The 57,463-nt window shown below is 66.4% G+C and carries 49 protein-coding genes; 17 read left to right on the top strand and 32 right to left on the bottom strand.

What is annotated here, in order from left to right; genetic code table 11:
• Window positions 1-43: 43 nt before the first annotated feature.
• The gene (locus ASG86_RS00500; protein ID WP_056328730.1) at window positions 44-388 is read right to left on the bottom strand and encodes an L-rhamnose mutarotase; all 345 of its coding nucleotides are present in this window, start codon (window positions 386-388) and stop codon (window positions 44-46) included.
• Between the two features lie 151 nt (window positions 389-539).
• Between ASG86_RS00500 and ASG86_RS00495 the strand changes: the two genes are divergently transcribed.
• The gene (locus tag ASG86_RS00495; RefSeq protein ID WP_056328727.1) at window positions 540-1,559 is read left to right on the top strand and encodes a LacI family DNA-binding transcriptional regulator; all 1,020 of its coding nucleotides are present in this window, start codon (window positions 540-542) and stop codon (window positions 1,557-1,559) included.
• Between the two features lie 13 nt (window positions 1,560-1,572).
• Here the strand turns inward: ASG86_RS00495 and ASG86_RS00490 are convergent, their stop codons facing one another.
• Window positions 1,573-1,950, bottom strand: coding sequence for a DUF7793 family protein (locus tag ASG86_RS00490; RefSeq protein ID WP_056328723.1), 378 nt, complete (start codon window positions 1,948-1,950; stop codon window positions 1,573-1,575).
• A 316-nt stretch (window positions 1,951-2,266) separates the two neighbouring features.
• Between ASG86_RS00490 and ASG86_RS00485 the strand changes: the two genes are divergently transcribed.
• Window positions 2,267-2,830 (top strand): hypothetical protein, encoded by a 564-nt coding sequence (locus tag ASG86_RS00485; RefSeq protein WP_056328721.1) that lies wholly within the window; start codon window positions 2,267-2,269, stop codon window positions 2,828-2,830.
• A gap of 66 nt (window positions 2,831-2,896) precedes the next feature.
• Here ASG86_RS00485 and ASG86_RS00480 read toward each other — a convergent pair whose 3' ends face one another.
• The 6 genes from ASG86_RS00480 to ASG86_RS00455 form a co-directional block, all read right to left on the bottom strand.
• The gene (locus ASG86_RS00480; protein WP_056328719.1) at window positions 2,897-3,568 is read right to left on the bottom strand and encodes a DUF1961 family protein; all 672 of its coding nucleotides are present in this window, start codon (window positions 3,566-3,568) and stop codon (window positions 2,897-2,899) included.
• Entirely contained in the window at window positions 3,569-4,294 is a 726-nt protein-coding gene (locus tag ASG86_RS00475) for a rhamnogalacturonan acetylesterase (RefSeq protein ID WP_056328716.1), read from the bottom strand.
• Window positions 4,295-4,296: 2 nt separating this feature from the next.
• Window positions 4,297-5,169, bottom strand: a complete 873-nt coding sequence (locus ASG86_RS00470; RefSeq protein ID WP_056328715.1) for a carbohydrate ABC transporter permease — start codon at window positions 5,167-5,169, stop codon at window positions 4,297-4,299.
• A gap of 2 nt (window positions 5,170-5,171) precedes the next feature.
• Complete coding sequence (locus ASG86_RS00465; RefSeq protein WP_156386077.1) at window positions 5,172-6,146, bottom strand: ABC transporter permease; 975 nt, start codon at window positions 6,144-6,146, stop codon at window positions 5,172-5,174.
• Window positions 6,147-7,676, bottom strand: a complete 1,530-nt coding sequence (locus tag ASG86_RS00460) for an extracellular solute-binding protein (protein WP_056328712.1) — start codon at window positions 7,674-7,676, stop codon at window positions 6,147-6,149.
• Between the two features lie 147 nt (window positions 7,677-7,823).
• The gene (locus ASG86_RS00455; protein WP_056328709.1) at window positions 7,824-8,489 is read right to left on the bottom strand and encodes a YesL family protein; all 666 of its coding nucleotides are present in this window, start codon (window positions 8,487-8,489) and stop codon (window positions 7,824-7,826) included.
• A 252-nt stretch (window positions 8,490-8,741) separates the two neighbouring features.
• Here ASG86_RS00455 and ASG86_RS00450 point away from each other — a divergent pair, with 252 nt between their 5' ends.
• Together ASG86_RS00450 and ASG86_RS00445 are read left to right on the top strand one after the other, a co-directional pair.
• Window positions 8,742-9,953, top strand: a complete 1,212-nt coding sequence (locus ASG86_RS00450; RefSeq protein WP_056328707.1) for a Gfo/Idh/MocA family protein — start codon at window positions 8,742-8,744, stop codon at window positions 9,951-9,953.
• Window positions 9,953-13,219, top strand: coding sequence for a family 78 glycoside hydrolase catalytic domain (locus ASG86_RS00445; protein WP_056328704.1), 3,267 nt, complete (start codon window positions 9,953-9,955; stop codon window positions 13,217-13,219). Before ASG86_RS00450 ends, ASG86_RS00445 begins: the two co-directional genes overlap by 1 nt.
• Here the strand turns inward: ASG86_RS00445 and ASG86_RS00440 are convergent.
• The 5 genes from ASG86_RS00440 to ASG86_RS00420 are packed head-to-tail and all read right to left on the bottom strand — an operon-like array spanning window position 13,216 to window position 18,352.
• Window positions 13,216-14,493, bottom strand: a complete 1,278-nt coding sequence (locus ASG86_RS00440) for an MFS transporter (protein ID WP_056328701.1) — start codon at window positions 14,491-14,493, stop codon at window positions 13,216-13,218. The genes ASG86_RS00445 and ASG86_RS00440 overlap by 4 nt on opposite strands.
• A gap of 2 nt (window positions 14,494-14,495) precedes the next feature.
• On the bottom strand, window positions 14,496-15,128 hold the full coding sequence (locus ASG86_RS00435; RefSeq protein ID WP_056328699.1) for a hypothetical protein: 633 nt from the start codon (window positions 15,126-15,128) through the stop codon (window positions 14,496-14,498).
• 17 nt (window positions 15,129-15,145) lie between these two features.
• Window positions 15,146-16,063 (bottom strand): carbohydrate ABC transporter permease, encoded by a 918-nt coding sequence (locus ASG86_RS00430; RefSeq protein WP_056328696.1) that lies wholly within the window; start codon window positions 16,061-16,063, stop codon window positions 15,146-15,148.
• A complete protein-coding gene (locus ASG86_RS00425) occupies window positions 16,060-17,013 on the bottom strand; it encodes a carbohydrate ABC transporter permease (RefSeq protein ID WP_056328693.1) in 954 nt (317 codons plus the stop codon). Before ASG86_RS00425 ends, ASG86_RS00430 begins: the two co-directional genes overlap by 4 nt.
• A 49-nt stretch (window positions 17,014-17,062) precedes the next feature.
• On the bottom strand, window positions 17,063-18,352 hold the full coding sequence (locus tag ASG86_RS00420) for an ABC transporter substrate-binding protein (protein WP_056328690.1): 1,290 nt from the start codon (window positions 18,350-18,352) through the stop codon (window positions 17,063-17,065).
• 175 nt (window positions 18,353-18,527) lie between these two features.
• On the opposite strand from ASG86_RS00420, the gene ASG86_RS00415 reads away from it, so the two are divergent.
• The gene (locus ASG86_RS00415; protein ID WP_056328688.1) at window positions 18,528-20,543 is read left to right on the top strand and encodes a beta-galactosidase; all 2,016 of its coding nucleotides are present in this window, start codon (window positions 18,528-18,530) and stop codon (window positions 20,541-20,543) included.
• Window positions 20,544-20,817: 274 nt separating this feature from the next.
• Here ASG86_RS00415 and ASG86_RS00410 read toward each other — a convergent pair whose 3' ends face one another.
• The 3 genes from ASG86_RS00410 to ASG86_RS00400 form a co-directional block, all read right to left on the bottom strand.
• A complete protein-coding gene (locus tag ASG86_RS00410) occupies window positions 20,818-22,191 on the bottom strand; it encodes an ABC transporter substrate-binding protein (RefSeq protein WP_056328685.1) in 1,374 nt (457 codons plus the stop codon).
• Window positions 22,192-22,439: 248 nt separating this feature from the next.
• Window positions 22,440-23,384: a carbohydrate ABC transporter permease gene (locus ASG86_RS00405; protein WP_056328683.1), complete on the bottom strand. Its 945-nt coding sequence runs from the start codon at window positions 23,382-23,384 to the stop codon at window positions 22,440-22,442.
• The gene (locus ASG86_RS00400) at window positions 23,374-24,318 is read right to left on the bottom strand and encodes a carbohydrate ABC transporter permease (RefSeq protein WP_056328680.1); all 945 of its coding nucleotides are present in this window, start codon (window positions 24,316-24,318) and stop codon (window positions 23,374-23,376) included. The genes ASG86_RS00405 and ASG86_RS00400 overlap by 11 nt, the downstream gene beginning before the upstream one ends.
• Window positions 24,319-24,662: 344 nt before the next feature.
• On the opposite strand from ASG86_RS00400, the gene ASG86_RS00390 reads away from it, so the two are divergent.
• Genes ASG86_RS00390 through ASG86_RS00375 form a run of 4 tightly spaced genes read left to right on the top strand, consistent with a single transcriptional unit; the run spans window position 24,663 to window position 30,371 of the window.
• Window positions 24,663-25,958 (top strand): ABC transporter substrate-binding protein, encoded by a 1,296-nt coding sequence (locus ASG86_RS00390; RefSeq protein ID WP_235565030.1) that lies wholly within the window; start codon window positions 24,663-24,665, stop codon window positions 25,956-25,958.
• Between the two features lie 54 nt (window positions 25,959-26,012).
• Window positions 26,013-27,164, top strand: coding sequence for an acetylxylan esterase (locus tag ASG86_RS00385; protein ID WP_056328672.1), 1,152 nt, complete (start codon window positions 26,013-26,015; stop codon window positions 27,162-27,164).
• 49 nt (window positions 27,165-27,213) lie between these two features.
• A complete protein-coding gene (locus ASG86_RS00380) occupies window positions 27,214-29,259 on the top strand; it encodes a DUF6807 family protein (RefSeq protein ID WP_056328669.1) in 2,046 nt (681 codons plus the stop codon).
• On the top strand, window positions 29,256-30,371 hold the full coding sequence (locus tag ASG86_RS00375; RefSeq protein ID WP_056328666.1) for a M24 family metallopeptidase: 1,116 nt from the start codon (window positions 29,256-29,258) through the stop codon (window positions 30,369-30,371). The genes ASG86_RS00380 and ASG86_RS00375 overlap by 4 nt, the downstream gene beginning before the upstream one ends.
• A gap of 118 nt (window positions 30,372-30,489) precedes the next feature.
• Here the strand turns inward: ASG86_RS00375 and ASG86_RS00370 are convergent, their stop codons facing one another.
• The 5 genes from ASG86_RS00370 to ASG86_RS00350 are packed head-to-tail and all read right to left on the bottom strand — an operon-like array spanning window position 30,490 to window position 36,367.
• Window positions 30,490-31,941 (bottom strand): aldehyde dehydrogenase (NADP(+)), encoded by a 1,452-nt coding sequence (locus ASG86_RS00370; RefSeq protein ID WP_056328664.1) that lies wholly within the window; start codon window positions 31,939-31,941, stop codon window positions 30,490-30,492.
• A gap of 28 nt (window positions 31,942-31,969) precedes the next feature.
• Complete coding sequence (locus ASG86_RS00365; RefSeq protein WP_056328662.1) at window positions 31,970-33,079, bottom strand: mandelate racemase/muconate lactonizing enzyme family protein; 1,110 nt, start codon at window positions 33,077-33,079, stop codon at window positions 31,970-31,972.
• Entirely contained in the window at window positions 33,079-33,984 is a 906-nt protein-coding gene (locus tag ASG86_RS00360; protein WP_056328659.1) for a 5-dehydro-4-deoxyglucarate dehydratase, read from the bottom strand. Before ASG86_RS00360 ends, ASG86_RS00365 begins: the two co-directional genes overlap by 1 nt.
• A complete protein-coding gene (locus ASG86_RS00355) occupies window positions 33,981-34,943 on the bottom strand; it encodes an NAD-dependent epimerase/dehydratase family protein (protein ID WP_056328655.1) in 963 nt (320 codons plus the stop codon). The genes ASG86_RS00360 and ASG86_RS00355 overlap by 4 nt, the downstream gene beginning before the upstream one ends.
• An 11-nt stretch (window positions 34,944-34,954) precedes the next feature.
• The gene (locus ASG86_RS00350) at window positions 34,955-36,367 is read right to left on the bottom strand and encodes a Gfo/Idh/MocA family protein (protein ID WP_056328652.1); all 1,413 of its coding nucleotides are present in this window, start codon (window positions 36,365-36,367) and stop codon (window positions 34,955-34,957) included.
• A gap of 356 nt (window positions 36,368-36,723) precedes the next feature.
• Between ASG86_RS00350 and ASG86_RS00345 the strand changes: the two genes are divergently transcribed.
• Entirely contained in the window at window positions 36,724-37,758 is a 1,035-nt protein-coding gene (locus ASG86_RS00345) for a LacI family DNA-binding transcriptional regulator (protein ID WP_056328649.1), read from the top strand.
• A 6-nt stretch (window positions 37,759-37,764) separates the two neighbouring features.
• Here the strand turns inward: ASG86_RS00345 and ASG86_RS00340 are convergent, their stop codons facing one another.
• Window positions 37,765-38,466, bottom strand: coding sequence for a FadR/GntR family transcriptional regulator (locus tag ASG86_RS00340; protein WP_056328646.1), 702 nt, complete (start codon window positions 38,464-38,466; stop codon window positions 37,765-37,767).
• 67 nt (window positions 38,467-38,533) lie between these two features.
• Between ASG86_RS00340 and ASG86_RS00335 the strand changes: the two genes are divergently transcribed.
• Window positions 38,534-39,871 carry an alpha-hydroxy acid oxidase gene (locus ASG86_RS00335; protein ID WP_056328643.1) on the top strand — a complete coding sequence of 446 codons (1,338 nt, stop codon included), beginning with the start codon at window positions 38,534-38,536 and terminating at the stop codon, window positions 39,869-39,871.
• Between the two features lie 3 nt (window positions 39,872-39,874).
• Here ASG86_RS00335 and ASG86_RS00330 read toward each other — a convergent pair whose 3' ends face one another.
• The gene (locus ASG86_RS00330; RefSeq protein WP_056328640.1) at window positions 39,875-40,516 is read right to left on the bottom strand and encodes an ArsR/SmtB family transcription factor; all 642 of its coding nucleotides are present in this window, start codon (window positions 40,514-40,516) and stop codon (window positions 39,875-39,877) included.
• A gap of 60 nt (window positions 40,517-40,576) precedes the next feature.
• Window positions 40,577-41,788 carry an acetoin utilization protein AcuC gene (locus tag ASG86_RS00325; protein WP_056328638.1) on the bottom strand — a complete coding sequence of 404 codons (1,212 nt, stop codon included), beginning with the start codon at window positions 41,786-41,788 and terminating at the stop codon, window positions 40,577-40,579.
• A gap of 103 nt (window positions 41,789-41,891) precedes the next feature.
• On the opposite strand from ASG86_RS00325, the gene ASG86_RS00320 reads away from it, so the two are divergent.
• Together ASG86_RS00320 and ASG86_RS00315 are read left to right on the top strand one after the other, a co-directional pair.
• Window positions 41,892-43,325, top strand: coding sequence for a TrkH family potassium uptake protein (locus ASG86_RS00320; RefSeq protein ID WP_056328634.1), 1,434 nt, complete (start codon window positions 41,892-41,894; stop codon window positions 43,323-43,325).
• Window positions 43,318-44,004: a potassium channel family protein gene (locus tag ASG86_RS00315; RefSeq protein WP_056328631.1), complete on the top strand. Its 687-nt coding sequence runs from the start codon at window positions 43,318-43,320 to the stop codon at window positions 44,002-44,004. Before ASG86_RS00320 ends, ASG86_RS00315 begins: the two co-directional genes overlap by 8 nt.
• Here ASG86_RS00315 and proC read toward each other — a convergent pair.
• The 5 genes from proC to ASG86_RS00290 all read right to left on the bottom strand — a co-directional run bounded on the left by proC (window position 44,001) and on the right by ASG86_RS00290 (window position 51,126).
• Window positions 44,001-44,834 (bottom strand): pyrroline-5-carboxylate reductase, encoded by an 834-nt coding sequence (gene proC / locus ASG86_RS00310; RefSeq protein WP_056328629.1) that lies wholly within the window; start codon window positions 44,832-44,834, stop codon window positions 44,001-44,003. The genes ASG86_RS00315 and proC overlap by 4 nt on opposite strands.
• 228 nt (window positions 44,835-45,062) lie before the next feature.
• Window positions 45,063-46,052, bottom strand: coding sequence for a Ppx/GppA phosphatase family protein (locus tag ASG86_RS00305; RefSeq protein ID WP_056328625.1), 990 nt, complete (start codon window positions 46,050-46,052; stop codon window positions 45,063-45,065).
• A gap of 7 nt (window positions 46,053-46,059) precedes the next feature.
• Window positions 46,060-46,479: an SseB family protein gene (locus tag ASG86_RS00300; RefSeq protein ID WP_056328622.1), complete on the bottom strand. Its 420-nt coding sequence runs from the start codon at window positions 46,477-46,479 to the stop codon at window positions 46,060-46,062.
• A 135-nt stretch (window positions 46,480-46,614) separates the two neighbouring features.
• The gene (topA, locus tag ASG86_RS00295; protein ID WP_056328620.1) at window positions 46,615-49,341 is read right to left on the bottom strand and encodes a type I DNA topoisomerase; all 2,727 of its coding nucleotides are present in this window, start codon (window positions 49,339-49,341) and stop codon (window positions 46,615-46,617) included.
• A gap of 147 nt (window positions 49,342-49,488) precedes the next feature.
• Window positions 49,489-51,126: a DUF7059 domain-containing protein gene (locus ASG86_RS00290; RefSeq protein ID WP_056328617.1), complete on the bottom strand. Its 1,638-nt coding sequence runs from the start codon at window positions 51,124-51,126 to the stop codon at window positions 49,489-49,491.
• Between the two features lie 43 nt (window positions 51,127-51,169).
• On the opposite strand from ASG86_RS00290, the gene ASG86_RS00285 reads away from it, so the two are divergent.
• Complete coding sequence (locus ASG86_RS00285; RefSeq protein WP_056328614.1) at window positions 51,170-51,661, top strand: hypothetical protein; 492 nt, start codon at window positions 51,170-51,172, stop codon at window positions 51,659-51,661.
• Window positions 51,662-51,711: 50 nt separating this feature from the next.
• Entirely contained in the window at window positions 51,712-52,278 is a 567-nt protein-coding gene (locus ASG86_RS00280) for a hypothetical protein (protein ID WP_327019809.1), read from the top strand.
• A gap of 38 nt (window positions 52,279-52,316) precedes the next feature.
• Here ASG86_RS00280 and trhO read toward each other — a convergent pair whose 3' ends face one another.
• Entirely contained in the window at window positions 52,317-53,213 is an 897-nt protein-coding gene (gene trhO / locus ASG86_RS00275; protein ID WP_056329623.1) for an oxygen-dependent tRNA uridine(34) hydroxylase TrhO, read from the bottom strand.
• A gap of 133 nt (window positions 53,214-53,346) precedes the next feature.
• On the opposite strand from trhO, the gene ASG86_RS00270 reads away from it, so the two are divergent.
• Window positions 53,347-54,039 (top strand): GNAT family N-acetyltransferase, encoded by a 693-nt coding sequence (locus tag ASG86_RS00270; protein WP_056328611.1) that lies wholly within the window; start codon window positions 53,347-53,349, stop codon window positions 54,037-54,039.
• Window positions 54,040-54,124: 85 nt separating this feature from the next.
• The gene (locus ASG86_RS00265; RefSeq protein WP_056328608.1) at window positions 54,125-56,500 is read left to right on the top strand and encodes a DEAD/DEAH box helicase; all 2,376 of its coding nucleotides are present in this window, start codon (window positions 54,125-54,127) and stop codon (window positions 56,498-56,500) included.
• 20 nt (window positions 56,501-56,520) lie between these two features.
• Here the strand turns inward: ASG86_RS00265 and ASG86_RS00260 are convergent, their stop codons facing one another.
• The gene (locus ASG86_RS00260; protein WP_082566633.1) at window positions 56,521-56,970 is read right to left on the bottom strand and encodes an Rv3654c family TadE-like protein; all 450 of its coding nucleotides are present in this window, start codon (window positions 56,968-56,970) and stop codon (window positions 56,521-56,523) included.
• Between the two features lie 29 nt (window positions 56,971-56,999).
• Window positions 57,000-57,383, bottom strand: a complete 384-nt coding sequence (locus tag ASG86_RS00255; protein ID WP_327019808.1) for a TadE family type IV pilus minor pilin — start codon at window positions 57,381-57,383, stop codon at window positions 57,000-57,002.
• Between the last annotated feature and the right edge of the window lie 80 nt (window positions 57,384-57,463).

The following is a 57,463-nucleotide window of genomic DNA, read 5'->3' as shown; positions in this document are numbered from 1 at the left end:
CCCCGCTGCTGGAGCCGTGCTGGTCGTGTCTGCGTTTTATCAGTCAGCCTGCGGAGGACTGTGCTGCCAACTGGCTGTCGAGGTTGAAGACTTCTTCCAGGACCTGGAACCCTTCGTCGGGCGCCTGGCCGGAATCTTGAAAAAGGGTTGCCATCTCCGCCTGCCAGCGGGCGTTGACGTCTGTGAGGGCCATGCGGGCACGGACGGCATCGAAGTCGTCGCACTCCACGTAGCCCACCAGCAGCCCGTCCGCGGCAAGGAAGAGGGAGTAGTTGTGCCAGCCCGCTTCCTTGAGGGCGTGCAGCATTTCCGGCCACACCGCCGCATGCCGGCGGCGGTATTCGTCGATCAGCGCCGGCTGGACAGAAGAACGGAAACACACCCTCATTGGGAATCCCTTCAACTTCGAAAAGTTTTGAATCGTTTCATTGGTACGATTCAAAGTACTCTTGGACTTGAGCAGGTGTCAAGCAACAGCAGAAACTTTTGATCTCCCGCACGGAAACCCACCCGCGGCGGCATATCAGCACGGAGAGTCGATGAACCGCACAGCCAGTATCAAGGACGTGGCCACCCACGCAAGCGTGGCCGTGGGGACGGTATCCAACGTCCTGAACTATCCGGACCGCGTGTCGGACCGGACCAAGGAACGGGTGCTGCGCGCCATCGATGAACTCGGCTTTGTCCGCAATGACGCCGCGCGGCAGCTCCGGGTGGGCCACAGCCGCACCATCGGGCTCATTGTCCTGGACGTCGGCAACCCCTTCTTCACCTCGGTGGTCCGGGCCGCCGAGGACGCCGCGGCATTGCAGGGCAGCGCGGTCCTGCTGGGCGACAGCGGCCACAATGCCAGCCGGGAGGCAAACTACATCGACCTCTTCCAGGAGCAGCGGGTCCAGGGCCTGTTGATTTCGCCGGTGGGTGACATCACGGACCGGCTGGACCTCCTCCGCGAGCGCGGAGTGCCTACGGTGCTGGTGGACCGGCTCGCTGACGAGTCCAAGTTCAGCTCCGTGGCGGTGGATGACGACGCCGGCGGGTACCTGGCTGCCCGGCACCTGCTGGACACCGGCCGCCGCCGGCTCGCGTTTGTCGGCGGCTCCACCTCCATCCGGCAGGTGGCGGACCGCCTCCAGGGGGCCCGCCGCGCCGTCAAGGAGGAGCCGGAGGCCACGCTCGAGGTGCTGGACGCGGAAGGACAGACAGTCCTTGCGGGCCGCAGCGTGGGTGACGTGCTGGTGGAACGTGGCCGGGAGGGGTTGCCGGACGGCATTTTCTGCGCCAACGACCTCCTGGCCCTTGGCGTCATGCAGTCGCTCACCATGACCCATACGTTCCGGATCCCCGAGGACGTGGCACTGATTGGTTATGACGACATCGATTTTGCGGTGTCCGCCGTGGTTCCGCTGTCCTCCATCCGCCAGCCGACTGAATTGCTGGGCCGGACGGCCATCGAGCTGTTATCAGAGGAAGTGGAGTCCCAGACCCCCGTGCACCGCTCAGTGGTGTTCACACCGGAGCTGGTGGTCCGGCAGAGCACCGCCACACCCGCCGGCTGACCCTTCCGGCAGGTTACTTCCCGGCCTGCTGCAGCCACTTCATGGACTCGGTCCGGGAGGTGAAGAAGCGCGTGGGGCAGGGCGGAACGTGGACGCCCAGGAAGAAATTCGCGAGGATCCGGTCCACCGGGCTCGCCCCCAGCAGGGCAATGCGGTTGGCCGCGCACGGGATGGAGAACACCGAGCGCGCCTGGATGCTCACATTCTCAGTGGTGGCCATGTCCACCAGCATGGGATAGCTGCCGGCGCCGGCCACCTGGTTGACAGTGGCCATCGCGGCCTGCGCATCTTCGACTTCTATCCGGACGCTGCGTTCCCAGATAAGGTGGATGATCCCGTCGTCGCGCAATTCCACGGTGCCTTTGCCGCCGTCGACCGTTACGGGCTCCATAACCCCGCCTCCCTCCAGTGGGCAGTTCCTGAACCCCTCCATCTTGCCCCAGGGGGCCCGCCCGGGGCGCACGCCGCTCCCCATGAGCAGGCTTGCGCACCAGCCCGGCTTGACTAGTCAGCATGCTTACTATTAGGTTGGTCGACGTGCCCGTGGCCTGGATCACCAGTCCAAGCCACGTGTCGCGGCCCGCCAGGGCTGCATGTGAAAGTGAAAACTGCATTTGAAATAAACAGTTCCGCCGGGGTTCTCCATGGGGGCGGAGCCTCGGAGGATTCACTGCGCCGCAACCCGGCGCTGAAAGGATTTACCGAAAATGCGCACCAAGGTCTCAGCTTCAGTAACCGCCATTGCCCTCTCCGGCGCCATGCTCTTTGGCATGGCAGGCCCGGCGACGGCAGCGGCACCCGCGGCTCCTTCCGCCGCCTCCCAGTCGTCACAGGTTGCCAACGTGACCGGGACCATCAACCAGACCATCGATGGAGTAGGCAGCTTCGCCGGCTCCTTCACGCCCACCGGCTTCAGCGCCCAGGACGGCCAGCTCATGGTCACCGGCCTGCTGCAGGGCACCTTCACCGACCTCGCCGGAGCTACTCAGTCCGTCGACCAGACGGTCACCACAACCGCTGCGGCTGCACCCACCACCATGGCTGGCGGCGGCGGGGCTGGCTGTGACGTCCTGAACCTGGTTCTGGGTCCCCTGCATCTGGAACTCCTGGGCCTCAACGTGGACCTGAACCAGGTGGTCCTGGACATCACCGCCCAGACCGGAGCGGGCAACCTGGTGGGCAACCTCCTGTGCGCCATCACCGGCCTCCTGGATGGCGGGAACGGCCTGAGTGGCCTTGCCAACCTGCTGAACCGGGTCCTGGGACTGTAGTTCTCCCAGCGCTTCAGGTGTTGCAGCAAACAAAGCGGGCGGCCCTTGGGGCCGTCCGCTTTGTTGCTAAAGCCGCTCCACCACGAGGTTCCGGTAGGCGGCCCGGAGCGGCGCCATCTGGCGGAAACCGATCCGGCCGCCGGCCAGCACCTTCCCCGAGGCATCCTGCCAGTCAAAGAGGAGCAGCCCGTTGATGGAAAATGCCACCCGGGCCCCGTCCTTCACTACTTCCAGCCGGTAGAAGCCGGCGGCGTCCTCAGTGGGCGGCAACGGGTCCGCGCCCTGCGCCACGAGCTCGAAGCCCGCACTCTTGCGCAGGTTGCAGGTGCGGAAGGCACGCTCTGATGGGTACTTGTGCCGGAAATAGGAGACGTGCAGGGCATCGATGTCGCCCGAGTGGTACTGGGGATAGTAGCCCGTCCGCGGTGCCAGGGCAGGGCTGAAGAGGTCCAGCCCTTGGTGTCCCGCGGCTGCAAAGAACAGCATGGCCAGGCCGGGCTCCGCGAGCGGCAGGAAGTCCCAGCCGATGCGGATTCCGTCCGGGAATTCCACCGGGCACCAGAACGTCCAGTGCGCATGGTCGCCGAATTCCTGGTCATCCAGCGCGGCGGAAAGTTCCAGGGCTCCTTCGTGGCTTCCGACGCTTACCGGTCCTTCGGCCACCCATCCGGCCACGTCACCAGGTCCTGCCAGTGGGTTGCTGTAAAGGGTCCCCGTCTCCAAACGTGTTGCGCCCACCTAGCCGCGTCCCGCCGTCGTGCTTAACTCCTTGGTGCCGGGCTCTGCGCTGGAGCCGCCGTATCCCAGGGCACCAAGCTGCCTGGCCACCTCGGCGGCCACCAGTGCGGCACCATGCCGGGAGAAGTGGGTGTCGTCGGCCAGGCCATCGGGCCAATGCGCATGCTCCCCGGGCGCGAAGTGGCAAAACAGCTCCCGGGACTCGTCCGGCCCCAGGCGGAGGTACAGGCTCCGGGTCCAGTCGTTCAGGTCCATCACCGGGACCGCCAACTCCCGGCCGAGTTCGCGGACCACTTCCGGATAGTCCTCCAGGCTTTCTTCCAGGACAGCGCCCGACGCCGGGAGGCCGTTTGGGTGCCTGGCGTCCAGGAAGTGCCGCCGCTCCACGGAGGTGCACAGCACCGGCGCGGCCCCGGCAGCACGCACCTCCCCCACCATGGTCCGCAGGTTCGCCGCGTACCCGGTGCGGGCAGCGAAGTGGTGCTTTTTCTGGTCGTTGTGGCCGAATTGGAGCAGCACCACGTCGCCGGGCCCGGCCTGGGCGAGCAGGTCCGCCCACAGCCCCTCACCGCGGAAGGATTCCGTACTTGCCCCGCCCTTGGCAAAGTTGTGCACAGCGCCCCACCGGTATGTGAGAGGGGCCAGGTGCGCACCCCAGCCACTCATGGGGAACTCCTGCGTGGGGCAGTTGGCCACGGTTGAGTCTCCGGCCAGCAGAATTTTCATGGTCAGCCTTTCACCGAGCCGATGAGCATGCCCTTGGCGAAGTGCTTCTGCAGGAACGGATAGAAGATGAGGATGGGCAGGGTGGCCACCACGATCACGGCGAACTTGATGCCCTGTTCCGGCGGGATGTAATTGGGGTCCACGTTGCCCGTGCCCAGCAGGTCCGAGGCAGCGGTGACCTGGCGGAGGTACATCTGGAGGGTCCATTTGGAGTTGTCGCTGAGGTAGAGCAGGGGCGACATGAAGTCGTTCCAGATGCCCACCGCATAGAAAAGTGCAAAAGTGGCCAGCACGGGTTTGGACAGCGGGAGCAGGATCCGCCAGAGGATCCCGATCTCGGTGGCACCGTCCATCTTGGCCGATTCCTCAAGCTCCGCGGGGAGTTCCTGGAAGAAATTCTTGATGATGATCAGGCTGAACGGGTTGATGGCCGCAGGCAGGATCAGCGCCCAGTAGGAGTTGAGCAGGCCCAGGTCCTTGACCAGCAGGAAGGTGGGGATCATCCCGCCGGAGAAGACCATGGCGAAAACCACCAGGGACAGGATGACGTTCCTGCCCCGCAGGGTCTTCTTGGCCAGCGGGTAGGCCATGGTCACGGTGAAGGCCAACTGGACGAGGGTGCCCACCGCCGTGACCAGGATGGTGGTCACCAGCGCCCGCACGAACGCCGGCGTGGCGAAGATGTACTCGTAGGAGCCCAGGGTGAACTGTTCCGGCCAGACGAAGAACGCCCGGCGGGTGATCTCGGCTTCGGTGGCAAAGGACCCGGCGAAGACGTAGACGAACGGCAGCAGCGTGATGATGCCGATCAGGGACAGGAAGGCGTAATTGACGGCATCGAAGATCCGGCCGCCGCGGGTGTTGTGGATTTTCATGGCTAGAACAGTCCGCTCTGGTTGAATCGCTTGGCCAGCCAGTTGGTGCCGAAGATCAGCACGATGCCCACCAGGGATTTGAACAGGCCCACCGCGGTGGAGTAGCTGTAGGCGCCCTGGGTGATGCCCACGAAGTAGACGTAGGTGTCAAAGACGTCCGCCACTTCCCGGTTAAGGGCGTTGGTCATCAGGTAGATCTGTTCGAAGCCGGTGTTCAGCATCTGCCCGATGGCAAGGATCAGCATCACGATGATCGTGGACCGGATCGCCGGAAGAGTGATGTGCCACACCCGGCGGAACCGGCCTGCGCCGTCGATGATGGCCGCCTCATACTGGTCCTGGTCCACGGTGGACAGCGCGGCCAGGAAGATAATGGTGCCCCAGCCGGTGTTCTTCCAGATTTCCTGCAGCACGATCAGGGGCCTGAACCAGGCGGGGTCGGACAGGAAGTCGATGTTGGTGCCCATGACGTTGTTCAGGAACTGGAACAGCGGGCCGATGTCCAGGGCAAACAGCAGGAAGCTCAGGGACGCCACGATGGTCCAGGACAGGAAGTGCGGAATGTACACCAGCGTCTGGACGGTGCGTTTGAGGATGGACAGCCGGACCTCGTTCAGCAGCAGCGCCAGGATGATGGTCAGTGGGAAGGCGACGCCCAGGTTGAGGAAGGCCAGGATGAGGGTGTTGCCCAGCAACCGGGGGAAATCCGGGTTGGCGAAGAAATCCTCGAAGTTCCGGAACCCAACCCAGGGGCTGCCGTTCACGCCAAGGAACGGGACGTAGTCCTTGAACGCGATGGATACGCCGTACATGGGTGCATAGCGGAACACCGCGAAGTACACCACGCCCGGCAGGAGCAGCAGGTACAGCCACTTGTAGTGTGCGAAATGGACGGAGAACCTGCCCCCGGTCCGGGGGGCGGGCGGCTTTTTGCCCACCCGCTCCCCGGCGAGGGTGTCAATGACAGGGGCTGCCATTTACTTGTTGTCCTGCCAGAGCTTGTTGATCTCTTCCTTGACCTTGTTGCCGCCGCTGGTGTCCCAGAGCTTGATGGCGTCCTTGAGGCCCTGCTCGTCGATCTGGCCGGCCAGGTACTTGATCCGGGCGTCCGCCACGATGTTGTCCAGCTGGGCACCCTTGGCCACGTAGGTCTGGGAAACGAAGGGAGCAGCCGGGTTGTAGACGGCGCTCTTGAGGTCCGCGGCCATCACCTCGGTGCGCTTGTCGAAGACCTGCTGCTCGTAGTCGGAGGGCTGCTTCACCGGGTAGAACTCATTGCCCGCAACATTCATGCCCAGCTGCGCGTAGCTCTTGATATCGGTGGTGACGGCCTTGCCTTCCGGGGTCTCCGGCTTGATGGTGGCCGCTTTGCCGTCCTCCACCTTGAAGTTCACGCCCTCGATGCCGTTGTTCAGGAGGATGGCCACATCCTTGCCGTTCATGGTGTTCAGGAACTGCAGGACCTTGTCCAGTTCAGCGTCGGTCTTGACGCTGGCCTTGGGGATGGCCAGGAATCCGGAGTAGCCGTCGGTGGGGTGGGCGTGCAGCTTGCCGTCGGGTCCTTCCAGGTTGCCCACGAAGCCCACCTTGTTCTGGAAGTTGTTGGGGTCCGCCTGCTTGAACAGGTTGATGAGGACGCTCACCCGGGAGTCGACGTCGACGATGATGCCGCCCTTGCCGTTGAAGAACGGTTCGTTCCACTTGGTGCTGTCAAAGGTGGCGAAGTCCGGGTTGATGAGTTTTTCGTCCACCATCTTCTTGATGAACCGGTCGGCTTCGAGGAATTCGTCGGTTTCGAAGCTGGGGATCAGCTTCCCGTCCTTCTCCGTCCAGCGGTTGCCGGCGCCGTACCACTCCTCGATCAGGTCGTAGGGGCTGTTGGTGCCCAGCGCACCCCACTTGGGGATGGTGATGCCCCAGGTGTCGTTCTGGCCGTTGCCGTCCGGGTCCTGTTCGGTGAAGGCCTTGGCCACCTTGTACAGGTCTTCGGTGGTCTTGGGCGGCTGCAGCCCCAGCTTGTCCAGCCAGTCCTGCCGGAACATCACGGCCGCACGCATGGGGGCGCGGCCACGGTACACGCCATAGACCTTGCCGTTGACGCTGGCGTTCTTCTGGATGTCCGGGAAGGTTGTCTTGAGGTTGGGGTACTTGTCCAGCTTGTCGGTCAGGTCCCAGAAGGCACCGGCCTGGGCATTTTTCACGAACCCGGGCGTCTTCCCCTGGATGACCATGACCTGCGGAATGTCCGAACCCGCCAGGGTGATGTTGGTCTTGTCCTCGTAGGACGCGTTGGGGGCCCAGTTGATCTTGACCTGCTTGCCGGTGAGCTCTTCCAGCTTCTTCTGGACGGCGCCGTCCGCTGCGGGCGGCTGTGCCTCGAGGAACGGGGCCATTATGGACACGGAGGTGAGGTCCGCGGCCGGGGTGTCACCCCCGCTGCAGGCGGTGAGGGTCAGGGCCGTGGCGGTGACGACGGCGGCGGCCAGGGACAGTTTTCTGCGGATCATATTTTTCCACTCCACTTCGTTGGGGTACTTAAAGGGCTGGCTGTCCCTTGGATTGATACGTTTCATTTCTTGCCCGGCGATTCGGGCGCCTGCCCAAGGCCCGCAGTGCGTCTAGAGGGCAGGAGCAGGCGCGGGGTGCGGGAGCAGTCAGGCGGTGGAAGCTCCCTGGAGAGCGGGATGGACGCCAGGTTCCGCCGCCGCCACGGATTCGTCATTGGCGGCGAAGAAGCGGTCGCACAACCAGCCCGTGAGGTACAGCCAGGCTCCAACACTGAAGAACGGGATCACTCCCGGCAGGCTGCTGCTGGCATACACCACAGCGGCGGTGACAAAGAGCAGGATGACCGTTCCGGCCAGGTGCCGCACCGCGAAACGGGAGGACATCAGCAGGTATTGCGGTGCGGGCAGCTCATACCGCGCGTACATGGGGAACACGTAGCAGGCGGCGCCGGCCAGGAAAATTGCCGCAACAAAGATCGCGGCGGCCATCAGCTGCGGAAAGAGCCCCGGGCCCCGGGAGAAGTAGTTCCAGTTCAGGACAAGGGCCGCGGCGACGCCCATCAGCGGCAGCGAAAGCAGGTTCGCCCTGAAGAAGTTGCGGAAGTACGCGGCGGCGAAGCTTCGCAGCAGCGGAGCGCCGTCACCCGCCGCCCGTTTGCGCACCGCGATATGGGCGGCGGCAGTGGCCGGCCCTGCACCGAAGACCCCAAGACCCAGGAGGGTAAAAGCGATCCACAGCAGGTTCAGTCCCGCTATCCAGACGAGGGTGTCAAAAAACGAGTAGGCACGCGCACTGAAGGTCCCGGACAGCATGGCGGGACTCCCTTCTGTTCTCCATCGTTGCAGAGGCGAAGCGGAAAGTGTCCCGCATCACGCTGGTAATCGGTTTCTCGAAAATCTAGACCCACCGCCACGCGTTGGTCAAGCGAAATTTTGAATCGTTACATAGCTGGACTGCGGAGGGCTGCATGCCGCACACTTGTTGGTGGAAAGCGCTTGCTGAAATCCCGCTGGCGCGAAGATTGGGCACCCGAAAAGCTGGTGCCCGGGCGGAATGGAGAACCATTGGGAACGGCAACGGAAGCCCCCGGCAGCGAGGCCGGAACAGCGGCCACCCCGGCATCCGCGGCACGGGTTGCGCTGGTGGGAGTGCACGGCTTTGGCACCCACCACCTCCGGAACCTGGAGCGCCTGCAGGCCGGAGGCAGCGTTGAACTCGTTGCCGTGGCGGACCCGCAGCCGCCGGCACCCGGGACGGTCCCGCCGTCGGCCGCTTCCTACCCGGGACTGGACCGCCTCCTGGAGGACACCCCGGACCTGGACCTGATCATTGTGGCCACGCCCATCCAGACCCATGCCCCGCTGGCCCTGGCCGCCCTCGCCACGGATGCGGAACTGTACCTGGAGAAACCGCCCGTCGCCTCCCTGGCCGACTTCAACCGCCTCTGCGCAGCGGCTTCGGCATCCGGCCGGGGGGTACAAATCGGATTCCAGAGCCTCGGCTCGCACGCCCTGAAGGCCATCGAAGAACTGCTTGCCGCCGGCACCATCGGGACCCTGGAAGGCATCTCCGCCACCGGGCGCTGGGTCCGCGACAGGGCCTACTACAAACGCTCCCGCTGGGCCGGAAAACGGAGCATCAACGGCGTGGACGTGGTGGACGGTGTGGCCACCAACCCGCTGGCGCACGCCGTGGCGACTGCCCTGCGCATTGCCGGGGCGCGCACTACGGCGGACGTCGCTTCCGTGGAGACCGAACTGTACCGCGCCAACGACATCGAATCCGATGACACTTCCGTGATCCGGATCCGCACCGCGGCCGGCCTGCCCATTACGTGCGCCCTGACCATCTGCGCGTCGGAGTCCGTGGAGCCCTATCTGACCCTGCAGGGCTCGGCCGGCACGGCGGTGTTCCACTACACAGAGGACCGGCTCACCATCGAGACGGAGTCCGGGCGCACGGAGAAAACGTACGGCCGCGACGACCTGACGGAAAACCTGCTGGCCCACCGGGCGCACGGCGTTCCGCTCACCAGCAGCCTGGTGGACAGCGGAGCCTTCATGCTGGTGCTGGAGGCTGTCAGGACAGCGCCCCTTCCTGCCCCCATCGATCCCGCACATGTCCACTGGGAAGGCGAAGGCGACGCAGCGCACGCCGTGGTGGTGGGCATTGAGGACGCCCTGGAGCGCGCGGGCCGGCAGCATGCCACGTTCAGCGAACTGGGCCTCCCCTGGGCTGCAGCCGCCCCGGTTGCCTTCGAGCTGCCCGCCTCCTGATGGCAGCGCAGGAACCGGAAGCCGGCCAGCTCCACGCGGCCAACCTCCTGACGGACGGGCTTGCGTCCTGCCTGACCGCAGCCCCCTCCCCTGCATTCAGCTGGCAGCTGGGCATGGATGACGACGGCGATCCAGCCCTTGCGCGGCAAACAGGCTATGAGCTTGAGGTACAGGACGCCCAGGGCACGGTTTTGTGGATGTCGGGACCGGTGGCATCATCCTGCCAGCGCGGCATTCCGTTTGGCGGTTCCCGGCTGGACGACGATGCTGACTACGCCTGGCGCGTGCGCATCCGGGACGGAGCCGGAGTGACCGGTTCCTGGTCTGCCCTGCAGCCCTTCAGCACAGGCCTGACTGACAGTTCCTGGCAGGCCGGCTGGATGGGCCGGGCGCCGGGTGGACGTGCTCCGCTGGAAATACTTAACGGCGCGCTCCGGGTGGCCGGGTCCCCCTTCCTGCCAGTCCCCTGCCCCGGGCTCCGCAGCTTTCAGCTGGAGGCCCGGCTCCGCCCCGTGATGGGCCGCGCTGGCGTGCTCCTGCGCAGCAGCGGCCCCGGAACCGGCCTGCTGCTGGAGCTGGGCGCCGACGGACAGGTATCGCTCCGTCACGCTCCGGCCTGGGAGATCCCGGGCCCCGCCGCTCCGGAAACCCCGGTATTGGCCAGCGCCCAAGCCACCTGCGCCGCGTCCGGTGCGTGGCGGCACCTTGCCGTGAGCGATGACGGCAGGACCATCCGGGTGTCCGTCGACGGTATGGAACTGCTGGCGGTTGATGAGCCGCTTGAACAGTCCGCTGACCAAGTCCCCGCGGGCACTATTGCCCTGCACCAGGGCCCGCGAAGCCAGGCCGAGTACGCCTCGCTGCGCATCACCGGTATCAAGCAAGAGACGCCGGGCGAACGGGAAGAATTCCTGCTGGACCACCGTTTTGACGCCGGCAGTGAGCTGGCCCTGGCCTCCCTGTCGCACTGGTCACGGACCACGGCACACCGCCAGCCCGATGAGTGGACCCTATTCCGGAGCACCCTGAAGCTCACGGGGACAGTGCGGCGGGCCCGGCTCTACGCCGCAGCCCACCACCACGCCCAGCTCTCCGTCGCCGGGACACCCTGCCTCAGCACCACCTCGTTTGGCTACCCCGGTGAAGGCTATTACGACGCCGCCGATCTCACGGAGGTCCTCGCCCAACACCCCGCGGACACGCCCGTGCCGGTGACGGCCCTGCTCCACTGGTACGGCCCGGGCCAGGGCCGTGCCGCCGGCATTCCGGGCCTGCTGGTCCGGCTCACCGTGGACTACGACGACGGGCGCCGCGAGGTCCTCACGTCCGGCCCGGACTGGACCGCCGGCGAAGCCCCGTACCGCCAGTCGGGCTACCGCAACGATGAGGGCGATCCGGTGGAGCACCTGGACGGGGAGGCTGCGGCGTCCCTTAACGCCGCCGCCGACCTGCCGGCCGCCATCATCCCAGGCCGCCATCCGTCGTCGGACTTTCCCCGGCTGCACCCCCGCAGGACATTCCTTTCAGGCCGGTTCGTGGCGCCGCAGCAGTTCCTGACCGCCGGCGACGGCACCATGGTGGCGGACTTCGGCCAGGTCATCCCTGCGAGGCCCGAAATTGATTTCCTGGACGGCGTGCCAGGGCGCACCGTCATGCTCCGCGCCGGCTACGCGCTGGGCTCCGACGGCCGGGTGGACGCCGGGAAGACCGCCAGCCAGAACACCGACATGTCCTTCCCCTACACCCAGGCCTCAGGGCTGCAGCACTACCGGGCCTCCGTGCACCTGGGCTTCCGCTACCTGGAGCTCCCGGGCGTGGACGCCGCGGAGGTCTCACGCGTTGGCGCCTCCACCGTCCACGCCGGCCATCCCGGCGAGGGCAGCTTCAGCAGCTCGGACCCGGTTCTGGACTCCGTCTTCGGGCTGCTCCGCGATTCTGCGCTGTACGGCGTGCAGGAACAGTTCGTCGATACCCCCACCCGCGAAAAGGGACAGTTCCTGGCCGATGCCGCCAACATTTCCTATGCCACCATGGCGCTGTTCGGCGAACACGCCTTTACGGCGCAGGCGCTGCGGGAGTTCGCCTGGTCCGCCCGCCGCTACTGGAGCGCCGGGGAGGAGAAGGGTCGCTACAACGCCGTCTATCCCAACGGTGACGGCAAACGCGACATCCCCGATTTCTCCCTGATGCTGCCGGAATGGGCGGAGGAGTACCACCTGCGCACCGGCGATCTTGCCCTGGCCCGGGAACTGCTGCCGCACCTGCGTGACACGGCGGACTATGCCCTGCGCTACATTCCCGCGGAGGGCCCGACGGCGGGACTGGTCACCAACCTGGGCGGCGGCTCCGGCCCCTACCTGCACGGCATCGTGGACTGGCCGACGCCCGGCCGGTTCGGCTACGACATGGAATGTGCGGCCAAAACCACTGTCAATGCCCAGGCCTACTCCGCGCTGGTGTCCACGGCCCGGCTCTGCGGCGCGGCAGGTGATGAGGAAGCGGCATCCCGCTACGCCGCCGCTGCCCGCGCACTGGCAGCCGGCGTCCGCACGCGCTTGCGGGTGAACGGAGTTATGGTGGACGGGCTGCACGCGGACGGGACGCCCAGCTCCCACGCCTCCCAGCACGCCACCTCCTTCCCCCTGTCGCTGGGGATCACCGAGCCAGCGTGCGCCGCCGCGGACGCCGCCAGGCTTGCCGGAATGGGCATGCGGCAGGGCCCCATGACCGTGCACCGGCTGGTCCGTGCGCTGTTGGGTCAAGGGATGACGGATGCCGTGCTGGACCTTCTCACCAGCAAGGATCAGCCCGGCTGGGCGCAGCTCCTGGGCCGCGGCGCCACCTTCACCTGGGAGGCGTGGGACCTGGCGGACGGCAGCGACTACAGCCAGTCGCACGCCTGGTCCGCCGCAGTGCTCAAGGAGATCCTAGAACACCTGCTCGGAGTCCGGTTCAGCGTGCCGGGCGGTAACGAGGTGCTGATCGAGCCGCCGCTGTGCCGGTTGGAGCACGCCTGCGGCAGCGTCCCGGTAGGCAACGGATATGTGCACGCCGGGTGGCAGCGCCGCGGCGGACAGGTGGAGCTGGAGTGCACCATTCCACCCGGGGTTACGGCCACCGTCCGGCTGCCCGCCGGCACTTACGGGGTCAAGGGGCCCGGGGCGGATGCCGCCGTCGTGCGTTCCGCTTCAGGTGACCATCAAGGGGCAGGGGCCACGCGCGACTTCCGGGTGCACACCGGAACGTGGACGTTCACGCCCGCCTAAGCCTCCGCTGGCGCAGAATCCCCCTGCCGTCGCCCGTGCCACCACAGCAGCAGGCCCACCACGGCCGCGGAGAGCATCCCCAGGCCGCCGGTGACCACCAGGCCAGCGCGGACGCCGAACTGTTCGGTAAGCCAGCCCGCCAAGAGTCCCCCGCAGGCATGGCCGCCCAGCAGGAGCGGAAGGTACAGCGCCATGACCCGGCCGCGGATGGCGGGCCCCGCCTCGAGCTGGACGGCGGTGGCGGCGCTGGTCAGGAACAAAAGCGTCATGATGCCCACCACCACCAGCATGGCCACGAACAGCACCAGGTTGGGCATGAGGGCGGCCACCAGCTGGGACAGCCCGAAGAGACCCGCCGCAGCCACGATGCCCTTGCGGCCCATGTTCCCCAGCCGGGCCGCAAGGAGCGCGCCTGCCAGTGCCCCAAGGGCACTGACGGTGTTGAACAGCCCAAAACCTTCCACGCCGTTGTGCCACACGCGCTCGGCAAAGGCGGCGAGGACCACGGGCCCGTTCATGCCGAAGGCACCCAGCAGCCCTGCCAGCAGGATGAGGAGGAGCAGCCGCGGCCGTTCCCGGACATACCGGAAACCGGCCAGCACCTGCCCGCGCCCCCGCTCTGCCGGCGTACCCGGATGCAGTTCCTGCACACGGATGGCGGCGATCATGCCCAGCACCAGCACACCGATCAGCGCGTTTGAAGCGAAGGCTGCCGCAGGTCCCGCCTGTGCGATCAGGATCCCGCCCAGTGCCGGCCCAACCATGGCACCCAGTTGGGACAGCGCGTTGTTGAGTCCGATCGCGGGCCGCAGTCCGGCGTCGCCCACCACTTCGTTGACAAAGACCTGCCGGGTGGGCTGGTCCACCGCTGCCGTGATGCCCAGGGCAATGCAGCTGGCGTAGACCACCCACACGGTAATGGTGCCGCTCGCGGCCCACGCGGCCAGCCCCACACCGAGCAGGACAATGATTGACTGGCACACCATCATGATGCGGCGCTTGGGGAAGATGTCCACCACCAGTCCCGCGAGCGGCCCCACCACCAGCATGGGCAGGAATTGGAGGGCGACGGCGGCACCCACCGCGGCGGGGCTTCCGGTCAGCTGCAGCACCAGCCAGTCCTGGGCCAGGCGCTGCATCCAGACACCAAGGCTGCCGGCCAGCTGCATGGCCAGGAACAGCCGGTAGTTGTGCTGCTTTAAGGGGTGGTACCAGCGCGGCTGGCTGGTCCCGGGACGGGTGTCCGGGGCGGAACGCGTGCGGCGGGAAGGCACAGTCAGTTGCGGTGGCGGTGGGAGCGCAGCTTCACTGCGGCTGCAGCCAGGATCAGGGTGCCGGGAACCACAACGAAAAGTGCGGCGAGCATCCAGACGAACACCACGGCGCCGAACAGCGCGGCGGCGATCAGCAGGGAGCCGGTCCAGTCGCGCAGCGAGATTGCCTGGCCGGTCTGGAGGGCCCGGTGCCATGTGTCATTGCCGGTGCTTCCGATGCCGGAGAAATCGGACCATGCGGATGCCGTGCGGAGCAGCAGGATGGCTGCGCCGGCGGCAAGCAGCAGCGTGGCGGGAAGGACCAGCCCGCGGCCCGGCAGCTGCCCCACCCATGCGAGCAGAAGGTTCAGGACAGTTACGACGGCGGCTGCCGCAGTGGTGAGCCCCAGTTTCCAGCTGCCCGGCAGGGCAGCCTTGAACAGGCTCCAGAGGCCGCGGACGGAATCGTCCCGGCCGTTCAGGTGCCGCTCAAGGTGGGCGGTGCCGGCCGCGTAGGCGGCGGGGATGGTGACCAGCGGGATGGACAGCACCAGCACCAGCACCCCCGCCAGGAGGGTTTCGGAGAACAGGGCGAACCGGTTCACCGGGATGGGCTCGTGGCTGGATGCGGGCGTGGTGCTGTCCATGACGCTCATTTTCTGTCTCGTTTCCGCTAGCCCTTGAGGCCCTGGGTGGAGACGCCTTCAACAATGTACCGCTGGAAGATCAGGAAGAAGATCAGCACGGGCAGCAGGGCCAGGACGGACATGGCGATCATGGCGCCGTAGTCCGAGGACTGGGTCTGGTCCACGAAGAGCCGCAGGGCCAGCGGCAGCGGGTACTTGTCAGGGGTGTTCAGGTACAGCAGCGGGCCCAGGAAGTCGTTCCAGCTCCAGATGAAGGAGAAGATCGAGGTGGAGATCAGGGCCGGCTTCATCAGCGGCAGCATGATGGAACCAAAAATCCGTGCGTGTCCGGCGCCATCGATCCTCGCCGCCTCATCCAGCTCCGCGGGCAGTCCGCGCATGAACTGGACCATGAGGAAGACGAAGAACGCGTCCGCCGCCAGGAACTTGCCGATCAGCAGCGGCACATAGGTGTCCACCAGGCCCAGCTGCTGGAACACGATGTACTGCGGGATGATCACCACGTGGAAGGGCAGCAGCAGGGTGGCGATCATCATGCCGAAGAAGACGCTGCGGCCGGGGAAGTTGATCCGGGCGAACGCGTATGCCGACACGCTCGCCGACAGGACGGTCCCCACCACCGCGCCGATGGCCAGGATCAATGAGTTGGTGAAGAACTGCAGGGTAGACACCCCGCCGATCCCGTCCATCGCGGTGACGAAGTTGTCGAAGCTGAAGTTGTTGGACCACAGCGACGTGTTCTGGCCGCCGATTTCTGAGTTGGGCTTGAAGGACGACGCGATCATCCACAGGCCGGGGTAGAGCACGATGGCGGTCAGGGCGAGGGCCACGATGTGGAAGATGACGCTCTTGGCCCGCTTGGTCCCGGTGGATTCGGATTTCGGGTTGTAGGCCGGGGCGGCGGAGTCGGGGGTGGACTGGGTGGGTGTTGCCATGGTTGTCATCGTGAATCACCGCTGTAGTGGACCCAGGACTTGGACGTGCGGAAGAAGATCAGGGTGATGATGCCCACCACGATCACCAGCAGCCAGGCCATGGCCGAAGCGTAGCCCATCCGGAAATCGCTGAAGCCCCGCAGGTACAGGTAAAGGGTGTAGAAGAGGGTGGAGCCGGCGGGGCCGCCTTCACCGTTGGAAATGATGTAGGCCGACGCGAAGATCTGGAATGCGTGGATGGTTTCCATCAGCAGGTTGAAGAAGATCACCGGGGAGAGCATGGGCCAGGTGATGTTGAAGAACTTCCGCACCGGGCCGGCGCCGTCCATCGACGCTGCCTCGTACAGTTCGCCGGGGATCTGCTTGAGGCCGGCCAGGAAGATCACCATCGGGGCGCCGAACTGCCACACCGTCAGCAGGATGAACATGGGCATGGTCATGGCCGGATTGCCCACCCAGCCGCCAAGGTTGATCCCGAAGAAGGACAGGCCCTGGTCCACCGGGCCGGAATCGCCGAACATGGCCTTCCAGACAATGGCGATGGAGACGGAGGCACCGATCAGGGAGGGTGCGTAGAAGGCGGAGCGGTAGAAGCCCTGGCCGCGGCGCTTGCTGTTGAGCAGCATGGCCACCGCGAGCGCGGCTGCGAGCTTCAGTGGCGTACCGAAGACCACGTAGCCCACGGTCACGCCCACCGACTGCAGGAAGCGTTCGTCCTGGAACAGGGTGGTGTAGTTGTCCAGGCCGATCCACTTGGGCGGCTCGAACAGGTTGTAGTTGGTGAAGGACAGGTAGAGCGAGGAGATCATCGGCCCAACCGTGAGGGCAATGAATCCCAGCAGCCAAGGCAGCAGGAAGGTGTAGCCGGCACGGGCGTCCGTGCCCCGCTGCCGCGATTTGCGCGGCAGCGGGGGCGTGGACGACGCCGAACGCCTGCTCAGAGTTGGGCTTTGAGTCACGAGTTCATTCCGTCAGTCGTGGAACCTGGATGGGAGGGCATGGTGCCTATCAGGCGTTCTGCTTGATGAGGTCTTCGGCTTCCTTGAACCAGGCGTCTGCTGCACCGTCGATGGTGAGCTTGCCGTAGTTCAGGTCCGAAGCGATGCGCTTGAAGGAGGCTTCGAGAGTGCCGAACCCGACGATGGGCGGCTCGGGGGCGTCCTTGAGGTACTTCTCAATGGACTTCTCGTAATCCACCACGAGCTTGTCGGTGCCCTCGAAGGTGGTGCCGTCGCGCTGGGTCTTGGAGGCGGGGACGCCGCGGGAGGTCTTGAAGATCTGGCCCACCTCGGGGTCGTTAACCATGAAGTCGATGAACCGTGCGGCGGCGTCCTTGAACTTGGTCTTGGCGCTGGCCACCATCAGCATGGAGGGCTTGAGGAACAGGCCCAGGTTGTCCGGATCATCCGAGGGAACCGGGACAAGCTTGAGTTCCTTGGCCCCGCTGTCCCCCAGGTAGCCGGCCATGAAGTTGTCCCAGGTGACTTCGGTGGCAGTGGCGTTGGAGCCGAACGGCGACTTCGGGGCCAGCTGGGTCACGCGGTCCTCGGGGATGATGGTACCGGTGCCCCGCAGGTTTGCGGTCAGGTTCCACCACTTCTTCAGGTCGTCCTTGCTGAAGCCCAGCTTGCCTTCGGAGGTGAAGGCCTGGATCTTGTTCTGGCGCAGCCAGATGTTGAACATCCACCAGACGCCCGTGTAGTCGGTGCCGCCGTAGAGGGCACCGTTGCTCTTGGCCCCCACCTGGGTCAGGAACTCGTTGAATTCCTTGTACGTCCACTTGCCTGTGGGCTCCGCAATGCCCAGCGATGAGAGCTTGGCCGGGTCATAGTAGACGGCGAAGGCGTTGGTGCTCGTGGGGATGCCGTACTGCTTTCCCTTGATCTGGCCCGACGGCAGGAGTGACTTCTCGAACGCGTCAGTGTTGATCTTCACGGTGCCCAGGTCAAGGAGCTGGTTGCGCTGGCCGTAGTCGCGCAGGTAGGACAGGTCCCACTGCATGACGTCCGGCAGGCCGCCGCCGGCAGCCTCGGTGGCACGCTTCTGCCAGTAGCCGGCAAAGTCCGTGAAGTTGCCGTTGACCTTGATGTCAGGGTTCTTCGATTCGAAGAGGGCGATGGCTTTGCGGGTGCGCTCGGCGCGGTCGTCGTTGCCCCACCAGGTGTAGTTGATGGTGACGGGCTTATCAGCGGATCCGGTCTGGCCGGAAGAGCTGGATCCGTTGCCGCAGGCCGACAGGGCTGCGGCAGATGCGGTGCCGATGGCCACGGTAGTGAGGAAATGCCTTCTGTTGATCACGGGAGCCTCCTTGCTCGATGGGTGCTTTGCCTTTTCTCTGCCTACAACATGAGTAGTGAGCTGGCTTACACGGCTTCTGAAACGATACAATATCCGCATTCCCAGATTTGGGCAAGCGTTTTCCAAAGGTCTGATGTCAGATCGAGTTTCTGCCCCAAACAGACAAAGGAGTCCCATGACAGAGCAGGAAACCACCACGCCAGCCAGCGTTTGGACCAAGGTCCAGGGCATCGGTTTCGGTGGCGACTACAACCCCGAGCAGTGGCCAACCAGTGTCCGCCTGGAGGACCTGGAGCTCATGCGGGAAGCGGGGGTGAACTTCCTCAGCGTGGGGATCTTCTCCTGGGCGCTGCTGGAACCCTCCGAGGGGCACTACGACTTCGGCTGGCTGGACGAGGTGATGGACAACCTGGCCGGCATCGGGGTGAAGGTGGCCCTGGCCACCGCCACCGCCGCTCCCCCCGCATGGCTGGCCCGCAAGCATCCGGAGATCCTGCCGGTCACGGCCGACGGAACCGTGCTGGGGCCGGGCTCGCGGCGGCACTACACGCCGTCGTCGGCCGTTTACCGCCGCTATGCCGCGGGGATCACGCGCGCCCTCGCGGAACGGTACAAGGACCATCCGGCCCTGGCGCTGTGGCACGTGGACAACGAACTGGGGTGCCACGTCTCCGAGTTCTACGGGGACGAGGACGCCGCCGCCTTCCGGGCCTGGCTGGAACGCCGGTACGGGAGCATCGATGCGCTCAACGCCTCCTGGGGCACGGCATTCTGGTCCCAGAACTACGGCTCCTTTGACGAAATCCTGCCGCCCTCCGTTGCGCCGTCCACCCTCAACCCGGGGCAGCAGCTGGACTTCCAGCGGTTCAACTCCTGGGCGCTGATGGACTACTACCGCGAACTCGTGGCCGTCCTGCGCGAGGTGACCCCGGACATCCCCTGCACCACCAACCTGATGGCGTCCAGTGCCACCAAGTCCATGGACTACTTCGACTGGGCCAAGGACCTGGACGTCATCGCCAACGACCACTACCTGGTGGCCGCCGATCCCGAACGGCAGATCGAACTCGCGTTCAGCGCCGACCTCACCCGGGGCATTGCGGGCGGCGACCCGTGGATCCTGATGGAACATTCGACGTCGGCCGTCAACTGGCAGCCGCGCAACCAGCCCAAGATGCCGGGTGAGATGCTGCGCAATTCGCTGGCGCACGTGGCCCGTGGGACGGACGCCGTGATGTTCTTCCAGTGGCGGCAGAGCTTTGCCGGGTCCGAGAAATTCCATTCGGCCATGGTGCCGCACGGCGGCCGCGAGACGCGCGTGTGGCGTGAGGTGGTGGAGCTCGGTGCTGCGCTGAAACGGCTCGAGCCTGTGCGCGGTTCGCGGGTCCAGTCCCGCGCCGCGATTGTCTTTGACTACGAGGCATGGTGGGCCGCCGAAATCGACTCCAAGCCGAGCATCGACGTGAAGTACCTGGACCTCCTGCGCGCCTTCCACCGAGCATTGTTCCTCCGCGGGATTTCCGTGGACCTGGTTCATCCTTCCGCTTCACTGGAGGGGTATGACCTGGTCCTCGTGTGCACGCTGTACTCCGTGACTGATGATGCCGCAGCCAACATTGCCGCAGCCGCCTCGGCCGGCGCCTCGGTGCTGGTCAGCTACTTCAGCGGCATTGTGGACGAAAAGGACCGTGTGCGGCTGGGCGGCTATCCCGGCGCCTTCCGGGATCTTTTGGGGGTGCGGGTTGAGGAGTTCCACCCCCTCCTTGCCGGTTCCCGGTTGAAGCTGAGCGACGGCACGGTGTCTTCGATCTGGAGCGAGCACGTCCACCTGGCCGGTGCGGAGGCGGTGCAGTTCTTTACCGGGTACCCGCTGGAGGGCGTCCCCTCCCTCACCCGGCACGCTGTGGGCAACGGCGCCGCCTGGTATCTGGCCACCTTCCCCGATCCGGACGGGATTGAAGCTGTCTTGGACAAGTTACTGGCCGAGTCCGGCGTCTCCCCTGTTGCCGCCGCCGATCCCGGGGTGGAGCTGGTGCGCCGGTTTTCCTCAGACGGGCAGAGCTATCTGTTCGCGATCAACCACACCCGTTCGGACGCTTCAGTGTCTGCCGCCGGCACCGACCTGCTGGCCGGCGAAACATTCTCCGGCACCGTTCCCGCGGGCGGCGTAGCGGTTATTGCGGAGGCATAGGCACCCTGCTCCACAAGAGTCCGGGGGCGGCACCGCCCTTGGTGCCTCCTTCCCCATCCGTCCCGGGGCACTTTGGGCACGCCTTCTGCACAAATCACGACGGCGGCCGGCGAGTCCGTGTCAAAGTGCCCCGTTTCGGAGGGCCCCCCTTAAACAGCTCTGCCCCGGAAGGAACCAGTGGTTCCTTCCGGGGCAGAGCTGCCACCCGCCGTCGGACGTCTGTGATGAGGAGGCACCATACAGACCGCCCGGAGCCGTGTTGGCGGGGTGAAGACTATTTGCTGATGGCGGACTTCATCTCATCGGTCGCTTTCTTGCCTGCGTCCTCTGGAGACAGCCGTTCGAACAGGACTTCCGAGGTGTACCGCTTGATGATTTCCTGGATGGCTCCTGCACCCTTCGGCGGCGGCGCCGGCGCCTCGCCGAGCTCATCCTTGATCTGGTCAATGAAGGTGACCACCTTGACGTCGGCCGGGGTCAGCTTCGGCTGGATCGCGGCCCGCACCTCGGAGTTGGGGTACACACCGCGGTCGGCGAGGAGGGCCTCTCCTGCTTTGACGTTGTTGGTCAGGAAGTTGATGAACTTGGCCGTTTCCTGCGGGTGCTTGGTGCGCGAGGAGGCGGACCAGAACTGCGAGGCCTTGTACCAAAGGCCCGCATCATCAGCAGAGCCGGTCTTGGTGGGGAACCGCAGGATCTTCAGGTCCCCGCCGCTTGCCTTTTCGAGGGCCGGAGCCTGGTTGGACCACCAGAAGGCCATACCGTTCTTGCCCGTGGCCAAGCCGCTCTGGTCAAGCGGTGCAGCCTCGGCTTCCACCACCTCGGACGCGGACGGCACCGCCTTCTTCTGGCTCAGCTGCTTCAGGAAGGCCCACCACTCGGCGATGTCGCCCGGCTCGAAGCCCAGCTTGCCATCGGAGGTGTACAGCGATTTGCCGTTCTGCCGGAGCCAAACCCCCAGGGAAGCCTCATCGGTTCCGTAGGCTGCCGCGCCATAGGTTCCCTTGGGCGACTTGGCGGTGATCTCTGCGGCGATCCGGCCAAAGTCGTCCCATGTCCACTTGGAGTCGTCCGGGAGCGGCACTCCGGCAGCCTGGAAAACGGCGGGGTTGGCCAGGATGGTGGCGGCGTTGATGCCTGCGGCGATCCCGGTCAGCCCCTTCTCGCCCTTGCCGGCGTTCAGCGCCGCTTCGTCCAGCTTGGAGGTGTCGATCTCGTACTTGGACAGGTCCAGAAGGGCACCGCGGCTGGAGTACTCCGTGATGTACTTCTCGTCCATCTGGATGATGTCCGGGGCATCATTGGCCGCCACCTGGGTGGCCAGCTTGTCCCAGTAACCGCTCCAGTCGCCGAACTCGGGCTTGACCTTGATCTTGGGGTTTTCGGCTTCGAACTGCTTGATGGCCTCCTGGGTCAGCTGGGCGCGCTTGTCGCCGCCCCACCAGGAGAAACGAAGCTCCACAGTCCCGTCGGCGTTCTGCGGGGCTGCTCCCCCGCCACAGGCGCTAAGCGCCATGACGGCGGCGACTGCGGCGGCAACAGCGCCGGCTTTACGGGTTCGGCCAATGCGGGGCGGGCGGCTGGTGCCTGATGCGGGTGCCCCTGCAGACTGCTTGGCAGCAGACGCAGGACGGGGAAAAAGCGGCACTGTGTACTCCGATCTTCGTTGATCCAGGTGCGGGTTGTTGTGGGGAGGGCGGCTGACGCCAGCAGAAGTCTGGCCGAAAGCTGTGAAAGCGCTTTCTGATACTAAGACTACAAGTGACTTACTTGTATTACAAGATGGTGCTGCCATGAAAATTGAGCGGTTGTTTGGGGCCACCACGACGAACGGCCCGCCACGGGGACGGGCCGTTCATCATTGGGGGTTTGCGCCCGGTTAGGGCATGCCGCCGCTTATTTGATGCCGGTGGTGGCGATGCCCTTGATGAGGAACCGCTGGCCGAAGAGGAACACCAGGAACACCGGCAGCAGGGACACGATGGACATGGCGAACAGCGAACCCCAGCTGGTAGCCGACTGTGAGTCCACGAAGGCCCGCAGTGCCACCGGAACGGTGAACATGTCCGGATCCGTGAGGTAGATCAGGGCGCCGAAGAAGTCGTTCCAGGTCCAGATGAACGTGAAGATGGTGGTGGTGGCCAGGGCCGGCACCATCAGCGGCAGGATGACCCGCAGGAAGATCCGCGGATGGCCGGCGCCGTCGATGCGCGCCGCTTCATCAAGTTCGCGCGGAATGCCGCGGATGAACTGCACCATGAGGAACACGAAGAACGCGTCCGTGGCCAGCAGTTTGGGCACCAGCAGCGGCCAGAAGGTATTCACCCAGCCGATCTGCGAGAACAGGATGTACTGCGGAACGATGACCACATGGAACGGCAGCATGATGGTCAGCAGCATGATGCCGAAGAACAGCTTCTTGCCGGTGAACTGCAGCCGGGCGAAGGCGTAGGCCGCCATGGAGCAGGAAACCAGGTTCCCCAGGATGGAACCGATCACCACGATGGCCGAGTTCAGCATGTAGTGGCCAAAGGGGTGCGTCAGCGCTGACCAGCCGGAGGTGTAATTGCTCATTTCCAGGCTGTTGAGCCAGAGGCCCGGCTCACGGAAGATCAGCTCGTTGGGACGCAGGGAGGACACCACCATCCACAGGAGCGGGTAGATCATCAACCCGCCGGCCAGGATCAGGATGCCATGCTTCATGAGCGATTTACCGCGCTGGGCCCGGCTGAAGGCCAGCGTTCCACGGGACTCGCGGACCCTGCGCTTGCGGTCGGTAGGCTTGCCGGCGCCCTCGGACTTCTTCTCCGGGGTGGGCAGCGTCTCAAGCTTAGTCGTCATAGAAAACCCAATACTTAGAAGCGATGAAGTTGATGGCGGTGAACACGCCGATGATGAGCAGCAGCACCCACGCCATGGCTGATGCGTAGCCCATGTCGAACTGGCCGAAGCCCTTTTGGTAGAGGTACAGCGTGAAGAACATCGTGGAGTCTGAAGGCCCGCCGTTGCCGCCCGAGACGATGAACGCCTGGGTGAACGACTGGAAGGAACCGATGATCTGCAGCACCAGGTTGAAGAAGATGATCGGGCTCAGCATCGGCATGGTGATCCGCCAGAACTGCTGAAGGGTGGTGGCGCCGTCCACTTTTGCAGCCTCGTAGTACATGGTGGGGATTTGCCGCAGGCCTGCCAGGAAGATGATCATCGGGGCGCCGAAGGTCCAGACGTGCAGCAGGATGATCGATCCCAATGCGGTGCCGGGGTCTGAGATCCACCCCGGCCCCTGGATGCCGAACATGGCCAGGACCTGATTCACCAGGCCGGTGGTGCCGAAGATCTGCTTCCAGAGGATGGCAACGGCAACCGAGCCGCCCAGGAGGGACGGCAGGTAGAACACCGAGCGGTAGAACGGCAGGCCGCGAAGGCCCTTGTCCAGGACGAGCGCAATGAGCAGCGCCACGGCGAGCTGCAGCGGCACACCGACAAAGACATAGGTGAACGTGACCCGCAGCGAGTTGTGCAGCCGGGCGTCACTGAGCATCCGGGTGAAGTTGTCCAGCCCGGTCCATTCCGGGGGCTGGAGCAGGTTGTAGTCCGTGAAGGAAAGGTAAAGGGACATCAGCATTGGTCCGATGGTGATGGCCACCAGGCCCACCAGCCACGGCAGCAGGAAGATGTAGGCAGCCTTGTTGTCCCGCCTGTTCGCTTTCTTCTCCTCCGGGGTGGCCTTGCCCTTCTTCCGGGTAATGGAGCTGAGTTCGCTGATGGCGCTCACAGGAGCTGCTCCGTCCGGGGGGCCAGGGGCACTGCGGCCGGCGCCGGGGCCGGACGCAGCGTCCTGGAGAGGTGTTTTGCGGCCATGTGGTCTCCTTTGGTCATCGTGGCCTCCACGTTGCGGTCATCGCCAGGCGATGGGGGATCGGGCGCTTCCCGCACAAGTTCTGCTGCCGCCTTGCGGGGGTGCAGGATCCGGGGCCGGAAGTGCCGTTTGAAATTGCGGCTCCGTACCAAAGTAAACGCTTTCTTGACTCCTGTATAGCCCTTTGTTAGTTTTTGAGAAAACGCTTTCTGTTACCGGCGTCACGCCACCCCAAACCAACAAGCCGAGGGGCACAACCAATGAAGTTTGGTCTCAAGAAATCCGTCATGGGCGTTACCGGCGTTGTTGCCGCACTCACCTTGGCACTGACAGGTTGCGGCAGCAGCCAGCAGGCCGCAAAGGTGGGAACGGCTGAAGACCCTGTCACCATCCGCTTCGCCTGGTGGGGCAATGATTCAAGGGCGAAAACCACCATGGAGGTTATCAAAGCCTTCGAAGCCGCCAACCCCACCATTAGGGTCCAGGGCGAAAACACCGAATACAGCTCCTACTGGGACAAGATGGCCACCCAGATCGCCGGCGGAACCACGCCGGACGTCATAGCCATGAGCGGCGCCTACCCCAGCGAGTACGCCAGCCGCGGAGTACTGCTGGACCTGGACAAGGTCAAGGACCAGATCGACACCTCGAAGTTCGCGGAGGGAACCGTGGACCTGGGCAAGATCAACGGCAAGCAGTACACCATCACTGCAGGCGTCAACTCCATGTCCATGGTCCTGGACCCCAAGGTGTTCCAGGCTGCGGGTGTGGCGATGCCGGATGACGAGACCTGGACCTGGGACGACTACGCCAGGATCGCGGCCGAGATCACCCAAAAATCCCCGGCCGGAACCTTCGGCACCACGCCCATGTCCAACGACTCCTTCCTTGCCGTGTGGGCACGCCAGAACGGCGAGGCCCTCTACACGGATGACGGAAAGAAGATGGGCATCAGCGAGGACACCCTGGCACGGTGGTTCGAGCTGAACAAGAAGCTGATGGATACCGGCGGCGCCCCTTCCGCATCACAGACCGTGGAGGACGGCTCCGCGCAGCCGGAAATGACCCTGATGGGACAGGGAAAGCAGGGCATGAAGATCTCCTGGAGCAACCAGATGACGTCCTACTCCGGCGCACCCCTGGTCATGGCCAAGCTGCCCGGCGAAAGCAAGCAGGCCGGCGCCTGGCTGCGCTCCTCCATGGAGTACGCCATCTCCTCCAAGTCCTCCCAGCCCAAGGAAGCGGCCCTGTTCATCAATTACCTGGTCAACAACATGGACGCGGCCGCCAAGATCAAGAGTGACCGGGGCATGCCCGCCAACACCGAACTGAAGGCGGGGATCACTCCCCTACTGAAGGAAACCCAGCAGAAGGAAGCGGCATACCTGGACCGCATCGCTGCCCTGAAGGTCCAGGCCCCCAAGCCGTTCCCGGCAGGATCTTCGGCCACCATGGAAGTATTGAACCTTTACAACACGGATGTACTCTTCGGAAAGATTTCCCCGCAGGACGCAGCCAAGGGCCTGATCTCCGAGGTCAACCAAAACCTCGGCTGACCAGACCATCCGCACTGTTAGCTCCAGCATCACCAACGGAAGGAGGCAGGCACAGTGACCTCCGCAGCAAGGACCAGAGCAGCAAATGTCCCGGCGGTTCGGCCCAGCGCCATCGCCGGCTATGAGGACTGGCCTGCCTACGTCCGTGAGCATCCACGCCACGAGGCGTCCACCCCGGCCGCCCAGGAGTTCTCGGACGCCTTGGGTGTCCCGGGCGGAGGGGCACTCCCCGCAGTGACGGTGCACTGGGAGGAGACGTACGACGGCGCCACCACCTCCCAGCTCAGCTGGCAGTTGGGCTTCGGGCCGCGGACAACGGGCTGGCTGGTCCGGCCGGCCGGAAGCAAGGGACCCCTCCCTGGGATCCTGGCCCTGCACTGCCATGGCGGAAACAAGTTCGGCGGGGCCGACCGGCTGGTGGAATTACCGGATACCCACCCGTCGGCGGCGGCCGCCCGCGCCGGCCACTACGATGGCCGCGCCCTGGCCACTGACATCGCACGGCGCGGCTTCGCGGTCCTGGCCCATGACACGTTCGGCTGGGGAAGCCGCAAATTCGACCTTTCAACTCCCCCATGGCGGACAGCCTCGGCGACAGCGGCGAGGCAGGCGCAGTGGCGGGAGGACGGCGTCGTACCCTCCGATGCCGACCAGTACAACGCCGCGGCGGGCTTCCACGAGGACACTGTTGCCAAAGCCGCCGGCCTCCTGGGCACCAGCCTTGCCGGCATGGTGGCGCATGACGACCTTGCGGCACTCGATATCCTGGCAGCCCTGCCGGACGTGGACCAGGACAGGCTGGGCTGCATCGGCTTCTCCGGCGGCGGCGGCCGCTCACTCGCCCTCTCGGTCCTCAGTCCGCGTATCCGGGCAGCGGTGGTGACCTGCATGATGACCACGTTCGAATCCCTTTTCCCTGCCTATCTGGACGCCCATTCGTGGCTGCTGCAGACCCCCGGACTGTGGAAGCTGGGCGACTGGCCGGAACTCACAACCCGCGCAGCAGACGCCCGGTTCCTGGTGCAGTACGCCCTGGCCGACGAGCTCTTTCCGGAGGACGGGATGCGCCAGGCGCACCGGATCCTGGAATCCCTGCATGCCGGCAGTGGCCGGTACACGGGCAGCTTCCGGCCCGGCGGGCACGTTTTCACCGCGGCCATGCAGGACGAAGCCCTTGATTTCCTGGCCAAGACGCTGGCATTCTGACCCGTTCTACAACTGCTCCCAAGTCTTACAACTGCTCCCAAGGACCCACGTGACCACACAGCATTCGGCGGAATCCACGCACCAGCAGACAGCACCGACGGCCGTCCCGCGGGTGGCCCTGGTGGGCGTGCATGGCTTCGGCGAGCGGCATCTTGCCAACCTGTCTCGGCTTGAACAGGCGGGCGCCCTGGAACTGGTGGCCGTCGCCGATCCCAACCCGCCGCAGCCCGGCAGCCTGGCCGCTTCGGTGGCCGTCTTCCCCGACCTGAAAGGACTGCTGGCCGCACAGCCGGGCGTCGACGTCGTCATCATTGCCACACCTATCCAGACGCATGCCCCGCTGGCCATCGCCGCCCTGGCCGCCGGGATGGACGTCTACGTGGAAAAGCCGCCCGTGGCGTCCCTGGCCCAGTTCGAGCAGGTGCTCGCCGCGGCCCGGGAGAATGGCCGCTTGGTCCAGGTGGGCTTCCAGAGCCTTGGGTCCCATGCCCTGCCCGCCATCAGGGACACGGTGGCTGCCGGGGAGATCGGCACCGTCCTGGGCATCAGCGCCACCGGCCAGTGGCTCAGGACCCAGGCATATTTCAAGCGCTCACGCTGGGCAGGAAAGCGCAGCCTGGATGGCGTGGATGTGGTGGATGGCGTTGCCACCAATGCGCTGGCCCACGCCGTTGCCACGGGACTGTCCCTGGCGGGCGCACGGACCCTCGCCGACGTCGCCTCCGTGGAGACGGACCTGTATCGGGCCAACCAGACCGAAAGCGATGACACCTCGGTGCTCCGGGTCCGCACCGCCCAGGGAACCACGCTGCTGTGCGCCCTCACGCTCTGCGCCCCCGAACAGCTGGACCCCACCGTCACCGTGCACGGGACCCTGGGCGATATCACGCTCTCCTACACGCGGGACGAGGTGGTGATCACCGCCCCCGACGGCGAGCGCCGGGAGACATACGCGCGCACGGACCTGCTGGAGAACCTGCTTGAGGCCCGGGCCACCGGGGCTCCCCTGCTCTGCGCACTGGAGGACACCGGCGCGTTCACCGCCGTGCTGGAAGCGATCCGGACCTCTCCCGCGCCGGCCCCCATTGACGGACAATACATTTCGTGGGAGGGCGGGGGCGACGACGCGCATCCCGTGGTCCAGGGCATCACCGACCTGATGGCCCGCGCCGTCAAAGCGCAGGCAACCTTCGCCGAGCTCGGAGCCCCCTGGGCCCGCGCCCTTCCGCCCGCCCGCACCCTCACCCTCGACAGCCATCCAGTGGCGGACTACCACGACGGCAGCCATATCCGCGCGGTCTCCTCCCCCCGCCCTTACCTGCACCCGGTCCGGACCCTGGCTGGAACCGTGGTGACGGACCACCAACCGCTGGACCACGGGTGGCACCTGGGCGTCGGGGTAGCGCTGCAGGACGTGGATGGAGTGAATTTCTGGGGCGGGCGCACGTATACCCGCGAGGCCGGTCAGTACGTCTGGCGCCCGGACCACGGCAGCATCGCCAGCACCGGCACCACGGCCGAACAGAATGACGCCGTGGACGGCCGGGAGGGCCGGCTCCAGGAGACCCTCAGCTGGAACGGCCCGGACGGCGCCCCCGTCCTTGTGGAGGAACGCTCCTGGGCATGGTCCGGCGTCGCGCCCTCCATCTGGCGTCTGTCCCTCGACTTCGCGCTGTCCCCCGCGGGTGACAAGCCCGTCAGCCTGGGAAGCCCGGGATCGAACGGCCGCTTCGAGGGCGGATACGGTGGCTTCTTCTGGCGCCTGCCCCACTGCAAAGACGCGGCAGTCTGGACGCCCGCCGGCACCGGCGAGTCACAGACCCACGGCAGCACCACGCGCTGGCTCGCCTGGTCAGGACAGTTCGACAGCGGGCCCGCCACCTTGGTGTTCGTTGCCCCGGAAGACTCCACTGACCCCTGGTTTGTCCGGGTCGAGGGCTACCCGGGCGTAGGCCAGTCAATGGCGTGGGACACCCCCGTGATTGCCCGGCCGGGCAGCCCAGTGCGCCGGAGCATCACCGTTTTTGTGGCCGACGGAATCCTGTCCACACCCGACATCGAAGATCTGATCAACCAGCAGGGGGACCCGTCATGACCCAAACAACAACCTCAGCCGTTTCCCGTCGGGAAGCACGCCTGGCGCCGGGATCAAGGACGGACCGGGCCATCAAGCGCCGGCGTGTGCTGGACATCCTGGACGGGGCCGGGCAGGACTCCCTGCTCCTCACCACGAACACCGCCCTGACCTGGTACCTGGACGGCAGCCGGGTCCACATCAGCCTGGCGGGCGATCCCATCGCCGCCCTGCTGGTGGACCGCGACGGCGACCACCTGGTCACGTTCAACAATGAAGCCGGCAGGATCGCCGCCGAGGAACTGCCGGCCGGAGTCAACCTGCACACCGTGCCCTGGTACGGGAACCTGCACCAGGCCGCTGCCGCCGTCGGGAACGGCTCCCGGCCGCCGCTGGCGGAAGCGGACGTCACGGCGCAGCTGCGCGCCGCCCGCCAGCAGCTCCTCCCGGCCGAAAGTGCCCGCTATTCCATGCTCAGCGCGGAACTGGCCGGGATCATGACCGATGTCCTGTCCGCCGCCCGCCCGGACACCACGGAGTTCGAGCTGGTTTCTGCGCTGGCCGCACGGGTGGTGGCTGCCGGCGCGGAACCGCTGGTGCTCCTGTGCAACGGCAGTTCCCGCAGCACTTTCCGGCACCCCCTGGCCACGCATTCCCCGCTCGGCCGCCGCGCCATGGCCGTCGTATGTGCCCGCCGGGACGGCCTGGTTGCCAACATCACCCGGTGGGTACGGTTCGACGCCGGCACCCCCGAAGAGCGCGACGCCGAGGCCCGCATCGCAGCAGTGGAGGCAGACATCTTTGATGCAACAGTTCCCGGTGCCCGGCTGGACCGGATCTTCGCCGAGATCCAGGCAGCCTATGCGCGGCACGGTTTCGGGGCTGACCAGTGGGAACAGCACCACCAGGGCGGTCCCGCCGGTTACGCGGGCCGGGATCCCCGGGTGACCTCCGAGGTGACCGACACGGTGGTGCTGGATCAGGCGTTCACCTGGAACCCCTCGGGCCCCGGCGTCAAGATCGAAGACACCGTGCAGCTCACGGACTCCGGACTTCGCGTCCTCACGGTGGACCGGCGCTGGCCGGTGGTTACCGTGAACGGGCTGGACCGGCCGGTGACCCTGCAGCTCTAAAGAGACGCCCGCTCAGATACTGCAGCAAAACGCGAAACGCCCGCTCAGTTATGGCCGCATTAGCAGCCACAACTGAGCGGGCGTTTCGATTAAATGCACATCATCTGAGCGGGCGTTGCTACGGAAGCTGCAGTTCACCGTCCACGCGGCGCGGGATGCCCAGGGGGTTGTCCTCGCGCAGGGCCGGGTGCAGCACTGCCTCGGGGGCGTCCTGGTAGGCCACGGGGCGCTGGAACCGGCGGACCGCCGTCGCGCCCACCGAGGTGAAGAGCGAGGTGGTGGCCGGGTAGGGGCCGCCGTGCTGCTGGGCCCAGTTGACGGCGACGCCCGTGGGCCAGCCTTCAAAGAGGAGGCGTCCTGCGAGTCCGGACAGCTGCTCCGCCAGGCCTGCGATGTCCTCCCCGGGCTGCGCGTGCAGGGTGGCAGTCAGGCTGCCCGGGACCTTGGCCAGGACAGCGGACAGTTCGTCCTGGTCCGTGTATTCGATCAGGATGGTGGTGGGGCCAAAGCATTCCTCCAGCAGCTGCTCCGGGCGTTCCAGCACCTTGGCGGCGGTGGTGGAGAACACCACCGGCGCCGCGCCATCCGCCGCCGCGTCCTGGTCCACGGTGCCGCTGACCACGTCCACACCGTCCACCGACGCAAAGGCGCGCAGGCCGTCCGGGTAGGCTTCCGCGATCCGGGTGGTCAGCATGCCCAGGGCCGGCTTGTCCTTGCTCGCCTCTGCCACTTCCGCCGCAAACTGAGTTCCGGCAGGGATGAACACCAGGCCCGGCTTGGTGCAGAACTGGCCCGCACCAAGGGTGAAGGAGCCGGCCAGTCCGGCGGCGAGTTCAGTGGAACGCGCCTGCAGCGCCGCAGCGGTGATGACCACGGGATTCAGGCTGCCCAGTTCCCCGTAGAAGGGGATGGGGTCGGGGCGGGAGGTGGCGAGGTCGAACAGGGCCCGGCCGCCGGGGATGGACCCGGTGAAGCCCACGGCCTTGACGGCGGGGTCCTGGACCAGGGCCGTTCCCACTTCGCGGCCGTGGACCAGGGCGAACAGCCCTTCCGGTGCACCGGCGCCGCGGAGCGCCTCCGCCACGATCTCCGCCGTCCGCTCCGAAAGCCGAAGGTGGCCTGAGTGTGCTTTGACGATCACTGAACAGCCGACGGCGAGGGCCGAGGCCGTGTCACCGCCTGCCACCGAGAAGGCGAACGGGAAGTTGGACGCGGAGAAGACGGCAACGGGGCCGATGGGCTTGAGGATCCTGCGGAGGTCCGGCCTGGGCGGGGTGGCAGCTGGATCGGCGTGGTCAATGATGGCCTCAAGGTAGGAGCCCTCGGTGATCACGCGGGCGAACAGGCGCAGTTGGCCGGTGGTGCGGGCCACCTCGCCCGTCAGGCGTGCGGCGCCCAGGCTGGTCTCGGCATCGGCGATCTCCACCAGTTCGGCAGCGTTGGCGTCCAGGGCGTCCGCCACGGCGTTCAGCCAGCCGGCGCGTTCAGCATCGGAAGCTGCGGCCGAGATCCTGGCCGCTGCTGTGGCCGCAGCGGTGAGCTCGGTCAGGGAAAGCGTTGCAGTTGTCACGTCAGGTACCCGTTCGTCGTATGGAAATTCATGGTTGCAGCGTGTCCCGGAAACGGAAGCCCAGTCCGGGCTGGTCCGCCAGGGCCACCCTGCTGTTGGTGAACCGCACCGGTGACGGCCCGGCCAAAATTCCCAGCTGCTCGAAGGACGCCTCTTCGACGTCCTCCACCATGGTGGGTTCGGCCAGGGTCAGGGCCAGTTGCCCGGACAGTTCCGGCAGCAGGTGCGGCATGACTTTCATGCTGTTGGTCCTCGCCAGTTCAACAATCCGCCGGAACGGGGTAATCCCGCCCACCCGGATGATGTTGGGCTGGATGATGTCCACCGCCTCCGCCTCAATGAAATCGCGGAACCGGTAGATGGTGTGCAGGTTTTCGCCAAGGGCGATGGGCACGGGCGAATGCTTCCGGAGCCGGCGGTAGGCCCAGAGATCGTCCGCGCGGATGGGTTCCTCCAGCCATTCCAGCCCGAATTCGGCCAGGACGTCCAGGGCCCGGAAGGTGGTGGGCAGGTCCCACCGCTGGTTGGCGTCGATCATGAGCCTGCGGTCCGGGCCCAGGACGGAGCGGACGGCGGCTACGCGTTCGCGGTCCTCGCGGATGTCCGGTTTTCCCACCTTGATCTTCACCGCCTGGTGGCCGGCGGCAACCCAGCGTTCGGCCTGCGCCACCAGCTCGTCCAGGGTGTAGTGCAGGTTCACCCCCGAGCCGTACACCTCGGCCGATTCCTGCCGCTGGCCCAGCAGGCCGGTGACCGACGTGCCGGCGCGGCGGGCCTGCAGGTCCCAGAGTGCCAGGTCCACCCCTGCCATGGCGATGGTGGTGAGGCCTCCGCCGCCCGCCTCGTGCAGCCGCTTCCAGAGCACATCCCACACGGCCTCGGGAGTGGCGGCAAGCCCCGTGACGAAAGGTGCGATGTCGTGGTCAAGCAGCGCCTTGACGGCCTGGGGACCGATGGTGGGCGTCCAGGAGAAACCGAAGCCCGTCCCGCCGTCGTCCGTGTGGACCTCCGTGGCAATCACGTGGTTCTCCGGCGCCTCCACTCCCCAGCTGCGGCGCAGCGGAACGGTGAGGAGCCGCGTGGACAGGCCGGTGATGCGCGGAACAGTGCGGACGGCTTCGGCCGCGGGTGCGCTCATCAGCGCCCGGCCAGCTCGTAGCCCTTGGCCAAGATGGCTTTGAGCTCCACGAGCTGTTCCTCCGTAGGATCGACCAGTGGCGGCCGGACCGGGCCCACCGGCAGTCCGCCCAGCCGCAGGCCGGCCTTGATCAGGGAAACGCCGAAGCCGGGGGTCTGGTCGCGCAGGCGAACCAGGGGTGCGTAGAAGCCCTCGAGGAGGGCGTTGCGGCGTTCCTCGTCCCCGGAAACGTAGGCGTCGTAGTAGGCCTTGGCGATCTCGGGGGCCATGGCGAACGCGGCCGAGGAGTAGAGCGGGATGCCCAGGCCGCGGTAGGCGCCCTGCGTCAGTTCGGCGGTGAGCAGCCCGTTGAAGAAGGCAAAGTCCTTCCGCCCGGTGGCCTTGACGGCGGACACGATTTCCTGGGCGAGGCCCACGTCGCCCAGACCGTCCTTGAACCCGATGACCTTGGGGTTGGCCGCGAGCTTGGCCATTGAGGCGGCAGTGAACCTGGCATTGCCGCGGTGATACACGATGACCGGCAGGCTGCTGGCGTTGGCCACGGCCTCGATGTAGGCCACCAGGCCGTCCGTGGGGCCGGTGACCAGGTATGGCGGCAGCACCAGGAGCGCGTCAGCTCCCGCTTCCTCAGCAGCCCGGGCGGCGGCAAGGGCGTGGCCCAGGGGGCCGCCCGCGCCGGCCACCACGGGGACCTGGCCGGCAACAACGTCGACGGCGGCACGCACCACGGTGCGGACCTCCTCGATGCTGAGGGCGTGGAATTCGCCGGTGCCGCACGCGGGGAAGACGCCGCCGGGCCCAAAGGGCAGCCGGGAGCTGATGTGTTCCTTGAGCAGTTCCACGTCAACAGCGCCTTCGGCTGTGAACGGCGTGACGGGGAAGAAGAGTACGCCGTCGAATTTCATGATGTCTCCTTGCCTCCGCCGGCGGTAACCAGCGCGGAGGCCTCGTCGTTGAGGGTTGGATATGACTTGAGCTCGGTCCGCCAAGTGCGCTTGGGCTGCCACCCCAGAAGTTCCCGGGCTTTGGCAATCGAGAACGCGGGACTGGTTCCGGTCAGGCCGGCGCTGAGCGCTTCGCTTCCCGGCAGGAATTTCGGCATCAACTCCGCCAGGGGGGCGGTGGCCAGTGCATCAGGCGCACCCACGAAGAAAGTTTCCCCGTTGGGAATGTCTTCCATTTTCTGCAGCAGCAGGTCCAGGAAGTCCGCCACGTCCCGGGCGTCCACATAGTTGAAGAGCGCCGGTGCTGAGAGGGCGGGATCGGCCAGGCGTTCGGCAAGGGTGTGTCCCTGCTGGGTGGGAGCGCCTTCCCATTCCTCCGGCGAGATGACGAAGCACGGACGGAACGCCGCGTACCGGATCTTCTCCCCCTGCGCCGCGGCGAACATCTGCACCGTCTGTTCGGCAATGAGCTTGGACAGTGCGTAGGCGTTCCAGGGCTTGGGCGGGGTGCGCTCATCGAGCGGGAACGACGGCGGCAGCCACCCCGCCGGGCAGCCGTAACCCAGGACCGTGGGGCTGCTGGCGGTGACGATTTTTCCGATCCCCAGCCCCGTCGCGGCGCTGATCACGGCGAAGGCGAGCCGGGTGTTCGTGCTGAAAATGACGTCCTCCGGCGCGCTGAACGGTACCGCGATCGCCGCAAGGTGGATGACGGCGTCGGGCTGTGCGTGCCGAAGGAGGCGAAGCGCCTCACCCGGCGCCAGGAGGTCCGCCGTTTCCTGGACGACGCCGTCCGGCAGGAGTTCGGCGGGAACGGCGTCGCGGTCAACCGAGACTACGTCGTGGCCCGCTTCCGCGAGCCCCGCCACCACGCTGCGGCCGAGGCGGCCGGAGCCGCCGGTAACGAATATCCTGCTCATGGGTTTTTCCTCTACTTGGCCCGGCGAAGGTCGACGCCGAGGTCCAGGTCCTCGACCCGGACGGGCAGGGACGATTCCAGGGAGCGGTTGCCGGCGATGCCCACGGACACCGAACGCAGCCCGTCCAGGTAGCCGGAGGGGCGGCCCAGGGGGTCCTCGCCCGGTCCGTTGAAGAGGTCCGACAGCAGCAGCTCGTCACCGCCGCCGTGGCCGCCCTCGCCGTTAATGATGGGGACCTCGTAGGCTGCCTCCCAGTGGCGCTGGACCACCAGGCGCTCGCCGTTGCGGCGCACGGCGTCCTCTTCCACAACCGGGGTTGCGGACGGGTCCACCACGGTCTTCTTGTCCGTGCTGTGCAGGACGGCGGCGCGTTCCACCACCTCAAGCTCGGCGCGGCCTTCGGTGCCGTTGACCGCCACACGGTAGCCTTCCCACGGGCTGTGGGCATTCAGCGAGTAGCTCAGGCGCGGGCCGCCCTGGTACTCCACCACCAGGGCCAGGTTGTCCTCGATGGTGATGCCGGCGGTGAACACATCCTGGTCGCGGCGGTAGCCGTCGTAGTGTTCGTTGTCCAGGAACAGGGCCTTGAGCCGCTCGTCCTCCCTGAGGTCAAGCGCGAAGGGGTCCTTGGCGCCGGCGGGGGCATCGGCGTCGGGCGTTCCACGCTCAGGGCGTGGGCCAAGGCCGCGCTCGGCAGCGTTCTTGTCGCCGTAGAACTTGAGGCCACCGGACGCGAAGATCCGCTCCGGGACATCGTCGATCCACCAGTTGACCAGGTCGAAGTGGTGCGACGCCTTGTGGATGAGCAGGCCCCCGGAGTTCTTCTTCTCACGGTGCCAGCGGCGGAAGTAGTCCGCGCCGTGGACGGTGTCCAGGACCCAGCTGAAGTCGACCGACGTGACCTTGCCGATCACGCCGCTCTGGATGATTTCCTTGAGCGCGCTGTTGCGCGGCGAGTAGCGGTAGTTGAACGTGACCACCACGTTCCGGCCGGTCTCCTGGACGGCCCGGGTGATGCGGCGGCAGCCTTCGGCATCGATGGTGAGGGGCTTTTCGACGACGACATCCGCGCCGGCGCGAAGGCCCTCCACTATGTAGTCCGCGTGGGTGTAGTCCGGGGTGGTGACGATGATCCGGTCGATGTTGTTGGCCTGGATGAACGCGGTGAGGTCCGCGGGATCAAAAGCTGCCACCGGTCCCGGCGCACCGAGTTCCTGAATGAGCTTCTGGTAAAACTCAACACGTCCGGGGTTGACGTCTGAGAACGCCACGAGCTCGGCGGTGTCCGCGTGTTTGCCGAAGATGGCCCGGATGTACATCTCGGAGCGGCCGCCGGTGCCGATCAGGGCGATCCGTGCCTTCCCGCCATTCGTGCTGGCCTGGGAAGCTGCTGCGGCCGACGTCGTCTCGGCTGTGTTGACCATGGGGTCCCTTTCAAAAACTCAAAACCGGCGGTGGGAACGGCGGCTGTGTGATCGGCGGCGGCACTTTGCTGTACCGGATGGAAAAGAATGAGAAAGCGTTTTCTCACGTGTCTATAGAAGTTGTATCAACCCTTCAGTCCATTCGTCAACCATTTTCCAGCCTGAGGGAAAACGTTTTCTGAGGATGTCGCCCGACCTTTGCCGACCGGCTGGGAAAACGGCCGGGAAAAGCATAGAAATCGCTTTCCTGCTGCCGTATATGCTGTCTTTCAAAGCACCTGCCGTCCCGGCCGGGGCCGCCGGAACACCAAGGGTCCCCGGCGACACCGGCGGACGGCGCAAAAGAAGGGTTCCCTATGGCCAGGAAATCGGCAAGCGGCCGGATCGGCATCGCGGATGTCGCCGTGAAGGCGGGAGTTTCCCATGCCACCGTTTCGCGTGTCATGAACGGAAACTTCACCGTGGACCCGGACATTGCCGCCAGGGTCCGCGCAGCCGCAGCGGAGCTGAAGTACCAGCCCAACCCCGTGGGCCGCAGCCTGGCCCTCGGCAAGACGGACACGATTGGCATTGTGGTGCCGGACCTGGCCAACCCCACCTTCCAGGCGATCCTCCGCGGCTTGAGCAGGGCTGCCGCCCAGGACGGTTACCGCGTGCTCATCGCGGACTCGTTCGAAGTGTCCAGCGAGGAGTCCATCCTTGCGGGCGAGGCGCGCCGGCGGTGCGACGGGCTGGTCCTGTGCGCCCCCCGCATGTCGGATGCGGAACTGGAGGAGATTGCGCCCTCCCTGCACCCGCTGGTGCTGATCAACCGCACCACCAGCGCGCCGAACGTGCCCGGTCTGGTAGTGGACTACGGCCAGGGCGTCCAGGACATCGCGGGGCACCTGGTGGAACTGGGCCACACCCGCCTTGCCTTCCTTGCGGGGCCGCCCCGCAGCGCCTCCAATGAGATGCGGCTCAAGGGCCTGGAGACGTTCAGGGCCGCCCACCCCGAGGTGGAGGTGACCATGCTGGAAGGCGGCTCAGACTTCGACACCGGGCACGAAGCGGTGGATGCCGTCCTGCAGAGCGGTGCCACGGGGATTCTGGCCTTCAACGACCTGGTGGCCATGGGCCTCATGAGCGGCCTGCATGAGCGCGGCCTGGATATACCCGGGGACATTTCCGTGACCGGCTTCGACGACATCCCCTTTGCCAGGTATACGACGCCGGCCCTCACCACGGCCGCGGTCCCCATCACGGAACTGGGCGAGCAGGCCTGGCACCAGCTCCGGGCATTGATCCGCAAAGAAGAGAACGAAACCCCCGGCAGCCGCTACCAGCCGCGGCTGGAAGTCCGGGCCAGCACAGGGCCGGCCAAGGCGCCGCGCAGCACAGTGCACGGCTGAGCCCTCTCATCCAGCTTTAGCAGAGCCCAGCCCGGCCTCCTCGTAGAACCCCTCGATGTGGGCCGCCACCAGTTCTGCGGCCCGGCCGCCCTCGCCACTCCTGACGGCGGCGAGGATGGCGTGGTGCTCAGCGCGCAAGCGCGAGGCCGTGGTTTCCCAGTCCGGCAGGTTGGCAGTCAGTCCGGCCGCGTAGCCCTGGATGGCTTCCCGGAGCGACCCCATCATGGCGCTGACCACCGTGTTGCCTGCGGCGTTGGCCAGGGCCAGGTGGAACCGGACGTCAAGGGCCAGGAAATCCCTGGCTGGCAGGCCTTCCGGGGCATCCATGGCCGCCAGGAGGACAGCCGCATCATCGAGTTCGGGCGCGTCCTGCGGCGCCTTCGCCGCAGCCCATGATTCCAGCAGGACCCGCGTTTCGACGATGTCCGCCACGGGCAGGTGCTGGGTGGCCACGTGCAGCCGAAGGGCAGAGCCCAGTGCGGAGGTGGGGTCCGAAATCACTACCGTCCCGGCGTCGGGCCCGGACCCGACGCCCGCGCGGAGCACCCCCATCGCCTCGAGGATCCGGATGGCCTCACGGACCGACGTGCGGGAAACCTTGAGCTGTTCGGCCAAGGTGCGCTCCGCCGGCAGCCTGCCGCCCACGGCCAACCGACCTGCGGAGAGTTGGTCCTCGATCCAGGACAGGACCAGCTGATGGGTACGCATAGGTCCCATGCTACTTGATGTGGTTGGACCACATCACATAGAGTGTGGTTGGACCATAGGAGGAACCATGACCCACACCATCCAGCCCAACAACCCGGAGACCACACCGGCGCCGGACGCCACTGACATCCCCGCAGCGCCGGCACCCGCCCGGGCTCCGTCGTCGTCCGCCCTGCCTGCCGCACTGAAGCGCCGGGTTCCCAAATACTCTGACCTTGCGCCGCTGATGCAGTTCAAGAAGCCGGAGTTCAGCAGGGAGGCCCGGCTGAAGCGGGCCAGCACCATCTGGGAGCTGCGCGACATCGCCAAGCGCCGCACTCCGCAGGCACCGTTCGACTACACCGATGGCGCTGCAGAAGAGGAAATCACCCTCCGCCGCGCCCGCAAGGCCTTCCTGGACATCGAGTTCCGGCCGGGCATCCTGCGCAACGTCTCCGCGATCGATCTCAGCACGGAGATCCTGGGCAAGCCAGCACGGCTTCCCGTTGGTATTGCCCCCACGGGATTCACCCGGATGATGCAGTCCGAGGGCGAGTACGCGGGGTCGCAGGCGGCCGAGGCGGCCGGCATCCCCTACACCCTGTCCACCATGGGTACCGCGTCCATCGAGGATGTTGCCGCAGCGGCACCGAACGGCCGGAACTGGTTCCAGCTCTACCTGTGGACGGACCGCGATCGTTCCCTGGAGCTGATCGAGCGTGCTGCCAAGGCCGGCAACGACACCCTCATGGTCACTGTCGACACAGCTGTGGCCGGCGCCCGCCTCCGGGACGTCCGCAACGGCATGACCATCCCGCCGGCCCTGACCCTCAAGACCGTCCTGGACGCCTCCTACCGGCCCGCCTGGTGGTTCAACTTCCTCACCCACGAGCCGCTCACCTTCGCCTCGCTCTCCCGCTACACCGGCACCGTGGCGGACCTCATCAACTCCATGTTCGACCCCACCCTCACCTTCGAGGACCTGGACTGGCTGCGCGAAACCTGGAAAGGCAAGCTGGTGGTCAAGGGCATCCAGACCGTGGAGGATGCACGCGGGGTGGTTGACCATGGCGCCGACGGCGTGGTCCTGTCCAACCATGGCGGCCGCCAGCTGGACCGGGCGCCCATCCCCTTCCACCTGCTCCCCGAAGTCAAGCAGGCCTTCACGGCAGACAACAGCAATGCCGCCATCATGCTGGACACCGGGATCATGAGCGGCGCGGACATCGTGGCGGCGCTGGCCCTCGGCGCCGATTTCACGCTGATCGGGCGCGCCTACCTGTACGGGCTGATGGCCGGCGGACGGGCCGGGGTTGACCGCACCCTCCAGATCCTCGAGAAGGACATGGCACGGACCATGGCACTGCTGGGCGTCAGCAAGGTCTCCGACCTGACCCCGGACCACGTGCGGCTGCTGGCGAAGTAAGCGCTACTTCTTCCGGCCGAACTTTGGGAGGTTGGGGAGGTTGGCCAGCAGGTCCGCCGCCTTCGTTGCGGCGCGGCCCACCGTGCGGCCGATCTGCTGCGGGACGCTGTCGTCAGTCAGTGGGGCGGCAGTGCCGCCGGGAATCACGACGGCGGGACTCAGCTCGGCGCCCTCCCGCACCAGGACGGGCGCGGGGACTTCCTCCCGGGCCGGCCGCGGCGCCGCGGGCCTTTCCGCGGCGGACGGGCCGGCCGGGTGCGGCAACGAGGGGGCCGCGGCTGCGACTGCTTCCCTAAGGTGGGCGGCGACTGCCGGGGCGGGGGCCGCCTGCTCCGGGGCCGTCACATCATGGCTGGCCGGTGACACGGCGGCATTGGCGCCAGGGCCGACGTCGAACGTCTCCAGCCAGCTGGCGATCCCCTCCAGCGGCCCCCGGTTCAAGGCGTAGTACCGCTTCTGGCCCTGCGCGCGCATGCTGACCAGCTGTGCCTCACGGAGGACTTTAAGGTGCTTGGAAATAGTGGGCTGACTGGCAGCCAGTTCCTCCACCAACTCCCCCACGGCCTTGTCTCCTGCCCTAAGGGCCACCAGGATGTCCCGCCGGGTGGATTCCGCTATGACGGCAAATACGTCGTCTGTCACCATGCCTCCCACCCTAGCGACATATGCCTCGAAAGGCATCAACTATTTCGGCCGCCCGGAAACCTAGTCGAACCAGGGGTCCAGCCCGTGCAGCGGGAACACCGCCTTGCGGGTTGCCATGACACTGCGGTCCACGGCGTCGTTGGGGTCGAAGCCCACTTCCCAGGACCGCCACCACAGCTCTACATCGTCCCCCATCAGGGCCGGAGCATCCCTGCCGAACTTCTCCGCGACGTACTGCCGCCAGTCCCCGGGCACGGGCGTTCGCAGCGGCACGGGCCGTCCGGCCGCAATGGCCACCAGGTGGGTCCAGGCCCGCGGCACCACGTCCAGCACGTTGTAGCCCCCGCCGCCGGTGGCGATCCACCGTCCGCCGCAGTAGCGTTCGGCCAGATGCCCGACGGCGTTCGCGGCCTCGCGCTGTCCGTCCACGCTGAGATTGAGGTGCGTCAAAGGATCACTCCGGTGCGAGTCGCAGCCATGCTGGCTCACGATGACCTCGGGCTCGAAGGCACCCACCAGTTGCGGCACCACGGCGTAGAAGGCGCGCAGCCAGCCGGCGTCCCCGGTACCTGCGGGCAGGGCCACGTTCACCGCAGTGCCTTCGGCTGCGGGGCCGCCGATCTCGTTGGCGAACCCGGTCCCCGGAAAGAGGGTCAGCCCGGTTTCGTGCAGCGACAGCGTGAGGACGCGGGGATCGTCCCAGAAGATGTTCTGGGTGCCGTCCCCGTGATGGGCATCGACGTCGATGTAGGCCACCTTGCGCAGGCCGCCGTCGAGCAGCTTCTGCACCGCGACGGCGGCGTCGTTGTAGATGCAGAATCCGCTGGCGCGGCCCCTGGCCGCGTGGTGCATCCCGCCGCCGAAGTTGACGGCATGGACGGCCGATCCCTCCAGCACCCGGGTTGCCGCCAGCAGGGATCCCCCGGCCAGGCGCGCCGCGGCCTCATGCATGCCGGCAAACGCGGGATCATCCTCAGTACCCAGCCCCCGGGACTCGTCCGGTTGGGAGGGGTCAGCACTGACCCGGCGGACCGCCGCGACGTAATCCGGCGAGTGGACGGACTGCAGCTCAGCGTCAGAGGCCACGTCCGGAGCTGCAACATCAACATGGTCCAGGTCGAAGAGCCCCAGGCTGCGGGCCAGGCGGGCCGTGAGGTCCATCCGTTCCGGCGCCATGGGATGGCCCGGACCAAAGTTGTAGGCTGTCATGTCAGGACTCCACGCCACCATCGTTGGCGGCGCGGGCTGGCTGAGGCCGGGCAGGTATGTCATCAATCACAGGCTACCCGAGCCCGCGCTGCCGCCCACCGGCCATGACGCGGGCTTTAGTGGTTTACTACTGGGGGAAGCCGTTTCAACCGAGGAAAAGCCACACATGACGCAGAGCCAGTCGAGGCCCCGGACACCGGCCGCCTGGCACCCCCCGGCCCAGGAACGGGAGGGCCTCTGGGTCCTCACGCGGCTGCGGGACTTCATTGACGATATCGCCAACACCACCCCCGCCCGGCTGGCGCTGACGGCGTTCGCCGCCGTCTGCACGGTATTCACGTTCCTGCTGTCCCTGCCGGTCTCCTCAGCTGACGGAACCCCCACGCCCATCCACCAGGCGCTCTTCACGGCGGTCTCAGCGGTGTGCGTTACGGGACTCACGGTGGTGTCGACGGCGGTCCACTGGTCCTTCTTTGGCCAACTGGTGATCCTGGTGGGCATCTTCATCGGCGGCCTGGGCACCCTGACCCTGGCGTCGTTGCTGGCATTGATGGTGAGCAAGCGGCTGGGTGTCCGGGGCAAGATCATCGCAGCGGAGTCCATGAACAACGCCGGCCGCCTGGGCGAGGTCGGCACCCTGCTGCGGATCGTCATCACCACGTCCGTGGTCATCGAGGGTGTCCTGGCGCTGGCATTGATTCCCCGGTTCCTGACCCTCGGTGAGCCGTTCTGGCAGTCGGTCTGGCACGGCGTCTTCTACGGCATCTCGTCCTTCAACAATGCCGGTTTCACGCCCCACTCGGACGGCATTGTCCCCTACGAGACGGACCTCTGGATCCTCATCCCCCTCATGGTGGGCGTCTTCATGGGCAGCCTGGGGTTCCCCGTGGTGATGGTCCTGCAGCAGAACGGCCTGAACTGGAAGAAGTGGAACCTCCACACCAAGCTCACCATCCAGGTTTCCCTGATCCTCCTGGCTGCGGGCGCCTTCCTCTGGGCGCTGATGGAGTGGGACAACCCAAGGACCATCGGCTCCATGAGCATGGGCGACAAGATTACGCACGCGCTTTTCGCGTCGGTGATGACGCGTTCCGGCGGGTTCAACCTGGTGGACCAGAACCTGATGGATTCCACCACCATGCTGCTGACCGACGCCCTGATGTTTGCCGGCGGGGGCTCCGCATCCACGGCCGGCGGCATCAAGGTAACCACCATCGCCGTAATGTTCCTGGCCATCGTCGCCGAAGCCCGTGGCGACGCCGACGTTAAGGTCTACGGCAGGACCATCCCCCAGGGCAGCATGCGGGTGGCCATCTCCGTGATCGTGGCCGGCGCCACCCTGGTGTCCGTGTCGGCCTTCCTGCTGCTGCATATCAGCGGCCAGTCGCTTGACCGCGTACTGTTCGAAACCATCTCCGCGTTCGCCACGGTGGGACTCAGCACCAACCTGAGCGCCGAGGTGCCGCCAGCCGGCGTTTACGTCCTCACCGCGCTGATGTTCGCCGGCCGCGTGGGTACCGTTACCCTCGCCGCTGCCCTGGCCCTGCGCCAGCGCAGCCAGTTGTACCACTACCCCGAAGAGAGGCCGATCATTGGCTAGTTCCACAGACGCCGCCCGGCGCCCCGCCCACAACGCCCCGGTACTGGTCATCGGGCTGGGCCGCTTCGGATCATCCACGGCAGAGCAGCTGGTGAAGCAGGGCCGGGAAGTCCTGGCCATTGAGCGGGACCGGAACCTGGTGCAGAAATGGGCGCCCCTCCTGACCCACGTGGTGGAGGCCGACGCCACCAACATCGATGCGCTGCGCCAACTCGGTGCCCAGGAGTTCAGCTCCGCCGTGGTGGGCGTCGGCACCTCCATTGAGTCCTCGGTGCTGATCACCGTCAACCTGGTGGACCTCGGCATCGAGCACCTGTGGGTCAAGGCCATCACCCCGTCGCACGGCAAGATCCTGACCCGGATCGGCGCCAACCACGTGATCTATCCGGAAGCCGACGCCGGTGTCCGCGCCGCGCACCTGGTGTCCGGGCGCATGCTGGACTTCATCGAGTTCGACGACGACTTCGCCATCGTGAAGATGTACCCGCCGCGCGAAACGGTGGGGTTCACCCTGGACGAGTCAAAGGTCCGGTCCAAATACGGCGTGACCATTGTGGGTGTTAAGTCCCCGGGCGAGGACTTCACCTACGCCCGCCCGGAGACCAAAGTGTCCTCCCGGGACATGCTGATCGTTTCCGGCCACGTGGACCTGCTGGAACGGTTCGCCGCGCGCCCTTAACCCAACTGTTTGGTGATCTCCGCTGCCCGGTTGGCTGCGGCCCGGGCCCCGGCGGCGATGATGGCAGGGATGCCCTGTTCGTCGAAGGTAGCGATGGCCCGTTCGGTGGTTCCGTTGGGGCTGGTCACGGCCCGGCGTAGCGCAGTGGGGTCTGCCCCCGGCTCGGCGAGCATGAGGCCGGCGCCGGCCACCGTTTCACGGGCCAGCAACAGAGACAGCTCGCGGTCCAGGCCCAGCTCCTCCCCTGCCGACGCCATGGCCTCGGCCAGGTAGAACGCATAGGCCGGGCCGGACCCGCTGATCGCGGAGAGCGCGTCCACCTGCTCTTCAGGGACCTCCACCACGGTCCCGGCCCCCTTCAGGATCTCCTTGACCTTCTGCAGCTGCCCAGGGGTGCAGTGGGTTCCGGGCGAGACGGACACCACGCCGCGGCCGAGTTTTGCCGGCGTATTGGGCATGGTCCTGATCACCGGCTGCCCGGGCGGCAGGGCTGCCTCCAGCTGGGCGATGGAGACGGCGGCGGCCACGCTGACCACCACAGTGTCGGGCGTAAGGGCGGGGCTGATTTCCCGGGCCAGGTCCGTGATGCCCACAGGTTTCACGCCGAGGATGACGACGGCGGCTCCCTTGGTGGCCTGCCTGTTGTTGTCGGGTTCTTCCTCACCGGCGATCGCAGTGATCCCGTGGTACCGGGCGGCCAGTTCCGAGGCCCGGCCGGCCCGGCGGACCGTTGCCACCACATCCGCCGGATCTGTTCCGGCCTCCAGCAGGCCGCCAAGAATGGCCTCGTTCATGGATCCACAGCCAAGGAATGCGATTCGGTTGCTCATGCCTCCATCATTGCAGTTCGCACGCATTCACAGGCAACTCCCATGTTGGGCGCAGGCAGCACACAACTTGGGGTCCTAACGTAGTTATTACCTCATTGAGGGTGCGAGTGATGCGGCAGGCATGGGGATGCCTGCCAGGGCACCGGCGGCGAGGCGACAGGTTTTCCCCATTTTCCTGTTGCCCGCCCCGGTGCTTCCGCTTTTAACGGACCAGGCGTTGCGGGCCGGCTAAACCGTCGCTTCCACAGACGGCGGGGCCGCCACGTGCGGTGCGGGCTCCAGCGGACCGGAAAATACCAGCTGGTCCAGGCGCCGGAGGATCAGTCCCTCACGCAGTGCCCACGGGCAGATGCGGAGCTTCTTGAACTTGAACATCTCCAGGGCGGCCTCGGCCACCAGCGCGCCGGCCAGGAGCTGGTGGGCCCGGGCCTCCGAGACGCCGGGAAGGTGCAGCCGGTCCTCCGAGCTCATGGCCGAGATCCGCTGGGTCCAGATGCCCAGGTCCGAGGCGTGCAGTTCCCGTTTGACGTACGGACCCTCCGCGCTGGGGGCGGCACCGGCGATCCGGGCCAGGGACCGGAAAGTCTTGGAGGTTCCGGCCACCACGTTGGCCCGGCCCAGGCCGTCAAATTCGCGGACGGCGGGCTTGAGCGTGGCCCTAATGTAGCGCCGGAGTTCCTTCACGCTCTTGGCCGACGGCGGATCCTCCGCGAGCCAGTCCCGGGTGAGGCGGCTGGCGCCAAGCGGCACGGAGGTGGCCACCTCGGGAAGCTCGTCCTGGCCGAAAGCCATTTCAAAGGAACCGCCGCCGATGTCCAGGTTCAGAATGGGCCCGGCGCCCCAGCCGTGCCAGCGCCGCACCGCGAAGAACGTCATGGAGGCTTCTTCGCTGCCGGTCAGTTCCTGGAGGGTGACCGTGGTTTCGTGCTTGACCCGGGCCAGCACTGCGGGGCCATTGGTGGCCTCGCGGATGGCTGACGTACAGAAAGCCAGCAGGTCCTCGGCCTTGTGCCGGGCAGCGAATTCCCACGCTTCCAGCACGAACTCGGTCAGCTCGTGCTGGCCCTCGTCACTGATGCTGCCATCCGGCTCAAGGTACTGCACCAGGGACAGCGGCCGCTTATGGGACGCGAAAGGGACCGGCTGCGCGCCGGGATGGGCATCCACCAGGAGCAGATGGACAGTGTTGGAACCAATATCGAGGACGCCTAGACGCATGGGGACATTATTGCTCGTCAGCGCGCTTGAAGTCGCGCCGGATGTTGGCCACGCCTTCCGGATTGATTTCGAAACCGTAGGCAGCACCGGGGTTGATCACCATGCCGAGTTCATCGCCAAGGTTGGCGATGATGGCTGCACCCTGCGTGCCCAGCACATTGGGTGCAGCTTCGAGGTACTGCTGGTCCACCCTGCTCGGGTGAGAGAAGACGGCGAGGACGGGGTCGCCGTCGGCGTTGGCAAGAACCAGGGGCTCCACCTGGGAGTCCATGCCCTCCACCGTGTCCGAGCTGATGATGTAGACCTCGCTGTTCAGGAACGACAGGATGACGTCCACAGGGTTCGCGTCAGGCTGTCCGCCGGTTGCGAGCTTCTCTTCGAGGTCGTTGAGCGGCTGGAGGTCCGTGTGCGCAGGCTGTTCAGTCATACGACTAGCGGATCACGATCCGGTGGCCGGCGCAAACAGAGCCGCAGCCTTAACGCGAAATCGCCGGAGCAATGCGGACTCGCCGGTACTTTCCAGCGAGCATGCACCGTTCCGGCGAACTCGACGATCTCCGTATTACTTCTTGGCCGTTGCCTTCTTCTTGGCCGGCGCCTTGCGGGTGGCGGTCCGCTTGACGGGGCCCTTGGCGCGTTTCTCGGCCAGCAACTCCACGGCCTGCTCCCGCGTGAGTTCCTCCAGGGAGGTGGCGCGGGGAACGGTGATGTTGGTGATGCCGTCCGTGATGTAGGGCCCGAACCGGCCTTCCTTGACCACGATGTTCTTCTCGGACACGGGGTCCGGGCCGAACTCGGCCAGCGGCGGCACAGCAGCACGGGCGCCGCGCTGCTTGGGCTGGGAGTAGATCTCCAGGGCCTGTTCCAGGGTGATGGTGAAGATTTCCTCTTCCGACCCGATGGAGCGGGAGTCCGTGCCCTTCTTCAGGTACGGGCCGAACCGGCCGTTCTGGACCGTGATGAGGTTGCCTTCGGCGTCCTCCCCCAGCGCACGCGGCAGGCTCATGAGCTGCAGTGCCTCATCCAGGGTGACCGACTCAACTGTCATGGACTTGAAGAGCGATCCGGTGCGCGGCTTGGCCTTGACCGGCTTCTTGGGCGGCTTGGGCTTGCCGTTCTTGTAGTACTCCACCGGCTGCCTGGCCAGTTCTTCCTCGGTCATCTCGGGGATGATCTCGGTAACGTAGGCGCCATAGCGGCCGTTCTTCGCCACGACGGTGTGCCCCGTGTGCGGGTCGGTGCCGAGCACGCGTTCTTCCGGCGCCGCCGTCTCCATCAGCTCGATGGCCTTGGCTGCCGTCAGTTCGTCCGGGGCCAGGTCCTCGGGCACGTTGGCGCGGGCCGATTCGGCGATCTCGCCGGTCTTCGGGTCCACCACTGCGGCCGAGCTTTCCAGGTACGGGCCGAACTTGCCTACCCGGAGGGTGATGTCGTCAGTGATGGGGATCGAGTTGATCTCCCGGGCGTCGATCTCGCCGAGGTTGTTGACGATGCTCAGCAGGCCGGGGTCGGAGTCCTCGCCGAAGTAGAAGTGCCGCAGCCAGGAGGCCCCGGCTTCCTGGCCGTTGGCGATCTTGTCCAGGTCGCCTTCCATGTCGGCGGTGAATTCGTAGTCCACGTAGTCGGAGAAGTGCTGCTCCAGGAGCCGGACGACCGAGAACGCGATCCAGCTGGGCACCAGCGCTGAACCCTGCTTCCGGACGTAGCCGCGGTCCTGGATGGTGGAGATGGTGGAAGCGTACGTGGAGGGGCGGCCGATGCCCTTCTTTTCCAGCTCCGCAGTCAGGGAGGCTTCCGTGTAGCGCGGCGGCGGCGAGGTTTCGTGCCCCACGGCCTGGATGTCCGCGGCAGTGAGGGAGTCGCCCTTGGCCACGTTGGGCAGGCGGCGCGCTTCGTCGGAGTCGTCGTCGCCGCGCGTCTCGTCCTTGCCCTCCTCATAGGCGGCGAGGAAGCCGGGGAACGTGATCACGGTACCGGAAGCGGAGAACTCGGCGTCCCGCCCGTCCGAGGCCACGGCACCCAGGCGGATGGTCGCCGTCGAACCCTTGGCATCGCCCATCTGGGAGGCGACGGTGCGCTTCCAGATCAGCTCGTAGAGGCGGAACTCGTCGCCGGAAAGCTGCTTGGCCACCTGGGCAGGCGTGCGGAAGGAGTCACCGGCGGGGCGGATCGCTTCGTGCGCTTCCTGGGCGTTGGCGGCCTTGTTCGAGTACACGCGCGGCGACTGCGGAACGTATTCGGGGCCGTAGAGCTCCGAAGCCTGCCGGCGGGCGGCGGTGATGGCTTCGTCACTCAGCGCGGAGGAGTCCGTACGCATATAGGTGATGTAGCCGTTTTCATACAGCCGCTGGGCGATCTGCATGGTGCTCTTGGAGGAGAAGCGCAGCTTGCGGCCCGCCTCCTGCTGCAGCGTGGAAGTGGTGAACGGCGCGGCAGGACGCCGGGTGTACGGCTTGGTGTCCACCGACCGGACCGTGAACGACGCATCCTGCAGCCCGGCGGCCAGCGACGTTGCCAGTTCCTCATTAAGGTGGGCCACATTCCGCGACGTGAGTTCGCCGTTGTCGTTGAAATCGCGGCCGGTGGCCACCTTGGCGCCGTCAACGGCGGCAAGCTTTGCCTTGAACGAGCCGGAATCGGCACCGAACTGTCCGGTCAGGTCCCAGTAGGAGGCTGCCTTGAAGGCCATGCGCTCGCGTTCCCGGTCCACCACCATGCGGGTGACCACAGACTGCACGCGGCCGGCGGACAGGCCCCGGGCCACCTTGCGCCACAGCACCGGGGAGATTTCGTAGCCGTAGAGACGGTCCAGGACGCGGCGGGTTTCCTGGGCGTCCACCAGGTCCTGGTCCACGTCGCGCAGGTTGCCCATGGCGCGCTGGATGGCTTCCTTGGTGATTTCGCCGAACGTCATCCGGTATACCGGGACCTTGGGCTTGAGCACTTCCAGCAGGTGCCACGCGATGGCTTCGCCCTCGCGGTCCCCATCGGTTGCGAGATAAAGTTCGTCGGCGTCCTTGAGCGCAGCCTTGAGCTCAGTCACCTTTTTCTTCTTGTCCGGGGACACCACGTAGTACGGCTTGAAGTCGTGCTCAATGTCGACGGCGAACTTGCCCACCGAGGTCTTTTTCAGCTCGGCAGGGAGTTCGGACGGCTGCGGCAGGTCCCGGATGTGACCAATGGAGGCCTCAACGATGAAGCCCTCGCCGAGGTACTTGGCGATGGTCTTGCTCTTGGCCGGAGACTCCACAATCACGAGTTTCTTGCCGGTTTTGGCCTTGCTTGGCACGGTGCTCCTACAGAAAAAGGTTGCTGGGGCAGATGAGCCCATGTCCGCCTAGTTCACCATATTTTGGGGAATCGTGCGCATTCCTGTGGAAAAGACGGGGCTCCGTTGGGGGCACCAAGGGACTTGGCGCTCCGCCGGATCGGCCCCTTAAACCTCAGCCGGAACCGCTGCCGGAATGAGGAAGCCGTCGCGGACCAGGTTGGCCACGTCGGCGAGCAGCGCACCCTGGAAGGACCCGGCGTCTCCACCCAGGAGGGCCTCCAAAGCAGCGGCGATCTGCCCGGCGGTGAGGTCGCCGTCGCACGCGGACACAAAGCCGGCCAGTTCCGTGCTCATCAGGTTGGTGCGGCGCAGCCCGGCGCCCTGCCGGAGCAGGATCACCCCGGGGTGTTCGGCGCCGGGGCGCTGGTGGCGCTCCTCGGTGACGTCGTCCGCTACGAGCAGGTGCGTGCCGGCAAGGTCGTCCCCGGCCAGCCAGTCGCTGCGTTCGACGGCGGCGCCCAGGTGGGGTCCGATGGGCTGCTCGATGGGGTAGGTGATTTCCTCGAAACGGCTGATGGCGGCCCGTGCGCCAGCGGCGGGGCGCCGCAGCCACACCATGCCGAATCCGATTCCCGCCACGTTCCGGGAGGCGAAGTCTTCAAGGTAGGCGGCGTAGGCGTCGCGGTAGTGCTGGCGGTCCCGGGACTCCGACGCATCCTGCAGCCAGGTTTCCGCGTATTGTTCCGGGCTGACCTGCTCGCGCTGGATGAACCACGCATCAGTCCCCGGCCGCACCCACGACTTTGGCCGCTCGTCCCAGCCCGCACCGGCGGGAACTTCCCAGTTCCCCAGCACCTGGGCCGACCCGCCGGGCGCCAGGATGCCGGGCAGGTCCGCCACCAGGGCTGAAACGATGCCGTCGCCCGGCAGGCCGCCGTCGCGGTAGGTGAACTGGTCCGCGGCATCCTCACCGGCACTGCGCGGGGTGATGACGAATGGCGGGTTGGAGACCACCAGCCCGAATTCCTCGCCCGCCACGGGCTCCAGAAGGGAACCCAGGCGCAGGCTCACCCGGTCTTCGAGGCGGCCGGGGTCGACGGACAGCGCCTCTGCGTTTAGCAGGATGTTGAACCGGGCGTAGGCCAGGGCGCGCGCGGAAATGTCGGTGGCGGTCACATGCTGGCAGTGGTGCAGCAGGTGGAAGGCCTGGATGCCGCAGCCGGTTCCCAGGTCCAGGGCGCGTTCGGTGTGGCGTCGGATAGTGGTTTGGACCAGGGTGGTGGATGCCTGCCCGATGCCCAGGACGTGGTCGTGCCGCAGCACTCCCGCCTGCTGGTGCGCCGCGAGGTCGCTGGCCACCCAGAGCTCAGCGCCGCCGGTGCCGTCGTCATTCCTGTCCCAGCCGTAGGGCCGCAGGTCGGCCTTGGCGGTGAGCAGGCCCGAGCCGGGAACGGGCTGAACCAGCCCAAGCTCAAGGAGGCCTTCCACTCCTGTGTCCGGCAGTGCGGCGTCGAGCGTTTCCCGTTCCTGCGGCTCGGCGAGGAGCCAGAGGCGGACGACGGCGGCAAGCGGGGCCACGCCGTTGTCCTCCTTCACTGCCCGCTCGGCAGCGAGCAGCGCGGGGATGATCTGGTCCCGGTTCAGTGCCGCGGAGGCCGTGGGACCCAGCAGTCCGGCTACGCCGTCCAGCGTGTACTCCAGGCGGCGCAGGTCTGCGGCGAGCGCCGCCAGCAGGCCGGGAAGGTCGCTGCGGGGAGCATCGGGGGTGTTGCCGGCGGTGAACTCGTAAGGGGATCTAGGCACCGCTCAAGTTTAGTCCGGAGTGCCTGCGGGGTACGGTGGAGCCATGCCTTCCCGCCTTGCCTTCCTTCCGCGCGCCCGTACGGCAGCTGCTGCAGTCCGCCGTCCGCTGCCTGGGACAACACTGCCGGGGACGGTGCTTGCCGCGGTCCTCGGCCTGGCCGTGGCGGGGTGCTCGCCCGTGTCTTCGGTGGAGAACGCGGATGTGCCGAAGTGGCGGGCAACCGCCCTGCCGTCGTCGCCGGCGGCTGTTGTGCTTCAGGACTCGGGCAAGATCCTCAACCGGGACCGGATTGTGCAGGAGGCCGCAAACGTTCCTGCCGGCAGCTACACGCTCACGGCTGTCTGTGACGGGGCGGGGAAGGCCTTCTTCGCGGTGTCGCTGGACGGCAAGCCCGTGGCGGAAGCCGGGGCCGCGTGCAACGGCCGGCAGGAGACCAGCAAGATCAACCTTCCCGCCGCCGGACGGGTGGAAATCAGCAGCTCCAGCGTGGACGCTCCGCTGCTCTACGCCTACCGGCTGGTTCGGGCGCAATAACGCCCGTTCCGGCTATGGCCCGCCGCCTGCTGCGGGCATAAAGTCTGACTATGCCCAGTGTGCGGAGAGTCTCCGCGCCCCTTTCCCAAGGGACAGCACGGGTGCCGCCGGCACCGAAGCCCCCGGCCGCCGTCGCCCTTGGGCTGGTGCTTGCGGCAGGTGCGCTGGCCGGCTGCGAATATACGTACGACGACGCCCGGGCCGGCACGGTGCAGGGCACCGCCACCATTGCCCCGGCGCCGGCCTTCACCCGGGACCCTTTGCAGCAGGACCCGGTCAGCGACGCGGAACTGGGCGACTGGGTGTCAAGGGCGCTTCCAGACAGCACCGGTCCCGAGGTCCAGGCCGACGCCGGGCTGCTTGCCGCGGCGGAGGTGCGGACCATCTCGTCACCGGTCCTGAAGACCGGAACGTACATCCTGGCCATCGCCTGCAGGAGCCAGCGCCGGGTGACCTTCACGGTGCGCACCGAGACCCTCACCCTGGTGGACCTGGGCCTGCGGTGCGGCATCAACCGTGAGAACGTCATCTATGTGTCCACGGACAGCGTCCTGACGGTCAGGGTGGAAGCCAGGACCGCGGCAAACTACGCGTTCCGTGTGTACCGGCTTGGATGAGGCCCAGGGTGGCCCGACAGGCTTATGGCGTACCGGGCTCAGGCTGCGGTGCAGCCTTCCGGGCAGCGCAGCGTCTCGGGGCTGGCCGCGCATTCTTCGCAGTACAGGGTGAGGGTGCGGCAGCTGGGATTGGAGCAGTTCTCGAACTTGCTGGTGGGCGCGGAGCAGCGGGCGCACTGGCCAATGGTCTTGGCGTCCTCGCTGAACTCCAGGTGCATGCGCTTGTCGAAAACATAGAGCGAACCTTCCCAAAGGCCCTGGTCCTTGAAGGCTTCCCCGTACCGGACGATGCCCCCATCCAGCTGGTACACCTCTTTAAAGCCGCGGTTCACCATCAGGCTGGAAAGCACTTCGCAGCGGATGCCCCCGGTGCAGTAGGTCACCACCGGCTTGTCTTTCAGGGAGTCGTATTTTCCCGAGTCCAGTTCCTTGATGAAATCGTGGGTGGTGGCGACGTCCGGGACCACGGCGTCCTTGAAGCGGCCTATCTGCGCTTCAAACGCGTTGCGGCCGTCGAAGAAGACCACGTCCTCGCCGTCCTTCTTCCTGGCGTCCACGAGCTCGTGGAGTTCTTCGGGTTTGAGGTGCTTCCCTCCGCCAACCACGCCGCCGGCGTCAACCATTAGTTCTCCCGGTGCGCCGAAGGAGACGATCTCGTCCCTCACCTTGACGCTTAGCCGGGGGAAGTCCTCCGCTCCGCCGTCGGACCATTTGACGTCGATTCCGCGGAACCCGGGGTATTCGCGGGTGGTCTTGACGTACTGCTTAACGGCGCCGATTTCCCCGCCGACAGTGGCGTTGATGCCATCCTTGGAGATGATGATGCGGCCGGTGAGGCCCAGCTTCTCGCAGAGGGCGCGCTGCCAGAGCCGGACGGCGTCCGGATCAGCGATGGGGGTGAAGCCGTAAAAGAGCACAATTTTGTTCAAAGCCACGCATTTAAGGGTACCGGCTGCGGTGGCAGCAGGATCCTGCTTCACAGGGGCCCGGGGATGGGCCTCATCACGATTGCATAAGCACTTCCCTACCCCCTGTTGCTGGCGATCGGGCTGGAATAGTCTTCTTGCCATGAGTCCGGAAACCCTGGTTGAAGACATCACTGGCCTGCTTGAGGTGTGGGTTGCGGGCTGGGCCGGGTGTCGCGGCTACCAGACCACCACCGAGGGCCGCTTCCCTGCCGCGCTCCGGTCTGACACCAGCGGTGAATGGGAAGTCTTCGCGTCAGAACCTACTGATGACGAGTTCGCCGCACTGGCTGCCAGGACTGCAGCATCCCCCGCCAGGGTACTGACCATCCTCACCAACGATCCCTCCCGGTATGCTGCGCTGGCCGCCCGGCAGGGGCTTAACGTCACCTCCGACTCCCAGACAATGATGATCGTGGACATGGAGACCCAAGACACCGAGGATCCCTGGCTTTCCGACGATGATCTGAAGCTGTCCACGTCGGAACAGAATGGCGTCCACTACGCCGAAGTCCGCTCCGGAGACGCCGTGGCGGCCAGTGGCCGGGTGTTCGTGGTGGGCGACACCGCAGTGTTCGACAAGATCATTACCGAGCCGGCGTTCCAGCGCAGGGGCCTGGGCAGCCTCATCATGCGCGCCCTGGCAGCCCAGGCTTCCGGACAGGATGTCCGCAGCGGCCTTCTCCTGGCGTCCAGGGACGGGCAGAAGCTCTATTCGCATCTTGGCTGGTCAACAGTTGCGCGGGTCCTGATGCTCTCGGCGTCGCACGACGGATCGGATCTCTCGCTGAGCTGAGCCTGCCTGGCGGAGATGCGCCCTACTGTTTTCCCGTTGGCGAACCGTGGGCCCGGCCCGCGGCACCGGATGAAAGAATGGTGGGGTGCACCCCCATGACTCCCTGATTCCTTTGCTGGGCCGCGGCCCGGAACCGGAACAGCTCCGTCATGTCCGGACCATACCGGCGCGGGAGGCAATCCACGCGCCGTGGCCCAAGTGGGTGCACCCGGATATTGCGGAGGCGTACGGGTCGCTGGGCATCCGCGAGCCGTACCGGCACCAGGTGGACGCTGCCAATGCGGCACACTCCGGAGATCATGTGGTGGTGGCCACCGGAACCGCATCCGGGAAGTCGCTGGCGTACCAGTTGCCGGCGCTTGATGCGATCCACCGCTCCGAACTGCGGGTGCTCGCAGACCCGGGAAAAATCCACGACGACGGTGCTGTCACCCTGTACCTGTCCCCTACCAAGGCGCTCGCCGCCGACCAGCTGAACGCCATCCGTGCCCTGAAGCTGCCCACGGTACGGGCGGAAACCTATGACGGTGATACCGATCCGGCCGCCCGCCGCTGGATCCGGGACCACGCCAACTTCATCCTGGCCAACCCGGACATGCTGCACTTCGGCATCCTCCCCAACCACGCCTGGTGGGCCGGGTTCTTCCGCCGGCTGCGCTACGTCATCGTGGACGAGGCGCACAGCTACCGGGGCGTGTTCGGATCGCATGTTGCCAACCTGATGCGGCGGCTCCGCCGGATCTGTGCGTACTACGGGGCGGGAACCTCCTTCCCGGAACCAGTATTCATTGCGGCATCAGCCACGGCCTCCGAGCCTGATGTCTCCTTCGCACGCCTCATTGGTGCCCCGGTAAAGGCCGTATCCCAGGACTGCTCACCCCATGGGGCCACCACCGTGGCGCTTTGGGAACCGGCGCTGACCGAGGTCCGGGGTGAAAATGGAGCCAAGGAGCGCCGGACGGCCGTGGCCGAGACCTCTGACCTGCTGGCCAACCTGGTGTCCGCCCGGATCCGGACCATTGCCTTCATCAAGTCCCGCCGGGGTGCCGAAACCATTTCAGCCATCACCAAGCGGCTCCTTGACCAGGTGGATCCCAGCCTGCCGCAGCGGGTGGCCGCCTACCGCTCGGGATACCTGCCGGAGGAACGCCGGGCAGTGGAGAAATCCCTGCGTTCCGGCCAGCTGCTGGGCGTCTCCAGCACATCTGCCCTGGAGCTGGGAATCGACATTTCCGGTCTTGATGCAGTCCTGGTGGCAGGCTGGCCCGGCACCCGGGCCTCCCTGTTCCAGCAGATTGGCCGGGCCGGCAGGGCAGGCCAGGATGCCATCGCCGCCTTTGTGGCCAGTGACGATCCGCTGGACACCTTCCTGGTGAACCACCCCGAGGCGATCTTCGACGTCTCGGTGGAGGCCACGGTCTTTGACCCGTCCAACCCCTACGTGCTCGGACCACACCTCTGCGCCGCGGCGGCGGAACTCCCTCTGGGACCGGCAGAGCTGGACCTTTTCGGCGGAACCGCCGAGATGCTCCTCGACCGACTGGTGGCCCAGGGTTACCTGCGGCGTCGGCCTGCCGGCTGGTTCTGGACACACTCGCAGAGTGCTGCGGCCATGGTCAATCTCCGGGCCGACGGTGGAGGCCCGGTCAGCATCGTCGACGCCGAGACCGGCTCCCTGCTGGGCACGATGGACTCGCCCCAGACCCATTACCAAGCACATACGGGCGCGGTGTATGTCCACCAGGGCGACACGTATGTGGTGGAGGACCTGAACGAGGACGACCATTGCGTCATGGTGCGCCGGGCAAACCCCGACTACTACACGACAGCACGGGACGTGACCCAGATCGAGGTCCTGGACACCGTGCGGACCATGCAGTGGGGCGATGTGACCGTCCACTTCGGTGACGTGAAGGTCACCACGCGGGTTGTCTCCTTCCAGCGGAAGGCGTTGATTTCCAATGAGGTCTTGGGCGAGGAGCCGCTTGAGCTGGGTGCCCGTGAACTTTTCACCAAGGCAGTGTGGTTCGTGGTGGACAACCGTTCCCTCACGGAAGCTGGTCTCATCGAAGCCCAGTTCCCCGGCGCACTCCATGCCGCGGAGCACGCGGCGATCGGGCTGCTCCCCCTCGTCGCCTCCAGCGACCGCTGGGACATCGGCGGGGTTTCCACGGCGCTGCACGCGGACACCGGGGTGCCCACCATCTTCGTGTATGACGGGCACCCCGGCGGTGCCGGCTTTGCCGAACGGGGTTTCGACAAGGCCAGGGTGTGGCTTGCAGCCACCAGGGACGCCATCAAAGCCTGTGAGTGCGACTCCGGCTGCCCGTCCTGCGTGCAGTCCCCCAAATGCGGAAACAAGAACAACCCGCTGGACAAGGCCGCCGCGGTGACCCTGTTGGACGTCCTGCTCAAGGACGCCTCCGAGACCACCCGGTTGGATGTGGAGGCCAGGAGCTGACTCCCGTTCGTGCGTCACCGTTACGGCGGAGGCCCTGCCCGGGCATGGCCGGTTGCGGCACCCAGCAGCGAGCGGTCCACCAGCTCGGTCCGCACCTCAACGGTCTGCCCCGCGCCCTCTGAGCAGCTAGGGACCGTGGCGCCGTGGCGGGCGGCCACGTCCGCGGCGACACTGCAAGGCTGACCCGTGGTGATGCCGCGGAGGGCATCCGCCGCGGCAAGGGCCGCCAGGTCCGCGGCCGCTGCCGCCCTGCTGGCCAGCACGGCCGACTGCGCCAGCAGCAGCATGAGGGCCATGGCCGTCATGACCACCAGTGCCAGACCTGCGGCCAGGACCGTCCCGGAACCGCGTTCACGTCCATCACCCGTTCCCGGCCTGCACCTGCCCGCGGTGCGATGCCTCCGCCAGAGTGTGGGATGGCGCAACCCGGCGGCACACTTCAGAACCACGGAGGGATGCCCCTGCCCCATGACGCGATGCCGCCGTTCAGCGCCGCCCATCATCTGGCTGCCCGGCCGCGCGCCGGGCCGCCGACGCCGCCCGTAGCACTGCCGGCACCGGTCCCCGCTGCTTCGCTCCGCGCTGCCGCACGTGCAGTCAGTGTCCAGGGGATGGATGCTCCCAACGGTCCCGGCACCCGGTCCGTGACGGTCACGTTGAACCATTCGCCGTCGGCAGCAACCGACGCAGCAGCCGAACCGCCCGCCAGCGTCCTCACCGTCCTTTCCACAGCCGCGGGGTCCTCGCCCCGGGCCAGCGCCCTGGCACCGGCCCGGGCTCCGTCTTCAATGCGCAGTTGCGTCATCCCCGCGGCGGCTCCGGCCAGCAGCATGGCCAGCAGTGCGAGTACAGCAGGCAGCGCCACGGCGAACTCTGCAGTCACGGCACCCTGTGCGTTTGCACCGGAGCCCGCTGGTCCCTTGCCCCCTCTGCCGCCGGCCATGCTGCCGGTCCCGTCTTCCA

It is taken from the genome of Arthrobacter sp. Soil764 (assembly GCF_001428075.1).
Taxonomy (GTDB): Bacteria; Actinomycetota; Actinomycetes; order Actinomycetales; family Micrococcaceae; genus Arthrobacter.
Note: the sequence above shows the minus strand (reverse complement) of the source record. Positions and strands in the feature narration are given on the sequence as shown.

Excerpts from the sequence above, each read along its gene's own strand:
- ASG86_RS00500 (WP_056328730.1), bottom strand. The coding sequence starts at position 388 with ATGAGGGTGTGTTTCCGTTCTTCTGTCCAGCCGGCGCTGATCGACGAA.
- ASG86_RS00495 (WP_056328727.1), top strand. The coding sequence starts at position 540 with ATGAACCGCACAGCCAGTATCAAGGACGTGGCCACCCACGCAAGCGTG.
- ASG86_RS00490 (WP_056328723.1), bottom strand. The coding sequence starts at position 1,950 with ATGGAGCCCGTAACGGTCGACGGCGGCAAAGGCACCGTGGAATTGCGC.
- ASG86_RS00485 (WP_056328721.1), top strand. The coding sequence starts at position 2,267 with ATGCGCACCAAGGTCTCAGCTTCAGTAACCGCCATTGCCCTCTCCGGC.
- ASG86_RS00475 (WP_056328716.1), bottom strand. The coding sequence starts at position 4,294 with ATGAAAATTCTGCTGGCCGGAGACTCAACCGTGGCCAACTGCCCCACG.
- ASG86_RS00470 (WP_056328715.1), bottom strand. The coding sequence starts at position 5,169 with ATGAAAATCCACAACACCCGCGGCGGCCGGATCTTCGATGCCGTCAAT.
- ASG86_RS00465 (WP_156386077.1), bottom strand. The coding sequence starts at position 6,146 with ATGGCAGCCCCTGTCATTGACACCCTCGCCGGGGAGCGGGTGGGCAAA.
- ASG86_RS00460 (WP_056328712.1), bottom strand. The coding sequence starts at position 7,676 with ATGATCCGCAGAAAACTGTCCCTGGCCGCCGCCGTCGTCACCGCCACG.
- ASG86_RS00455 (WP_056328709.1), bottom strand. The coding sequence starts at position 8,489 with ATGCTGTCCGGGACCTTCAGTGCGCGTGCCTACTCGTTTTTTGACACC.
- ASG86_RS00445 (WP_056328704.1), top strand. The coding sequence starts at position 9,953 with ATGGCAGCGCAGGAACCGGAAGCCGGCCAGCTCCACGCGGCCAACCTC.
- ASG86_RS00435 (WP_056328699.1), bottom strand. The coding sequence starts at position 15,128 with ATGAGCGTCATGGACAGCACCACGCCCGCATCCAGCCACGAGCCCATC.
- ASG86_RS00430 (WP_056328696.1), bottom strand. The coding sequence starts at position 16,063 with ATGACAACCATGGCAACACCCACCCAGTCCACCCCCGACTCCGCCGCC.
- ASG86_RS00415 (WP_056328688.1), top strand. The coding sequence starts at position 18,528 with ATGACAGAGCAGGAAACCACCACGCCAGCCAGCGTTTGGACCAAGGTC.
- ASG86_RS00405 (WP_056328683.1), bottom strand. The coding sequence starts at position 23,384 with ATGACGACTAAGCTTGAGACGCTGCCCACCCCGGAGAAGAAGTCCGAG.
- ASG86_RS00390 (WP_235565030.1), top strand. The coding sequence starts at position 24,663 with ATGAAGTTTGGTCTCAAGAAATCCGTCATGGGCGTTACCGGCGTTGTT.
- ASG86_RS00375 (WP_056328666.1), top strand. The coding sequence starts at position 29,256 with ATGACCCAAACAACAACCTCAGCCGTTTCCCGTCGGGAAGCACGCCTG.
- ASG86_RS00365 (WP_056328662.1), bottom strand. The coding sequence starts at position 33,079 with ATGAGCGCACCCGCGGCCGAAGCCGTCCGCACTGTTCCGCGCATCACC.
- ASG86_RS00360 (WP_056328659.1), bottom strand. The coding sequence starts at position 33,984 with ATGAAATTCGACGGCGTACTCTTCTTCCCCGTCACGCCGTTCACAGCC.
- ASG86_RS00355 (WP_056328655.1), bottom strand. The coding sequence starts at position 34,943 with ATGAGCAGGATATTCGTTACCGGCGGCTCCGGCCGCCTCGGCCGCAGC.
- ASG86_RS00350 (WP_056328652.1), bottom strand. The coding sequence starts at position 36,367 with ATGGTCAACACAGCCGAGACGACGTCGGCCGCAGCAGCTTCCCAGGCC.
- ASG86_RS00345 (WP_056328649.1), top strand. The coding sequence starts at position 36,724 with ATGGCCAGGAAATCGGCAAGCGGCCGGATCGGCATCGCGGATGTCGCC.
- ASG86_RS00340 (WP_056328646.1), bottom strand. The coding sequence starts at position 38,466 with ATGCGTACCCATCAGCTGGTCCTGTCCTGGATCGAGGACCAACTCTCC.
- ASG86_RS00335 (WP_056328643.1), top strand. The coding sequence starts at position 38,534 with ATGACCCACACCATCCAGCCCAACAACCCGGAGACCACACCGGCGCCG.
- ASG86_RS00330 (WP_056328640.1), bottom strand. The coding sequence starts at position 40,516 with ATGGTGACAGACGACGTATTTGCCGTCATAGCGGAATCCACCCGGCGG.
- ASG86_RS00325 (WP_056328638.1), bottom strand. The coding sequence starts at position 41,788 with ATGACATACCTGCCCGGCCTCAGCCAGCCCGCGCCGCCAACGATGGTG.
- ASG86_RS00320 (WP_056328634.1), top strand. The coding sequence starts at position 41,892 with ATGACGCAGAGCCAGTCGAGGCCCCGGACACCGGCCGCCTGGCACCCC.
- proC (WP_056328629.1), bottom strand. The coding sequence starts at position 44,834 with ATGAGCAACCGAATCGCATTCCTTGGCTGTGGATCCATGAACGAGGCC.
- ASG86_RS00305 (WP_056328625.1), bottom strand. The coding sequence starts at position 46,052 with ATGCGTCTAGGCGTCCTCGATATTGGTTCCAACACTGTCCATCTGCTC.
- ASG86_RS00300 (WP_056328622.1), bottom strand. The coding sequence starts at position 46,479 with ATGACTGAACAGCCTGCGCACACGGACCTCCAGCCGCTCAACGACCTC.
- ASG86_RS00285 (WP_056328614.1), top strand. The coding sequence starts at position 51,170 with ATGCCTTCCCGCCTTGCCTTCCTTCCGCGCGCCCGTACGGCAGCTGCT.
- ASG86_RS00280 (WP_327019809.1), top strand. The coding sequence starts at position 51,712 with ATGCCCAGTGTGCGGAGAGTCTCCGCGCCCCTTTCCCAAGGGACAGCA.
- ASG86_RS00270 (WP_056328611.1), top strand. The coding sequence starts at position 53,347 with ATGAGTCCGGAAACCCTGGTTGAAGACATCACTGGCCTGCTTGAGGTG.
- ASG86_RS00260 (WP_082566633.1), bottom strand. The coding sequence starts at position 56,970 with ATGGGGCAGGGGCATCCCTCCGTGGTTCTGAAGTGTGCCGCCGGGTTG.